Here is a 57,671-nt window from a genome sequence, read left to right on the forward strand (position 1 = left end):
GCCCGGCTCCATCGTCACCGGTATCGTTGTGGAAATCCGCAACGACGTGGTGGTGATCAACGCCGGCCTGAAGAGCGAAGGCATCGTTCCGATCGAGCAGTTCAAGGACGAGAACGGCGCTCTCGAAGTGGAAGTGGGCGACGAAGTCAAGGTCGCGCTCGACGCGCTCGAAGACGGCTTCGGCGAGACCAAGCTCTCCCGCGAGAAGGCCAAGCGTTCGATGGTGTGGGACGACCTCGAGCAGGCGTTCGACAAGGAAGAGACCATCACCGGCAAGATCTCCGGCAAGGTCAAGGGCGGCTTCACCGTCGACATCAAGGACGTCCGCGCGTTCCTGCCGGGCTCCCTGGTCGACGTGCGTCCGGTCCGTGACCCGGTCTACCTCGAGGGCAAGGACCTCGAGTTCAAGATCATCAAGCTCGACCGCAAGCGCAACAACGTGGTCGTCAGCCGCCGCGCCGTCGTCGAGACCGAGTTCTCCGAAGAGCGCGAGAAGCTGCTCGAGCGCCTCACCGAGGGTGCGGTCGTCAAGGGTGTGGTCAAGAACCTCACCGATTACGGCGCGTTCGTGGACCTCGGCGGCATCGACGGCCTGCTGCACATCACCGATATGGCGTGGAAGCGCGTGCGTCACCCGTCGGAAGTGGTCAACGTCGGCGACGAGCTGGACGTCCGCGTCCTCAAGTACGACCGCGAGCGCAACCGCGTCTCGCTCGGCCTGAAGCAGCTCGGCGACGATCCGTGGGTCGCCATCGCCCGCCGCTACCCGGTCGGCAGCCGCCTGTTCGGCAAGGTCTCCAACGTCACCGATTACGGCTGCTTCGTCGAGATCGAGCCGGGCGTCGAAGGCCTGGTGCACGTCTCCGAAATGGACTGGACCAACAAGAACGTCAACCCGGCCAAGGTCGTGCAGGTCGGTGACGAGACCGAAGTCATGGTCCTCGACGTGGATGAAGAGCGTCGCCGCATCTCCCTGGGCATCAAGCAGACCCGCTCGAACCCGTGGGAAGCCTTCGCCGCCATGCACAAGAAGGGCGACAAGGTCTCCGGCCAGATCAAGTCGATCACCGATTTCGGTATCTTCATCGGTCTCGAAGGCGGCATCGACGGTCTCGTCCACCTGTCCGACATCTCGTGGCAGGCCTCGGGTGAAGACCTCGTCCGCAACTTCAAGAAGGGCGATGAAGTCGAGGCCGTGGTCCTGGCTGTCGATCCGGAGCGTGAGCGCATCTCCCTCGGCATCAAGCAGATGGAGCAGGATCCGTTCGGCCAGTTCATGGCCACGAATCCGCGCGGCACGGTCCTGAACGGTACGGTCAAGGAAGTCGATGCCAAGGGTGCCGTGATCGACCTGGGCGAAGGCGTCGAGGGTTACCTCCGCGCCAACGACATCGCCAAGGAGCGTGTGGAAGACGCCACGCAGCACCTGAAGGTCGGCGACAAGGTCGAAGCCAAGTTCACCGGCATGGATCGCAAGGGCCGTCAGCTGCAGCTGTCGATCCGCGCGAAGGACGAGGAAGAGCTGGCCGACACCATGGCCGACTACCAGTCCGCTGCCGGCGGCACGACCAAGCTCGGCGCGCTCCTCAAGGAGCAGATGAACAAGGCCGACTAATTGGCCTGATCGTCGGAAGAGGGGCGGTTCGCCGCCCCTCTTCTTGTGGGAAACAGGTTTCGAGCCTCAGCTTTAAAGAAAAATCAGGGGACCCATGACAAAGTCGGAACTCATCGAGGCGCTGGCGCGGCGCCAGACCCACCTTGCCTTCAGCGACGTGGAACTTGCCGTCAAGAGCGTGCTCGAGCAGATGAGCCTTGCCCTGTCCACGGGCGAGCGCATCGAGATCCGCGGCTTCGGTAGCTTTGCATTGCACTTCCGTCCGCCGCGCATGGGGCGCAACCCCAAGACGGGCGAGGCCGTGGCCCTCCCGGGCAAGCACGTCCCGCACTTCAAGCCAGGAAAGGAATTGCGCGAACGCGTGAACCTCGCCATGGAAAACGACGCCGCGCTTTGACGCGGCGTTTTTTTTGGCGGGCAGGGTGGCTCGAAACCTTTTGGCCATCCGCAGGGACTCACGCTGCATGCCTTTCGCTTCCAACCTGTACGAATTCGTAATTCCCGCACACCACGTCATTCATGATTCGGGTACAGTCGCCGGATGCGTCTGATCGCCATCATCTTCCTGTTGTTGTTCATCGCCGCCGGCATCGTTTTCGGCGCGTTGAACGCCGACCTCGTGCCGTTCGATTTCGGTTTCGCTCGTGGCTCCGTACCGAAGGGCGCGGCCATGCTGGTCGCCCTGCTGGTGGGTTGGATCCTGGGCGGCATCACCGCATGGCTGGGCACATCCTGGGCTAACCAGCGCAAACGTCGCCGGGCCCTGGGGGATCGCAAGGCAGGCAGCGCGAAGACCGCATGAATCCGATCTGGCTGCTGGCGCTGGTTCCCCCGCTGGCTTTCGCTACCGGTTGGTGGATGGCCCGCCGAACTCACACGCGCCGTTCCGGCGATCGTGTCAACGAGCTTTCCTCCGACTACTTCCGAGGCCTGAACTATCTGCTCAACGAGGAGCAGGACAAGGCGCTCGAGGTCTTCCTGCGGTTGGCCGAATACAACCGCGATACCGTCGAGACGCATCTGGCCCTGGGCAACCTGTTCCGCAAGCGGGGCGAGGTCGACCGCGCGATTCGCCTGCACCAGCACCTGGTATCGCGCCAGGGGCTTTCCGATGAAATGAAGACGGTGGCACTCCTCGAGCTTGGTGAGGACTACATGCGCGCCGGCCTGCTCGATCGCGCCGAAACGCTGTTTTCCGATCTGGTGGCCATGGATGCCCTGGCACCCTCGGCGCTGCGCCATCTCATCGCGATCTATCAGCACGAGCGCGAGTGGCACAAGGCGATCGACCACGCACGCCGCCTCGAGGCGATGACCGGCGAGGATGAGTCGGCCATGATCGCCCAGTTCTATTGCGAGCTGGCCGAACAATCGCGGCAGCACGGTGCGCGCACGGAGGCTCGCGACTACGTGCGCGAGGCGTTCTCCTGCCAGGCCGATTGCGTGCGCGCCCACATGATCGCCGGCCGGCTTTCGTCCGAGGATGACGACATGCCTGGCGCGATTGCCTCCTACGAGGCTGCCATCGACGCCGACATCGCCTTCGTGCCGGAAATCTTGCCTCCGCTTCTCAACTGCTACGCACGCTCGCAGCAGATGGATCGTGCGGAGGATTTCCTTCGCGAGATCATGCAGCGCTACCACGGCATCTCCCCGGTGCTGGCCCTGACCCGGCTTTACGAGGGCAGGGACGGTGAGCGCACCGCCATCGACTTCCTCACCGGCCAGCTGCGCAAGCGTCCTTCCGTGCGCGGCCTCATGGCGCTCATCGATGCGACCATGGACAAGGTGTCCGGTGAAGCGAGGGAGAACTACCTGATTCTTCGCGACCTGACCCGCAAGTTGCTGGAAGGGCAGGCCATGTACCGATGCAGCCGATGCGGCTTCGGCGCGAAGGCGCACCACTGGCAGTGCCCCAGTTGCAAGAGCTGGGGTAGCGTTCGGCCCATCCATGGTGTCGCCAACGAATGATCCTTCCCCTCATGAACGGCACGCAGGCCCTGGCCGGCTACACCGTCCTCGCCCTGGTCGTTTCCCTTGCGTGTGTCCGCGTGGCCATCGCCTATGCCCATCGCAGGGGCATGCTCGACACCCCCGGGCACCGTCGGTCGCACACGATCCCCACGCCGCGCGGAGGAGGCATCGGTATTGTTATCGGTGCCCTGGTGGGCATGCCGTCGGCGTTGCTGCTCCTGCCCCAATCCCCGGGCGTGCCGGTCGTCGCCGCGTTTACCGTGGCCACCATCGCGGTCGCGGCGATCGGCTGGCTGGACGACCATGGTTCCTTGCCGATCCGGTCTCGCCTGCTCATCCAGCTCGCCGCGACCCTGCTGCTCTGCGTGGCCGTGGCGTCGGGCACGGCGAGCCTGTGGTGGGCCGTACCGCTGCTGGTCGCCGGGGTATGGTGCATCAACCTGCATAATTTCATGGATGGCATCGATGGGCTGGCCGCCCAGCAGGCCATGTTCTTCGGTGCTGCCAGCGCCGCCCTGGCCTGGGGCGCGGGGACGGTCGCCATCACTGGCGCCGGACTGTCGATGGCCGCGGCAGCGGCCGGTTTCTGGTGGTTCAACCGCTCGCCAGCTCGGATTTTCATGGGTGACGTGGGTAGCGGCACCCTGGGTTTGCTGGTTTTCGCCCTGACAGCGATGCTCTGGGTCTTTCGCACGAACTTGCTGTGGCCGGTCCTCATCCTGTCATCGGCCTTCGTCATCGACGCCACCTTGACGCTGCTCGTGCGAATGCTGCGCGGTGCGCGCTGGTACACTCCGCATCGCGAGCATCTCTATCAGTGGCTCGTGAGACGAGGATCGTCACACCGGCGGGTGGCCCTGGGCTACCTGGCATGGAACGTTCTGGTCTGCGTTCCCATCGCATGGATCGCGTTCCGCCTCCCTCAGGCGGCACCCTGGTGCTTCGTGGCAACGTATGTGGTAGGGGCAGCGGTCTGGCGTACTGGCAAGCGATATGGCTTGCGTCGAAGGGAGCGACATGTTTCTCCGTAAGTTCATCGGCATCATCCATCCTCGTACGGCCGTGGTCGCTCACGACCTGGCCATGGCGGCGCTCGCCTGGTGGATCGCCAAATCCCTGCGCTACGCGCTGATGCCCGAACTGGCCCCGGTCACCTACCTGCCGATGGAGTTCCCCATCGTGCTGTTGGTGCAGGGCGCCGTCTTCAACTGGACCGGCCTGTACAAGGGCGTCTGGCGCTTCGCGAGCCTGCCCGACCTGTGGAACATCATCCGTGCGACGGTGATCGGTTCCCTGATCATCGGCTTGGCGATGGTCATGTACTCGCGGCTCGATGGCGTGCCGCGCTCGGTGTTGCTGGTCTACCCGGTGGTGCTGGTCGTCCTGCTCGGCCTGCCGCGACTCAGCTATCGCTTCTGGAAGGACAGCCGCATCGACCTGTTCCAGTCGGTGCCAAGCAAGCGCGTGCTGATCGTCGGTGCGGATCGTGCGGGCGATGCGCTGGCGCGCGACCTGCGTCGCGACAGCCGCTACAGCGTGATCGGCTTCGTCGACGACAACACGGCCCTGCGCGGCGCGCAGATCGGTGGCGTGCCGGTGCTCGGCACCATCGACCAACTGGCTGAGTTGTCGCGTGCCGTGGCCGTGCAGATGCTGCTGATCGCCGTACCGGGCGCGAGCACGGCACAGATGCGCCGCATCGTGTCCTATTGCGAAAGCACGGGCCTGCCGTTCCGCACCGTTCCCCGCCTCGAGGACGTCGTGGCGGGGCGTGCCCAGTTCAACGAGATCAAGGAAGTCGCCATCGAGGATCTCCTCGGGCGCGACGCCGTGGAGCTGGATTGGACCGCCATCCGCGAGAACGTCAGCGGACGTCGTGTGCTGGTCACCGGCGGTGGCGGATCGATCGGTTCGGAACTGTGCCGCCAGGTCGCGCGACTGGGTGCCCAGTCGCTCACCGTCGTGGAAATGTCCGAATACAACCTCTACCGGATCGGCCAAGAACTGACCTCGGCGTATCCGGAGCTGATCTTCAACGGCGTGCTGGCGGATGCCCGCGAGGCCGTGGCGATTAATCGCCTGTTCGAGGAAACCCAGCCGCAGATCGTGTTCCACGCTTCGGCCTACAAGCATGTGCCGATGTTGCAGGGTCAGTTGCGCGAGGCCTTCCGCAACAACGTGATGGGAACGCGCGTGGTGGCCAGTGCGGCCGTGCGCTGCGGTGTCGAGTCGTTTGTGCTGATCTCCACCGACAAGGCGGTGAACCCGACCTCCGTCATGGGTGCCTGCAAGCGCATGGCCGAGATCTGGTGCCAGAACCTCGCCGCACACACCTCTACACGTTTCATTACCGTCCGCTTCGGTAACGTGCTGGACTCGGCCGGCTCGGTGGTTCCGCTGTTCCGCAGGCAGATCCGCCAGGGCGGTCCGGTGACGATCACGCATCCGGAGATTTCGCGCTACTTCATGACGATTCCCGAAGCCTGCCAGCTCATCCTGCAGGCGGCGAGCCTCGGAAAGGGCGGCGAGATCTTCGCGCTCGACATGGGCGACCCGGTCAAGATCCACGACCTCGCCGAGCAGATGATCCGTCTTGCCGGCAAACGGCCGGGCTCGGATATCCAGATCGTGTATACCGGCCTGCGTTCCGGCGAAAAATTGTTCGAAGAGCTGTTCCACCCCCTGGAGAACTACAAGAGCACGACCCACGCCAAGATTTTCCAGGCCCAGCACCGACAGGTGTCCTGGGAGCTGCTGCAAACCCAGCTGGCCCGGGCCGAAGAGGCCGTGGCGCAGTTCGATGAAGAAACCCTGCGCCGCTGCGTGTCGCAACTGCTGCCGTCCTTTCGCTGGACCGAGTCGCAGACCGACAACGTCGTGCCGCTACGACGCAACGAGAACGGAGACAACGCATGACCCAACCCCTGCGCACGGTCGTATTTCCGGTGGCTGGCCTCGGTACGCGATTCTTGCCCGCGACCAAGGTGGTAGCCAAGGAAATGCTCCCGGTACTCGACCGCCCGCTGATCCAGTACGCCGTGGACGAGGCCGTCGATGCCGGTGCCGACACGCTGGTGTTCGTCACCAACCGCTACAAGCACGCGATCGCCGACTACTTCGACAAGGCCTACGAACTCGAGGCCAAGCTGGCGGAGAAGCACAAGGAAGAACTGCTCAAGATCCTCCGCGACATCCTGCCGAGCCACGTGCGCTGCATCTTCGTCACCCAGCCCGAAGCCCTTGGCCTCGGCGACGCGGTGCGCCGTGCCTCGTCGGTGGTGCAGGGCGAGCGCTTCGGCGTGATGCTGCCGGACGACCTGATCTGGAACAAAGGCAAGGGCGCGCTGCGCCAGATGGCCGAAGCCGCCGCCGCTCATGGCGCTGGCGTGATCGCCGTCGAGGAAGTGCCGGAGAAGGACACCGACAAGTACGGCATCGTCGACGCCACCCAGAAGCTGGACGACCGCTCGTCGGTCATCAAGCACATGGTCGAGAAGCCCAAGCCGGCCGATGCGCCGTCGAATCTCGCCGTGGTCGGTCGCTACGTGCTGCCCACCGCGATCTTCGACTATCTGGAGAAGACCACGCCGGGTGCGGGCGGCGAGATCCAGCTGACCGACGCCATCGAAAACCTGCTCAAGGACGGCGGCAAGGTGCTCGCCTACCGTTTCGAGGGCACGCGTTTCGACTGCGGCAACAAGGCGGGACTGGTCCGCGCCACCATGGCGATGGCCCTGGAAGACCCCAAGCTGGCGCCGATCGTGCGCGAGTTCGCCAACAAGGCCTGACGCGGTCGACATCGTCGCGAAAGCGTCCATTCGGAAGGCCCGCATCTTGCGGGCCTTCCGTTTTTGCGGACGGGTTCTCCGAAAAAACGGACCCGTAACACAGTTACGTGGGTATGATCCGGGAGTCTTTCACCAGGAGTTTGACCATGGCAGATGCCGATACGTTCAATAATCCGGGTCTCAATGCGAAGTGGCAGGCCCGTTTCAGCTTCTTCGATCGCTTCGGCGGTCCCAGCTCCCCGGAATACAAGGCGGAGCTCAAGAAGCTCCCCTTCAAGGAAAAATTGATCGTCAACGCGAATATCTTCGCGTTCTTTTTCGGCCCGATTTACTTCTTCATCCTGGGCTTGTGGAAGAAGGCGCTGGTGCTGATCGGCCTTGTCATCGCGGTGAGCATCCTCCTGTCGATCGTCGGCGCGCCGGATGCGGTGTACCGCGGCGTGGGCGCGGCGTTCAGCGTGATCTACATGCTGACGGCGAACTATTCGTATTACCTCAAGCGTGCCAAGGGCCAGGACAACTGGAACCCGTTCGAAGGCATGCGTTTCTGATAATTGCTGCAGCGTCGCAGGATTGCCGTCGAGGCGATGCCTGCGACAGCGAAGCCATTTGCTACATCGGCAGGGTCGGCAGGAAGGTCGGCCGGCGGAATGCGTGAACCTGGCGTTCCAGCCCATAAGCGATCTCGATCAGGGTCGGCTCGCTCCATTTCGTTCCGAAGAACACCACGCCCACGGGCATGCCGTAAGCGACGCCCACGGGTAGCGTGATCGACGGATAGCCCGCGATGGCGGCCGGTGCCGAGACGCCGCCGACGGTGGGATCGCCGCTCACCACATGATCGCCAAGGACGAGGTCGCTGGTGAATGCCGGCCCCCAACTGGGCGCAAGCAAAGCGTCCAGGTGATCCTTCTTCAGTGCAGCGTCGATACCCTCGGGCCCGGCGAGTCGACGATTGGTGTCGCGTTTTTCGATGAATGCGGGGTCGTCGATACTGCCTTTCGCCTGCGCGGCGATAAACAGGTCCTGGCCGAACCACGGCATCTCCTTCGACGCCTCCTTGTCATTGAAGGCGATCAGGTCGGCAAGCGTCTTCATCGGCTGGTCGGGGCGCGTGGCCAGATAGGCGGCCATATCGTGTTTCAGGTCGGTGAGCATCACGTCGATCTCGCGATCGCTCAACTCGTGCAGGTGGGGGATGTCCACCGGATCGACGACGATCGCTCCCTGTGCTTTCAGCACGGCGATGGTCTTCTCCAATGCGCGATCCGCGTTTGGTTCGATGCCCGCCAATTGCCGTACCACGCCGATGCGTTTGCCGCGAAGACCGTTGGGGTCGAGGTGACGCGTGTAGTCCGTGACGTGTCGATCGGCTTCCGCGGTTGCTGGATCACGCGGGTCGCTGCCAGCGATGACACCGAGCACGATCGCGGCATCGGTGACATCGCGTGCGATCGGGCCGGCGGTGTCCTGGGTGGTGGATATGGGGATGATGCCTGCGCGGCTGACGAGGCCTACCGTAGGCTTGATGCCGACAAGACCGTTCATCGATGCAGGGCAGATGATGGAGCCATCCGTTTCCGTGCCAATGGACACCGTGGCGAATCCAGCGGCGACGGCTGCCGCCGAGCCCGCGCTTGAGCCGCATGCGTTGCGATCCAGGATGTACGGATTACGGGTGAGGCCACCACGCGCACTCCATCCGCTGGTGGAATGCGCGGAGCGGATACTTGCCCACTCGCTCAGGTTGGCCTTGCCCAGGATGATCGCGCCGGCCTTGCGAAGCTTTGCCGTGACCGTCGCGTCGCGTGGCGAGGGTTTTCCGGCGAGGGCCAGCGAACCCGCCGTGGTCTGCATGCGATCGCCGGTGTCGATATTGTCCTTGAGCACGATGGGAATGCCAGCGAGCGCTGCGTTGGAGCGTGGTTTGCCTGCGATATCCAGTGCATCGGGGTTTGTCTCGATGATCGAGCGTATCGTCGGGCCGGCACGATCCAGATGCGCGATGCGATCAAGAAAGAATTGCGTGAGATTCCGCGGCGTCAGTTCGCCCGAGGCAAAGGCCTTGCGCAACGTCGCGATGGAGGCGAAGGCATCGTCCTCACTGGCATCGCGTGCGATCCCTACATTCGCCATACAAGCGAGTGCGAATCCCAGCCCAACGGTCTTCATGGAGCGTGCGTGCATGGCGTTTCCCCAAGATGGTGTGCAACAGGCGACCGCCGACGCGGCCCATGGCTATACTGCCCTGACGCCACGTCCGTGCGCGAGTGGACGGACGCCCAAGGTATCGCCCAGGGAGAGCCACATGCGATCGATCCGCCGTTGGTTGGCCGTGATGGCCATCCTGTCCTGTATCGGTTCCGCCACGGCCACGGATGCCTCCGTGCCGGACACGCTGGTCCAGCGCATCGCCGCGTGCACCAGTTGCCATGGCGAACATGGCGAGGGTGGCGACAACGGATTCAATCCGCGACTCGCCGGCAAGCCGGCGGCCTATCTCGCGCGACAGATGCAGGACTTCCAGCGAGGGTTGCGGCATTACCCGCTGATGGAACACCAGGTGATGAACCTCAGCGAGCCGTACATGCGCGAGATCGCCGAGTACTTCGCCGCACAAGAGGTGCCTTATGCGACGCATCCCGCACCGTCCGTGACGGCGGAAGCCAAGGCCCGAGGCGAGCGTCTGGCGACGCAGGGCGATCCGGCACGGGGTATACCTGCCTGCATGGCCTGTCACGGCCCGCAGCTCACGGGTGTCCAGCCCGATATTCCCGGTCTGGTCGGACTGCCTTACGACTACCTCAGCGCGCAGCTAGGTTCATGGCGCACGAACACACGCCATACCGTGGAACCCGACTGCATGGCGACCATCGTCAGTCGGTTGACCGACGCGGACATCAGCGCAATTTCCGCATGGCTGGCGACACGCCCCGTGCCTGCCGACGCACACGCCGCGCCTGCGGGTAGCGTGACGCCTCCGCTTCGTTGCGGCGTGCTGGGAGGCTGAAGCGATGCGAATGATGAAAGCCTTCCTGTTCGCATGCCTGGGCATCACAACCATCGCGCACGCGGACGATATCGTCGAGCGAGGTCGTTACCTTGCCACGGCGGGCGATTGTGCGTCCTGCCATACCGCGCGCAACGGCAAGCCGTTCGCGGGCGGTCGTGTGATCGCCACACCCTTCGGCCCCATCCCAGCGCCCAACCTCACCCCTGATGCGGAGACGGGCATCGGCGGATGGAGCGCCGACGATTTCTTCCACGCATTGCACGAAGGCAAGGGGCGCGATGGCACCTCGTTGTATCCGGCGTTTCCGTTCACCTCCTACACCAAGGTGACACGCGCGGACTGCGATGCAATCTTCGCGTGGTTGAAGACTTTGCCCGCGGTTCGCCAACCGGCACTGCCGGACACCTTGCGCTTTCCCTATCGCATGCGCTGGCTCATGGGACCCTGGCGTACGATTTTCTTCGATGCCGGTGAGTACGTCGCGGACGCGTCGCGACCGGCATCGTGGAATCGCGGTGCCTACCTCGTGCAGGGGCTGGGTCATTGCAACGAATGCCATGCGCGCCGAAACAGCTTCGGCGCACCCGTGACGGAGCCTTTCCTCGCCGGGGGCATTATCCCGGTGCAAAACTGGTACGCCCCCGACCTGTCGATGGGTGTGAATGGTGGCCTTGCCGGTTGGAGCGAGGCGGACGTGGTCACGTTGCTCAAGACCGGGCGTTCGTCGCGCGGCACGGCGCTCGGTCCGATGGCGGACGTGGTCATGAAAAGCACCCGTCACCTGACCGACGATGACCTGGCCGCCATCGCGACCTACCTGAAGTCGTTGCCGGACCCGGAGCCGCGCAAGCCGGGTGAATCCATCGCCGGCGCGAAGGATCTGGTCGCCAACGGACGCGGCACCTATGAGCGCCAGTGTGCCGCCTGCCACGGTGACGATGGGCGAGGGAAGGGTGATGCCTATCCTCCGCTGGATCGCAATCCGACGGTCACGGATCCGACCGGCATCAACGTCATCCGTGCGGTGCTTTCGGGCGGGTTCTCTCCCGCGACGGAAGGCAACCCGCGCCCCTATTCGATGCCGCCGTTCTCGCAGCGACTCGATGACGACGAGGTGGCCGGGGTGGTCAGCTATATCCGCCAGGCCTGGTCGAACAAGGCCTCGGCGGTGTCGCCCGGCGATGTGCGTGCCTACCGCTCGGTGCCGGGGGAATGAGCGAGCACGGCATCCGCGAGGGCCTGCCACATCGCGATGTTCCACGAGCGTCGCGCCTGGCCCGAGGGTGAGGGCAGCACGAACAGGCGTGTGCCCTCCCATGTGATGTCCTGCCACCCGTAATCGGCTGCCGCTCCTAGTGCGGAGCGACCGGCGTGCTTGCTGGTGAAGGCCAGGATACCGGGGCGGAAGCGCTCGATCTTTTCGCGCAGGCCGGCCACGTCAAAGGCACCGACGGGCAATTCGTTGTCGTTACCGAAGTGGTGTTTCGACAGGTCGGTCAATCCGAAGCCGAGGCTGGGAGCCAGCGGGAACTCGGCGGGCGCGAGCAGGCGCGGGGTGAGGCCCGTGCCGTGCAGCGTACGCCAGAACATGTTGCCCGGATGCGCGTAGTACGCCCCCTCGCGTGCGGAGCGGGTGCCCGCCGCGGTGCCGCAGAACACCACGGCGAGGCCTGGGGCGAGCACATCCGGAAGGATGGCGTCAGTCACGCGGCGGCGGTTCGCGGACGTCGCCCCGCCGGTCCTCGATGTAGTACAGGGGGCGTCGCTTCGTTTCGGCATAGGTGCGCCCGACGTATTCGCCGATCAGGCCGATAGCCAGCAACTGGGCGCCCCCGAGGAAGAGGATCACCACCATCAGGGTCGGGTAACCCCGCACGGGGTCGCCCCATAGCAACGCTTTCAGGAAGACCCAGGCGGCATAGACGAAGGCGAGCATGGCGGCGGCGAAGCCCAGCCAGGAAGCAACCCGAAGTGGCGCCGATGAAAACGAGGTGACGCCCTCGATGGCGAGATTGGTCAGCCGCCAATAGTTCCACTTCGTGGTGCCCGCGTTGCGGGCGTCGCGATCGTAGACGAGCGAGCTTTGCCGGTAGCCGATCCAGGCGAACAGGCCCTTCATGAACCGCTGTCGTTCGCGCAGGGCGTTCACCGCCTCCACCGCGCGACGGTTCATGAGGCGGAAGTCGCCGGTATCGCGCGGCACGGGGGTGTGCGACAGGCGCTCCATGGTCCGGTAGAACGCCGCGGAGGTGAAGCGCTTGAACCAGGTTTCGCCGTCGCGGCGGGCTCGCGTGGCATAGACCACGTCGTAGCCCTGCGCCGCGCGCTCCAGCAGGGCGGGGATCAGCTCGGGTGGATCCTGGAGATCGGCGTCGATGACGACCACGGCATCGGCGTCGATGTGGTCGAGACCGGCCGTCATGGCCGCCTCCTTGCCGAAGTTGCGGGACAGGCGCAGGGCCTGGACGCGCTCGTCGGTGCGAGACAAGGCATCGACGAGATCCCAGGTGGCGTCGCGGCTTCCGTCGTCGACGTAGAGCACATGGCAGCGCATGGGGAGCGTGTCGAGCACGGCCGCGAGGCGGCGATGGAATTCGCCGATGACCTCGGCCTCGTTGTAGGCCGGGACGAGGACAGCCAGGGAGCCGGGGGGCGTCAAGCGGAAGCTCCTGGCAGGCGACGATGTCCGGGTCGCCCGGCTAGAATGCCGGTCCGACCGCTTGGTTGGCGGCAATTCATTCGACGGATCCTCATGTCCCGATTTTCGCTCTCGCGTGGACTGGCGGTGTTGGCGCTGGTCTGGACCGCGCTGCACCTGCCGTTGTTGCTCGGCTTCAGGGTGATGCCGGGCGACGCGATGAGCGAGTTTTATCCCGTGGTGTATTTCAACAGCCACAGTTTAAGGGAGGGGCTGGCGCCTTGGTGGAATCCGTTGCTGTTTTCTGGGTATCCACAGGTCGCCGACCCCCAGGGGATGCTGTTCTCACCCCTGTTGATGGCCTGGATGCTGCTCCGTGTCTCTCCAGGTTCCACCTGGTTCGTCTGGGGCGCCCTCCTGCACCTGCTGCTCGGTGCGTTCGCCATGTTTGCCCTGCTGCGCCGCCTCCGCGTGGCGTGGCTGGGCGCGCTACTGGGGGCGACGGTGTTCATGGCCGGTGGCGTGGCGTCCTCGCGCATGCAGTACACGCCCATCCTGATCGTCTACTGCCTGCTGCCCCTGGCGCTGCTGACGCTGGGGTGGCTGCTCGAACGTCCTGGTCTTGGCAAGGGACTGGTACTGGGCCTGGTCATCGCCTGGATCCTCGTCCAGCCGGTCCAGCTGACGTATTTCGCGGGCCTGATGCTGTCGGTGTTCGCCCTTGCATCGATCGTGCGTCGCTGGAGCGACTGGGAACCCGCCACGCGATGGCGACTCGCCGGCGCGCTGATCCTGGCGGGGGTGGTGGGTATCGGGCTCGCATTACCCCAGTTGCTGTTCAGCTACGCCTTCGTACAGGTATCCAATCGCCCGTCGCTACCGCTCACGGATGCGCTCGAGCGTGCGCTCGACTGGCGGACCCTGCTCACCCTGTTCGACCCGAACGCATTGCACAGCCTGCGTGGTCGTTACCAGGGGCCGGCCGATCCGATCGAAACCTTCTTCTATGCCGGTGCGCTGCCGATGTTGTGCATCGCGTTCGGCGCGCGGGGGATGTGGACCGAGCCGACGTGGCGGCGACACCTGATTTTCTTCGGCGCCGCCGCGCTCGTGGCGGTGATCTACATGGTCGGCGACCATACGCCGATCTACGGATGGCTCTACGAGTGGTTCCCCGGTGTGAAGCAGTTCCGCCGTCCTTCGGACAGCGCCTACATGATCAACCTGTTGCTCGCCTTCGCCACGGCATTCGGGTTGTCGCGCGTGGACCTGTCGTCGCGACGGCAGCTCTCCTGGCTGTTCGGGTTGGCGGCCGCATGGCTGCTGCTGGCCAGCCTGCACATGCGTGGCGAGGGTGAGCCCTGGCAGGCGGCGAGCATTCTTGCCGCACTGGTCGCGGGTGTCGCCTGGGTGCATGTACGGAAGGATCGTCGCATCGGCGTCGTCGCGTTCTGGATGCTGGCGCTGGTCGTCGTGGACTACCGTTGCTTCAACCTCAATGGCGTATTCAACCAGCGTGGCGATCCCGCGCGGCGCTTCCATCGCGAGGCATCCGTCCACATGCTTGAAGGGCGCTTTCGAGCCTATGCGCCTGGCGGACTCGCGCCGCGCACCGAGACCCACGGCCTTGGCGCGGGATGGCGCAACAATGTCGTGCTCGACGACATCCCGGCGACGCATGGTTACGGTCCGCTGCGCTGGGCGATCTACGATCGCTGGTACGGTGCGGATGTCTACACGAGTGGCGATGGTGCGCGACCGTATACGCCCTACAACAACGATCCGGGTAGCCCTTTGAACCGGTTGCTCGGCGTGCGTTACATCGTGCAACCCGCCGGGCAGGGCAGCGCACACTGGCTGACGCCCCTCGGCGAGGATGCCACGGTCTACGCCGACGCGAAGGTAGAGGTCATCGAAAACACCGCTGCCTACGCACGCGTACTCGCGCCGACCGACATCCGCCGCCTTCCTGTCGGGCAGGCACTTTCTCCGGAGTTCTTCGCGACCACGGATTTCTCAACCACGCTCTGGCTCACGCCAAGGGATGCGGTGGATGCCCATGATGTTCCCGCAGGATGCGATGGCCAGCGGCACATCGACGCCACGACGGCGACCAACATCCATATTGGCGTGCGTTCATCCGGTGAGCGCGCCGGCTGGATCGTCGTGACCGACCAGGATTTCCCGGGCTGGGTCGCACGCATCGATGGTGCTGAAGTGGCGACCCATCGGGCCGATGGCCTTTTGCGCGCGGTCTGCGTGCCGATGGGAACGCATGAACTGACCTTCACGTTCCAGCCGTGGCGCATGGTCACCGAGGTGTTGCGTCGTCCCAATAGTTGGCGGTGACGTCTCCCGTCGCGACATGCCGTGGACATTCCGTTCGCTAGGCTAGGGAGTCATGAGCCTTTCCGATTGGGTGCCAGACATCAGGCATCCGTGGACGCGCTTCGCGCTGATCGTCGTGATCGCGCTGGTGGCCGCGGGTATCCTCCGCCGGGTGGTCCACGCCTTGCTGCGTCGCCTCGCGGTGCATCATCCGATGAGCGCGACGATCCTCCGGCGGGCGAATGCCCCGCTTGAGTCGATCGTGCCGTTGACGATGCTGTTGCTCTCGTTCCGGGCCGCGCCCGATGAACCCGCGGGACTGATCTCGGGAGCCGAGCACTTCCTCGGCATCGCCCTGATCGCCGCTGTCACCTGGTTCCTCGTGCGCTGCGTCGGCGCCCTGGACGCCGCGGTATCGCGCTTCAATCCCATCGACCTTGAAGACAACCTGCGTGCCAGGCGCGTGCAGACACAGGCGCGCGTGCTCAGTCGCACCGCGATGGTGGTGATCGTCGTACTAGGCATGGGCGTCGCGCTGATGACCTTCCCCGCGGTCCGGCAGTTCGGCGCGAGTCTGCTGGCCTCGGCGGGACTGGCGGGCCTGGCCGTCGGCCTGGCCGCGAAGCCTGTACTAGGCAATCTCATCGCGGGCATCCAGATCGCCCTGACGCAACCCATCCGGATCGACGACGTGGTGATCGTGGAAGGCGAGTGGGGGCGCGTGGAAGAAATCACCAGCACGTATGTCGTGGTGAAGATCTGGGACGAGCGCCGCATGGTCGTGCCCCTGCAGTACTTCATCGAGCATCCGTTCCAGAACTGGACGCGGCGCAGTTCGCAGATCCTGGGTTCGGCGATGCTGTGGTTCGATTACGGGCTGCCACTGGACCCACTGAGGGACGAACTCCAGCGTATTTGCCGTGATGCGCCTGAGTGGGATGGCCGCGTGTGCGTCCTTCAGGTCGTGGATACCAACGACAAGGCGATGCAGTTGCGTGCGCTTGTCAGTTCATCCAATTCGGGCAAATCGTGGGATCTTCGCTGCAAGGTGCGCGAGGGGCTGATCGGCTTTGTCCGGCGCGAGTTTCCGGCCTACCTTCCACGCCTGCGCGCGGGTGTCGAGGTCGCCGCCGACATGGCGACCCCGACGGAATCCCCAGGGGATTTGACTCAGACCAGCCCGTGATCGCGCACGTAGTCGCCGAGCAGGCTATCGTGGTCCACGCCCAGCTTGCGCATGGCATCGCGTTTCTGTCGGCTGATGGTCTTCACCGACTTGCCTTCGCGATCGGCAATCTGCTGTAGCGACATGCCATTGACGAACGCCTTGATGACCTCTTTCTCGCGCGGGGATAGAGGGGCGCCAGGCATCGCCACCGACGACTCGTCGGCTTCGTTGAGGATGTCCAGCAGGGTTTCGCTCAGGTAGGTTTCGCCGTCGTGGATCGCCTTCGCGGCAGTGGCGAGTTCGTCCATCGGCGCGCGCTTGTCGATGACGCCGCGAGCGCCACGGTTGAGCATCGAATTGAGCGCCGCGGGCCGGTTTATCATGGTGAGCACGATCACCGCGAGGTGGGGATGTTTCTCCTTCAGGGTATCGAGCAGGACGAAACCGTCGTCCTGTTCGTCCGCGGGCATGAGAAAATCCGTAATCACCACGTCGCAGGGCGTGGTCTCAAGCAGGGCGAGAAGCTCCTTTGCGCTCTTTGCTTCGCCGACGACGTCGATATGCGCATTCCTTAGCGCCAGGGCACCTCCGACGAGAACGAGCGGGTGATCGTCCGCCAGAATGACTTTCAGTGGCATGCCTTGATTTCTCCTTAAACTTGCATTGCGACACAACGTGTATCGGACTGATTATGCCCATTAAGGTTCCCCTTACGAAGACCAGGCAGTGACCCGAGCCATCCTTCTGTTAATCCTGCTCGTGCTAGCGCCACTGGCCCGGGCTGTCCCGGAAGCCGCCCTGTCGGCGCAGGACGCCGACTGGCTGCGGAAACACCCTGTCTGGACGGTCGGTGCCTATCGCGAGGGGTATCCCCCCTTCGAGGAGCTGCGCGGTGGCGAACTGGAAGGCCTGGGCCCCGACTACCTGAAGGAAATCGCACGTCAGCTGGGCGTCACCCTGCAGACCCGCGTCTACCCCACCTGGCCGGCGCTTCTGGCCGCGCTGGCGCGTGGCGAGATCGACGTGGCCACCTCGGTGACCCCTCTTGAGCAGGGGATGCCCGGCATCCGTATCGGGGCGACCTACTTCGAATCCCTGCCTGCACTGGTGGAGCGGCTCGACGGACCGCCGATCCATCGGCCCGGCGAGCTGATTGGTAAACGTCTGGCCGTCCATACGGGATACTTCGACGTCGAGGCATTGCGCCGCGAACTGCCGGAAACGACCCTGGTGGAGACGGAATCCACCGCGGATGCCTTGTCGCGCGTACGTTCGGGAGAAGTCGCCGCCTACATCGACAACCCGTATTCCGCGCGCGAGTTCGTCAGCCGCCTGAAGATGGACCACGAACTGGGCGTCGGCATGCCGCTGGCGCTGCCCATCAGTTCACTGGCGTTTGCCGTGCCGGAAACGCGCGCACCCATTGGTCGCGCCATCGACCTGGCCCTCGGCGACCTCACTGCGGCCGACCACGGGCGCCTGCGGGCGCGCTGGGTGGGGCGCGATATCGCGCCCCGGCCGCAACTCGGTGGCATTCCCCTCAGCGAGAAGGAAAAGGCCTGGCTGCACGACCTGCCGCCTTTACGCCTGGGCGTGGACCCCAGCTACGTGCCTTTCAGCCTCATCACGGGGCAGGGCGAGGCGGAAGGGCTTGCGCTGGACTACGTGCGCGAGATCGCCGCCGAACTGGGCGTGCGCGTGACACAGGTGCCCAGCGAGGATTGGGCGGGCACCGTGGACAAGGTCCGTCATGGCCAGGTGGACCTGGTGGCCGCGATCAATCCGCAAAGTGCGACCTCGCCCGACCTCGAGGCGAGCGTTTCGTACCTGGATTTCCCGATCATGATCGTCACCCGCGAGGGGGCGCCGACCATTGCGGGCCTTGAAGACCTCGCCGGTAAGCGGGTCATCGGCAACGTGACGCGCGAACCCATCCGCCGCCTGTTGTCCCGCATTCCCAACGCGGAGATCGTGGCCGCGCCCACCGAAGCCGAGGGCCTGCGTCGTCTCGCAGCGGGCGGTGGTGACGCGTTCGTGGGCAACCTGGCGTCGATCGATTACCTGATTCGTGAGAATTTTCTTGGTCAGTTGAAGGTCGCCGCGCCGACGGGCGAAAACGAGCCGATCGCCATCGGCGTGCGCCGCGAGTTGGCGGATCAACTGTTGCCCTTGGTCAATCGCGTGCTGATGAACCTGCCCACGCACCGGCAGCAGGAGATCCGCAACACCTGGTTCGCCTCGCATTACGTGGTCGGTCCTACCTGGAAGGAGTTCGCGGGACGGGTGCTGCCGTTTGCCGTGCTGCTGCTGGCCTCGCTGATCGCGATCAGCTACGCCTATATCAACTTGCGCCGGGAAACGCGTCGTCGCGAGCGGACCGAGCGCCGGCTCGCGGAGGTGACGGCCCATGTGCCCGCCGTGGTCTACGAGGCCGTGCGCGGCACGGATGGGGCATACAGCATGACCTACGTGGGCGGCGATCCGCAGTCCATTCTCGGCATGGAGCCCGCGCAGATGCTCGCGGGCGGCGAGAGCATGCTGGTGCCCGTGGCGACCGAGGAGCGCGCCGCGATGCGCGAAGCTTTCGAACGGTCCGCGCGCGACCTGCGTCCCCTGCATGTCACGGTTCGCGCACAGGTCGGTGGACGCGTGCGTTACCTGAGTTCCGACGCGGTGCCCCTGGCCGCTGCCGACGGCACGGTGCGCTGGAACGGTTACTGGGTCGATGTCACCGCGCAGGAGTTGGCGTCGCGTCATCTCGCCCATGCACGCGACGAAGCGGAAGCGGCGACACGTGCGAAGAGCGACTTTCTGGCGACGATCAGTCATGAAATACGCACGCCGATGAATGGCGTGATCGGCCTGCTCGACGTGCTGGAGCGGACGCGCCTGGACGATACGCAGCGACGCATGGTCGCCACGATTGAGCATTCCGCCGAAGCCTTGTTGCACATCCTCGACGACGTACTCGATTTTTCGAAGATCGAAGCCGGGCACCTAACCCTCGATCCGCGTCCATCGGATCCACGCGCGATCGTCGAAGGCGCATTGGCGATCATGGCTGGGCAGGCCGAAGGCAAGGGGCTGCATCTGGTCTCCCGGATGGATGGGGCATTGGCCCTTGCGGTGCTTGTCGATGACGGACGCCTGCGCCAGGTCCTGCTCAACCTGTTGGGCAATGCGATCAAGTTCACCGCCGAAGGCGAAGTGGCGATCGACGTCGTCGTGGCGGAGCAGGTCGGCGCACGCCAGCGCCTCGTGATCACGGTGACGGATACCGGTATCGGCATTCACGCGGCGAAGCTGCGTCATGTCTTCGCACCTTTCAGCCAGGCGGAGTCGTCCACGACGCGTCGTTTCGGCGGTACCGGCCTCGGCTTGAGCATCTCGCGTCGCCTGATCGAGCGCATGGGGGGGCACATCGCCATTGATAGCGAACCTGGCCAGGGCACGCGGATGGTCGTCACGCTGGAGCTGCAGGTAGTGGACGTGCCGTTTTCGCCCGAGATCGCCGGCAACCCGGACATCGCGCCGATCAACCGGCATCCCGGCATGCGGATACTGCTGGCGGAAGACCACCCTGTGAACCAGGAGCTGGTGCGCGTGCAACTGGGCATGCATGGCTATGCCTGCGACGTGGTGGACGACGGCCAGGCTGCATTGGATGCGCTGGAAAGATCGTCCTACGACCTGCTATTGGTCGATTGCCATATGCCACGGGTGGATGGCTATGCCGTGGCACGCGAAGTGCGCCGTAGGGAAGCCGGGGGAAATACGCGCCTGCCGATCGTCGCCATGACCGCCGATGCCCGCGCGGACCAGCGCGATCTCTGCCTGGCCGCGGGCATGGACGACCTCTTGCGCAAGCCTATCCGGCTGGAGGCATTCCACGAGGCGGTGGAGCGCTGGCTGGGACATGCCGAAGCGCCGTTGCCGTCGGTCGACATGCCGCGGATGCGTCGTGCTTTTGGTTCCGACGAGAACGTGGCCAAGGTGATAAGGGCCGGCGTGACCACCACACGCGACGCGCTCGACCGCCTGGCACCTGTGCTGGAACGTGCCGAGCGCGAGGAGGTGGCCGGCTGGATCCACCACGTGCTCGGCGGCGTCAACGTGTTCGGCGCATCGGAGATCGGTCTGTCGGGTGAGCGCCTTGAACTGGCCTTGCGCAACGGTGCCGCTCCGGATATCGCGGCGGTCCGCGTTTTTGCGGAAGCTGTGCGCGAATTCAGCGATGGGCTTGAACGATTCGCGGAGCGATTGGTACCGACGGTGTAGCCGATATCAGTCGTAGTCGACGGCGAGGATGGCGAAGCGTGTCTTTCCGCCGGGCAGTTCCGCCTCGAATTCGTCGTCCACGCGCTTCTTGAGCACGGCGCGCGCCAACGGCGAGTCCACGCTGATCCAGCCTTGTCGCGCGTCGGTCTCGTCGGGGCCGACGATGCGATAACGCACGGTGTCGCCGGTTTCCACGTTCTCCAGCTCCATGGTGGCGCCGAAGAACACGGCATCGCGCTGCGATGGCGCGGTCTCCACGACCTTGAGCGATGGGATGCGTTTGCTGAGGTAACGCGCACGCCGGTCAATCTCGCCGAGTTGCTTCTTGCGGTAGATGTACTCCGCGTTTTCCGAGCGATCGCCCTCGGCCGCCGCGGCAGCAAGTGCCTTGACGACCTCGGGGCGCACCGTGTGCCACAGGTGGTCGAGTTCGCTCTTGAGTCGTTCGAAACCCTCGCGGGTGATGATCGCGGTGGATGACGGCGAAGGCGGACGCCAGCGACTCATGGCAATGTACCGGTGGCGAGGTGGTCGAGCAGATCGGCGATATCGGGCACCAGGGGATGTTCCGGGTAATCGTGGAGGAGGGCGCGAGCAAGGGCGAGGGCATCGTCGACGCGGTCGAGGCGTTCGAGCAGCCGCGCCGCGAGCAGGCCGTAATGAGGCGCGCCTGCGTCGCCGGGCCAGGTTCGCAGGTAGCCGGCCGACAGGTGCGCGGCCAGCCGGATCATGCCGCCATGGGCTGCGGCCTCGGCCAATGGACCGCATGTCGTGGGCGCATCAGGGAGGAAAGCCGGGTCGATGTCGAGCGTGTCCTGCACGACACCCAGTGCGCGACGGTTCTCGCGCGCTACGACGAGCGCGGCGATCCATATCTGCGCATGGACCAGCAGTTCCTGCTGTCGTTGCTGGCTGCGCAGCAGCTCGCGGTAACGCAGATGAATGGGCGCGGGGGCGATGCCGTCGCGAATGCGATCGGTGAGGATGTCGGTGGCGGCGGGAATATCGTCGCGTGCCACGTCGTTCACGTGCTTCAGCAGCGCCGTGTCATCGTCCTGATGGAAGGCCTCCACCAACTCCTCCGACTCGGGGCGATAACCCAGCGTTTCGTGACGATGGTGGATGAGCGCGCCCATGAGGTGGAAGTTGTAGACGGTGAGGTAGTTGGCGATGGCGAAATAAGCAAGCATGCCGAGGAAGCTCGGGCCGCGGTCATTCATGGCGTATTGGGCGCCACTTTGCAGCAGGCTGGTAAATGCCACCACGCCGAACAAGGCCATGTAATGGCTGCCAAGCCGGCCGATCACCGCGATCCAGGTCGCTGGATTCAACGCCGTCAGCACGCCGTCGAACGTAAGCGACATCGTGATGGCCGGCAACACGAAGGCGAACGCGATCGACACCAGAAGGCCGGGGATGCCCAGCAGGATGGGAGCGAGCACGGCGATGGCGTTGCCGGTGACCTGGATGACCACCAGTGCGAAGCCAGTCCTGTCCTGTGATTCGAGGGCCACTTCCGGCGGATCTGCGTAGCCGTCGGCCGAGCGTCGCAGGCATTCGAAAGCGTAGGCATAGATCGCCACCCAGCCCAGTCCCGTGATCAGCAGGCGCGCGCCGGGAAAGAAGGCGAGGATCTCGAATAGCGTGATCGCGACGATCGCAAGTGGCGCGGAGCCGCGCAAGGGGTAGCGAAACCCCGTGCGGATGCGTTCACCAAACGGTGTTGCGGCATCGACCAGTTCAAGGCGCATGGTCAGCGCTTGCCGCCGAAGATGCTGCCGAGAATGCCACGCACGATCTGCTGGCCAGCGCGCGTGCCTGCCGCGCGAACCATCGACTTGGCCATGCTTTCCAGCATGCCCTGGCGTCGCGACGTACCCAGCACCGCATCGCGCAACGCGCCACCCCATCCGGCTTCCGCGCCGGCGGCGGCCCTGCCGGGGCCTTTCACGGGAGGTGCGTCGTCGGCGCTCTTCTCGCTGGCGCGCGCGGCGAGCAATTCCTCGGCGGATTCCCGGTTCACCGGGGTGTCGTACTTGGCACCGACCGGCGAACGCGAGCGAACGGTGGCGCGCTCCTCGACGGTGATGGCGCCGATGCGGCATTCCGGCGTGGCGACCAGGATCTTTTCGACGGGGGAGGGCACGCCGCCCTCGCCAAGCGTGGAAGCGAGTGCTTCGCCGGTGCCGAGCGTGCCGATGACGTCGGCGACGTTGAGCTTCGGATTGCGGGTGAACGTTTCCGCCGCGGCCCTCACCGCCTTCTGGTCGCGTGGCGTGAACGCGCGCAGCGCGTGCTGCACGCGATTGCCGAGCTGGCCGAGGATCTCGCCGGGGACGTCGTCCGGATTCTGCGAGCAGAAGTACACGCCGACGCCCTTGCTGCGAATCAGGCGCACCACCTGTTCGACACGCTGGCGCAGCGCGGCAGGGGCATCATCGAACAACAAGTGGGCCTCATCGAAGAAGAACACCAGCTTGGGTACGTCGAGGTCGCCTACTTCAGGCAACTGCTCGAACAGCTCCGACAGCAGCCAGAGCAGGAACGTGGAGTACAGGCGTGGCTTGAGGATCAGCGTCTCGGCGGCCAGCACGTTGATGACGCCGCGCCCGCTCATGTCCTGGCGCATCAGGTCGGCCAGCTCCAGCGCGGGCTCGCCGAAGAAGGCGTTGGCGCCGTCCTGCTCCAGCTTGAGCAGCGCACGCTGGATGGCGGCGACGCTCTGCGCACTGATGAGGCCGTAACGGGCGGAGATGTCCTTCGCATGTTCGGAGGCGAAGCCCAGCATGGCACGCAGGTCGCCGAGGTCGAGCAGCAGGAGGCCCTCGTCGTCCGCCACGCGGAACACCACCTCGAGCACGCCCTCCTGCGTATCGTTCAGGTCGAGGATGCGGGCGAGCAGGGTGGGGCCCATCTCGCTGATGGTGGCGCGGACCGGATGGCCGAGCTTGCCGTAGATGTCCCAGAACACCACCGGATTGGCCTGGGGCTTCCAGGCGGACAGGCCGAGTTTCGCGAGCCGGGCCTGGAGTTTGTCGCCCGGTGCGGCGGCCGCCTGGGACAGGCCCGCCAGGTCGCCCTTGGCGTCGGCCAGGAAGCAGGGCACGCCAAGGCGGGAGAATCCTTCGGCGAGCAGCATCAGCGACACCGACTTACCGGTGCCCGTGGCACCGGCGATCATGCCGTGGCGATTGCCGTAGCGGGAGTCCAGCTCGACGGAGGCGTCGTCGTTGCGGCCGATGAGGATCCTGGGCATGGCGCTATTCCTTAAGAAAATACTGAACAAGTCTACGCAACGGTATGCCGCTACGGGAAAAAATCGTCCGGGGCCCCCTTGAGTTGAGAGGGGTCCGGGATTAACGTTGCGGGCATTGTCGTACCCGAGCCATGAGAATGCCTCTTCGTTTCCCTCGTTCCGCCATGTTCCTGCCTATCGCCCTGCTCGTCGGTTGCGCCTCCAGTGGCGGCCCGCGTCCCGGCAAGGCCGTGCCGCAGGTCAATGCGTTGTACGACCGGATGAACCAGGCAAGCAAGGCCTACGAGGCGTCGATCGACCAGGCGCGCCGTGGTGACACCCCTAACGCAGAGAAGACCCGCAAGCAGGCGCTCGACCAGCTTAAGGATGCCTCGGCCCGTTGCGGCCTCACCCCGGGTTGCGATCCGCAGCGTTTCGCCGCGGTGTTCGATCGCCTGTTGCGCCTGAAGGACGGCAGCTTCATCGAGGGCGAGGACGCCGACGACACGCCGCAGGGCGCCGAGGTCGGCGTGCAGCCGGGCGACGCGGCTGGCTCGCCCGTGGCCCTGGGTGCCTTGCCGCAGGCCGAGCGCAGCGTCACATTGCTCAAGGGCCAGAAGTTCGCCGACATGATGGTCATGAATGGCCCGGTGAAGGCGTCGCTGGAGATGTGGCTCACCCAGCTGCGTCCCAACCTGATGGACGCCTACGTCAATTACCAGATGATGCGCTACAAGATGTCGCCGGCCTACAAGTCCGCTGACCTGCCCGAGGCGCTGCTGTTCGGCATCATGGCGAAGGAGTCCGGCGGCAAGGTGCATGCAGTGTCGCGTTCCGGCGCGTCCGGTCCCTTGCAGTTCATGTACGCCACCGGCTTGCGTTTTGGACTGTCCAACGACAGTGGTTTCGACCAGCGCTTCGACCCGACGATGGCTGCGCAGGCCAATGCGCAGTACATCAACGAGCAGCTTGCCACGTTCAACAACAACCTCGAGCTGACGCTGGCCGCGTACAACGGCGGCGAAGGGCGCATGCGTCGCATCGCCCAGGCCAACCCCGGCGCGGGCTTCTACGATCCGCAGATCTACGGCCAGATGTCCGCGGAAACCCGCGACTACGTGCCGATGGTGCTTGCCGCCGCGTGGCTTTACCTGCATGCGGACAGCTACCACCTGCGCTGGCCGAAGATCGACGGCGAACCTGGTCAGATCGTGCTCAAGCGCCCGGCGTCCATTTCCGAGCTGACCATCTGCCTGGGTTCGGCCGAGGGCATGAACGACGGCTGGTTCCGCACGCTGCGCAACCTCAATCCGCGCCTGGATCCGCAAGTCAGCCAGCCGGTCGGTACCCGTCTGGACGTACCCAAGCAGCTGGAAAAGGCCTATGCGTCGACCTGTGCCGATGGCCCGTGGCCGATCCTTGCCAGCGACCTGCACAACGCGGTGAAGATCATCGCGCCACCTCCGCCGGCCGCCACCTCGGCCGCGCTCGCCAACGGCCCGGCTCCGTCCTCGACCTCATCCCGGCCGTCGTCCAGCGCGTCGAAGAGCTACACGGTGCGCCGCGGCGATACGCTCGTCAGCATCGCGCGCAAGAGCAGCTGCGCCGACGTGGAGTCGATCGCGAAGATGAATGGCCTCAAGGGCCACCAGTTGCAGGTGGGGCAATCGCTGCGACTGCCGGTCTGTCGCTGACGCGACTCAGGTCGCCGCGCGGGGCTCCATCCATTCCGAGGCGACATCGCGTCGCTCGGAGGCGGACAATTCCTTGATCTGGCGCATCAGCCGGAGGATCTGGCGGTGCAGTTCCTCCATGCCCGGCCGGTGCGAGTCCAGCGTCTCGTGATAGACCGAGGCGATCCATAGGGTTACGCCGCGCGTGGCGATCAGCGGGTTTTCGGAGCGCGCCTTGGTCAGCCCGATATCCGGGCCGTGCCCATAGGTGCTGTAACGCTCTTCCGGCGGGGTACCGTACAGGTGCGGGAAATCGCAGGCGGCGGCCTGCTCCATCTCCCGGCGTACCAGTTGCTGGAGATCGGCATGCGTACGCACGGGCAGGTCGAGAACGACACGCTCGATATCGGCTAGCTGGCGACGAAGACGGATTTCGCGGTTCAGCGCGATGAGGTGGGTGACCAGACGCATGGACGACTTCCCCTAGTACGGATGCTTCTTGGCTTCGACGCCTCCCTCGAAAGGGGTATCGAAGGCCCGAAGCATACCGCCGGCCCAAGTCAAATGTAAGTCGTTCTCGTCACATTGTGACGCGGTGGGTCACGCCGTGGTGCCGGCCCAGCGACCGAGGCGCTGCCCCATCTGCACCACCTGCTGTGGCGCCAGCGAGTCGAGTTCGTAGCCCTCGGGCAGCAGCAGGATCACGGTGGAACCCATGTTGAAGCGGGCCATTTCCGCGAAACGCTCGAGGGTGACGCCACGGGCACGGCAGTCCACCTTGCGGATATCCGACGCGTAGGGCGGGATGGTCAGGCCGTCCCACACGGTGGCGACGCTGGAGACCAGGATCGCGCCGACCATGACGGAGACGAAAGGACCGTGCTCGCCGTCGAAGTGGCAGACCAGGCGTTCGTTGCGGGCGAACAGGCGGGGGATGGCCTCCACGGCGAATGGCGCCACGCTGAAGATGCGTCCCGGGACATGGGTGGTGCCCAGCAGCTTGCCATCCAGCGGCATGTGGACGCGATGGTAGTCGCGCGGTGACAGGTAGATCGTCACGAAACTGCCGTTGCGGTAGGCGGCTGCGGTGGCCTCGTCGCCGAGCAGTTCGGCGGCGGTGTATTCCTGGCCCTTGGCCTGGAAGATCCGGCCGTCACGGATGCGGCCCGATTGGCTGATGCGACCGTCGGCGGGGCACAGGATCGCCTGCGGATCCGGGTCGGCCCGGCGCGCGTCCGGCTTCAGCTTGCGGGTGAAAAAGGCATTGAAATGCTGGTAGGCCAGCGGGTCGGGCTGGGCCGCCTGGCTCATGTCCACGTCATAGCGACGGACGATCTGCCCGATCAGGAAGTTCTTCCACGGAGCCCACTCCCAGCGCGTGGCGTGGTAGACGATCCGCGAAAGGAAGCGATGCGGGAGGATGTATTGAAGCAGGACGTTGGGCTTCATCGGCGGGAGTATAGGGGACTCTGCCGCCGGGGCCAGCATGACCGACCGCCTGCCTTGGAGGGGCTTCTACACATTTCCTTCATGTAAGCGGACTTATAGCGTGACCCCGAACGGTCCCGTCTCCGGACGGATGGGACCCTGAGTCGTGGCAGGCAGGCGTGGAAGGACGCCAGCCCGCTACGTTGGTGGCCGCCATGGCGGCACTACCCGGGGTCTCGACATGAGCAAGCGCATCGGCGTTTCCGGCCGCCCGCAAGGGGCGCGCCGTCTGGTAGGGTTGACGCGGCATATCCTGGTGGCTTCCATCGCGGCAAGCCTGCCCGTGGCGGCGCAACAGGCGACTTTGCAACCGTACGATCCGGTCAACAATAGCGCCGAGAACGGCGCGGTGATCGTCAATGGCGGCGCCACGCTCACCTTGAACGGTCCACAGCAGTTCGCGCCCGGCGACAGTGGCGACCGGCAGACGACGATTGCGGACCTCAAGAATTCCGGTGGTCGGCTCGACGTGAGCGGGTTGCAGTGGCTGAGCGCCGCACGACTGAATCCGGGCCCGCAGAATTTCGGCGTGAGCGTTCCCGATCCGATCACGGGCGGTCGACGCGTAGCTTCCGCCTACAACACGGCGAACCTCGTCGACCTAGCTCCGCTCCCCGACACCACGTCTGTGCCGGACATCGCCAACGTGGGCCAGAACCAGTACATCGACGCTCGCATCGGCACGGTGCAATCGACGGGTGGCACGCTCGATGTCGCCATAGGAGTGCCGGGTGCCTTGTCTACGGCGGCGACCAACGGCTGGACCATGGCGGCGAAGCAGACCTCGCTCGTCTACGTGGATGGCACCGGTACGGCGGCGAGCATCGGGAACTGGACATCGTCCAACCGCATTACGTTCGACGGCGCGGTGGCGAGCCCCGACGAGACGCAGAACTTCAGCGTGCCCTTCGTTTCGCACTACGCGGGAACCGTCAACGTAACCATCGGCGGAACGGCCTACACGTTCCCTGTGACCAACTCGACCCAATTGCGCTCATACAACGATTTCCTGATCCAGCGCATGCAGGACGGCAGTCTCGATCCGGCCCAGTACAGCGTGTATTTCGCCCTGGCCTACACGTATACGACCGAGGTGGTGGCCTACAAGCTCTCCGCGACGGCGCCTGCGGGCGACAAGATCGCGCAGCCGATCGGCGATCGCATCGTCCTGCACGCCGTCGGTGCGAACGCGTCGGGTAATGTCGCTCCGGGGGCGGCCCTGGAGGTAGTGAATGCCAACCACGGCGCGGTGCGCGCCGAGCAAGGGGCGAACGTCACCATCGCGTCGGGCGGCACACTGGCGACGACGCACAGTTCCGGTGACGGTTCCGCTGTTGTGCTGGCTTCGGCAAGTCACGGAACGAACGACGGCGTGATCAATGGCAACTTCTTCCGGGCCGCCAATGGTGCCATTACGGACAGCCCTTTCGGCTCCAATGTGGTCGAAGTGCAGGACGGCAGCGATTTCACCAATAACGGCATCCTCAACCTGGCAACCGGCACGGCCAACGGCGCGGGCAAATCCACGGGCATCCGCCTGGGCACGGGCGCTGTCGGCACCAACAACGGCATCGTCAACGTGGGCATCAGTGGCTCCCGCTCGAACGGATCGATGGATGGCGTCTACCTCAACGATCCCACCGCGAGCTTCACCAACGCGGGCACGATCTATATCGGCCGCGGTCCCCAGGTCGATGCCAATGCAGCCCCCGATGTGGCGATCAACCAGACCACGATCACGACCGGCATCAACGTCGCCAACGGTGGCACCGTCAAGAATGCCGCCAACGGCACGATTACCATTGGTTCGCTCACGCAGAACGCCGCCGCCATCTATGTCGCCTCGCCCACGGCGAACGTGGACAACGCAGGCACCATCGACATCAACGGCAAGGCATCCGCGGTGCCACGGGAGAACGACGGCATCCTCGTGCAGAACGCAGGCGCGTCGGGCGCTGTCGTGAACAGCGGCACGATCAACGTGAACGGCGTCAACGGCACGGGCATCAAGGCGCTCTCGACGGCAGGGACCGCGTCCCTCGTCAGCTCCACCGGCACCATCAACGTGGCCGGCGGTGCCGATCCATCCAGCGGAGCGCGCAATTTCGGCGTATGGGCCGAAGGGCAGGGAAGCGCCACCGCGCGGGCCGACGTGCGGGGTGCCGTCAACCTGCTAGGCGATGGCGCGATCGGCATCCACGCCCGTGGCCGCGCCACCGTGGACGTCGCGGCGGGCGCGGCGCCCAGCTTCACGAGTGGCACGAAGCAGATCGGCTTCTTCGCATTCGGCGATAACGCTCACATCAACGTCAATGGCGGTTCGGTACTGGATGTGTCGACCGCACAGTCGACGTTGTTTCGCCTCGACTCGGGCGCCGACTTCGACGGCACCGGCTTGACGATGAGCGTGTCCGGCGCCCAGGCCACGGGCGTGCTGGGTAGTGGTACGGGTTCGGTGCTCAACACGCGCGATGCGTCCATTGCGGTATCCGGGAGCGGCGCGCAAGGAGTGGTGGCGGAGGGAGGCGCCACCGCAACCATTGATGCCGCGACGACCATGAGCCTTACCGGCAATGGTGCCATCGCAGGCATCGCGGATGGCCAGAAGCACAGCCTGACCGGGGCAAACACGGGTTCCGTCGTGCGTTCGACGGCGTTGACGAGCAACGCGACGCTGGCATCGTCACAGGCTGGCGTGATCGGTTTCATCGCGCGTAATGGCGCATCGCTTTCCAATACGGGAAACATCGCCTTCACCGGTACGAACACCATCGGCTTCATCGTGGAAACCAACGCGTCGGCGACTAATGCCGCCAACGTCGATCTCTCCGGTCCCGGCGCTACCGGCGCGTTGCTTCGGTCAGGTGGCACCTTCGCCAACAACGGTACGATCCATGTCGGCAACGGCACGGGCGTGCGGGTAGAAGGCGCCGGCACGCAGCGACTGAACCCGGCCGGCACAATCTCCGTCGACGACGGCATCGCGGGCGTGCAGCTGACCAGCGGCGCTGGGCTGGTGCTGGGCAACGGCGACTCGGCCATCGTCACGCAGGGCAGTGCGCATGGCATCCTCCTGGATACGGGGGCAATCTCGCTGGTGGCCAACGGCACCACGATCACCACGCTCGGCACGGGCAACGCCATCGAGAATGCCGCTGAAGTGGCGGCGATCACGCTCAACGGCGCGACCTTGCGGGTTGGCGGTGGCGCGGGCCTGCGTACCGCCACCGCCATCGATCCGGCATCGACGGCGACGATCGACGTGCAAGGACCCGGCGTTGGCTATGCGTTCCGGCATGCCGACGGCAGCCCCGCTACGGCGGACCTCGTCGTTGGACCAGGGATTATCGTGAATGGCACCGCCGCCGGCAGCCGTGGTATCCAGGCGCTCACGACCGGTGCGGTAACCTCGGCGGCGACCGTGAATATCCTCGATGCCGCTGGAGGCGCCGCGTTGATCGCCGGCACCGCGTCGTCCGTGACGAACAGTGGCCAGCTCACCTCGGCCAGTCTGACGGCGCCCGTCGTCGATATCTCGAACGGGCAGGGCACCTCGTTTACGAATACGGGACTCATCAGTGCGGCATCGCCGCAAGCGGTGGCCATCCAGGGCACGGGTCACAGCGTCGTCAATCTCGTCGGCGGAAGCGTGACGGGCGATGTCGTGACCTCTGGCGGTAGCAGCGCGCTTCGCTGGACGGGCGGCACGCTCGACGGTGGTGCGACGATGGGTGGTGGCGGCAATACCGCCTATCTAAGCAAGGCGAACACGATCCTTGTCGATCATTTTGTCGCCGACGGTGGGCAAGGCAACGTGCTCACGTTCGACGCCACGCAAGCCCGTGGTGGTTCGTTCGCGGTCGACAACTTGTCCAAGGGCATGCGTGTCATCGGTTGGAATACCTTCGCCTTGTCGAACATCTCGACATTCGAGTTGACCGACAACCTACGGATGGCCGGTAGCGAGGTGGATATCGATGCCACGTCGACACTGTACGCAGGCAATGGCGTCCACCCGGTGATTTCGGCCGATGCCGATCCGGTTGTCGTCAACAACGCAGGCACGATCGACCTGACCAACGGTGCCGGTTCGCCGGGTAATACGCTCACTATCGACGGCAACTATGCGGCCAGCCAGGGGCGGCTCAAGCTGGTGACCACGCTCAATGCAGGAGGCGCGTTGTCAAACCAGTCCACGGACCGGCTACTCGTTCAAGGGGATGCCAGTGGCACGACCACCCTCCATCTCACGCCGTCGGCGACCAGCACGGGCGCATTGACCGACCTGGATCGCAATGGCTATGTCGGCCCCGCCGAAGGTATTTCCCTGGTCCAGGTCGGGGGTGCCTCGACGGGCGACGCGTTCCAGGTCGCTGGCGGGTATGTCGCCTTCGGTCCGTGGCAATACGGCCTGTATGCCTTTGCGCCCGGTGCGAGCGATGCCGGTCAGCGAGTGGTCCCCGGCAGCGGCAATGGATTCTGGGATTATCGCCTCGCCAACGTGCTCGTCTGCGATGGAGGCCCCTGTCCGCAACCCCGCGTCATCCTCCCCGAGACGCCGCCACCCGTGCCGGTCGATGCGCGTCCGGCGGTGGTCCCGCAGGTGCCGGCGTATGTCGTGTCACCGTCGGCGTTGGCACTCTATGGCTATCGCACCATCGACAACCTGCATCGCCGCCTCGGCGAAGTGCGGCAGATGGACGACATGGATCCAGGGCTCGGTGGCGAACCCTTCGTCCGCGTCATGGGGGGCGATTACGCATATACGTCGAACCGGTCGTTCAGGGACTTCGGCTTCGATGCCGACCTGGACATGCGTGCGGTCCAGGTCGGCACGGACATCCTCGATCTCCAGTCCGACCGGAACACCTTGCGTGCCGGTATCGCGTACACCCACGGCACCACGCGGATCGATCCGAAAACGCCGGACGGCTACAGCCACGCGAAGATCGATAGCAACTCCATCGCCATGACCCTGACCTGGCAGCACGCCAGTGGTTTCTATGTCGATGCCATCGTATCCGGCGACCGTCACGCTGGCGATGTCGACACCGCGCGAACGAAGGGTACGGCTCGGCTGAACGGCTCCGGTTGGGACGCCTCGCTGGAATCCGGGTATCCGTTCTCACTGGGGCGCGGTTGGGAACTCGAACCGCAGTTGCAGGTGGTGCGACAGCATATCGGCCTGCGCGACCAGGTGGACAGCGATGGCGTAAGCACGCGCTACCAGCCCTTCGACCAGACGATCGGCCGGGCGGGGCTGCGGCTGGACCGCACCTGGCGTACCGACACGGATGCCCTGTTCACGCCCTATGCCAGGCTCAACTACATCCGCGGGTGGGGTGGCGCGCCCAGGCTGGTCGTTGGCGAACAAGGCTACGACCTCGCACAGGGTTTCACGGGAGGAAACGTCGGGCGCATGTGGGAATTGGGATTGGGAGGCACCTGGCAGTGGCGCAACCGTGTGTCGATCTACGGCGAGGGCGACTGGCAGGGGCGGGCCGGGAGCAGCGGCGCCCAGGGCTGGAGCGCAAACCTGGGGGTGTGCTGGAATTTCTGAGTACGACCCAGTCCATAGCTTGAACCTATCGGGGCGAAAACAAAAATGAATTTCCCTGATTGATTCATGGCCTCTATCGTGACTCACACCCGAGTCACGAGCCGAGCCATGGTCGATTACCTGCAGCATTTCGAGCGAAGCATCGACGCCCTCAAGCAGGAGCGCCGGTACCGGGTTTTCGCCGATCTCGAGCGGCACGTGGGTCGTTTTCCCCATGCGCGCCTGCATGACGGGGAGGGCGGCCGGGATGTCGTCGTATGGTGCTCCAACGACTACCTTGGCATGGGCCAGCACCCCGCCGTGATCGATGCGATGGCGTTGGCGGCCCGTACGATGGGCGCAGGTGCGGGTGGCACTCGCAATATCTCCGGCACTCATCACGCCATCGTGGAGCTGGAAGACGAACTGGCCGACTTGCATGACAAGGAGGCATCCCTGGTCTTCACCTCGGGCTACGTCTCCAACCTGGCAGGTATCGCGACCATCGCACGCCTTCTTCCGGACTGCGTGATCCTTTCCGATGCGCTGAACCACAACTCGATGATCGAGGGCGTGCGCGCTTCGGGTGCCGACAAGCGGATCTGGCGCCACAACGACCTGGCCCACCTGGAAGAGCATCTCGTTCGTGCCGGCGATCGGCCGAAGCTGATCGCCTTCGAAAGCGTTTATTCCATGGATGGCGACATCGCGCCGATCGCTGCGATCTGCGACCTCGCGGAGCGCTACGGCGCGATGACGTACATCGATGAAGTCCACGCTGTCGGGATGTATGGCCTGCGTGGCGGTGGCATCGCGCAGCGCGAAGGGCTTGCGCATCGTATCGATGTCATCGAGGGCACCCTCGCCAAAGGCTATGGGGTGCTGGGCGGATATATCGCCGGCCGAAAGGCGGTGATCGACGCCGTTCGCTCGCATGCGCCGGGTTTCATCTTCACCACGACCCTACCGCCGCCGGTCGCGGCGGCGGCCGCCGCGTCCGTGCGGCACCTGAAGTCCTCGCAGGACGAACGTGTCCGCCACCAGGCCGCCGTGCGCACCACGAAGCAGGCGTTGCGCGAGGCAGGCTTGCCCGTCATGCCTGGCGAAACCCATATCGTGCCGGTGCGGGTGGGCGACGCGGACGTATGCAAGCGTGCTAGCGATCTGCTTCTGGATCGCCACGGCATCTACATTCAGCCGATCAACTATCCGACGGTACCTCGTGGGGGCGAACGCCTGCGCATCACGCCGACGCCGTTCCATGACGAGACGATGATTGCTGCGCTCCGGGATGCGCTGCTCGACGTGTGGCAGACGCTCGGGCTGCCTCTCGGCGAGGCCCCCGACGAACCCTGCCGCGCCGCCGTCACCGTCGCGGCCGGAGGTTGAGATGAACACGTGGCGAGGCTCCGTGTCCGTGTCCCGTATCGATCCCGCTTCCACACGCGGCAAGGTTGGCATCCTGTTGTCCAACCTCGGCACGCCAGACGGGACCGACTATGCCTCGGTCCGTCGATACCTTTCCGAATTCCTGTCCGACCCGCGTGTCGTCGAACTGCCGAAACTCGTCTGGCAGCCCTTGCTGCAAGGCGTGGTGCTGCTCAGGCGGCCAGCCCTGAAGGGGCGGGACTATGCGCGCATCTGGAATCACGAGCGCGACGAAAGCCCCCTGAAGACCATTACCCGGGCCCAGGCGATGAAGCTCGCGTCCTGGGCGAGCGAGGTCTTCTGCGAAGAGCGCGTGGCGGTAGCCTGGGGCATGCGCTACGGCAACCCATCCATCGACGAGGCCGTGGCCGAGCTTACCGCCAAGGGCTGCGACCGCATCCTCATGCTTCCGTTGTATCCCCAGTATTCCGCTACCACCACGGCCACGGCCAACGATCGCTTCTTCGCCGCGCTGCGTCGTCTTCGCGACCAGCCCGCGTCACGCACCGCACCCGCGTGGTACGACGAACCGGTTTATATCGATGCGCTGGCTCGTTCGGTTCGTCGGCAACTCGCGATGCTGCCATGGGAGCCGGAGGTGGTCGTCGCCTCCTTTCATGGCATTCCGCTGCGCAATGTGGAGCAGGGGGATCCGTACTTCGTGCAATGCCAGCGCACGGGCGAGCTGCTGCGCAAGGCGCTGGATCGGTCGCCGACCGCGTTCCGCATCACCTATCAATCGCGCTTTGGCTACGCGGACTGGTTGCAGCCATACACGGACGCGACACTGCGCCAGTTGGCGAGCGAGGGCGTCCGACGGGTGGCGGTGCTTTCGCCGGGCTTCGTAGCGGACTGCATCGAAACCCTCGATGAAATCGGTCGCGAAAACGCCGAGGTGTTCCTGGCGGCTGGCGGTGAGCGATTCAGCGCGCTGGCCTGCCTCAACGACAGCGACGAGGGTATGGACGTGCTTCGTGACCTGGTCTGTCGGGAAAGTCGCGGCTGGTTGTGACGGCTATCGTCAGCGGCGCCGGAAAGCCCGACAATCTGCCGTTCAACGCCGGGAATCGCAGGTAACCATGAAGCGGATAGCGGCCATCGGCCTTGTTCTTTGCCTGAGTGCATGCGCCGTACGTCCACCGGAGACGGGGCGGCAGGCGCTGGCGGACGTGCGTCGCTGGTACGCCGATACCAGCGACCGGTGCCCGGGGGGAGCGGATCGTCCCGCCGCGCTGTGTAGTGGCGTCCTGTTGCGGGCGACGGAAAACAATCCCGCCTTCCTGCCATGGAATCCCAGTCCCGCCTCCATCACCCGGGGTGCGGTCTCGTTTTCCTACCTGCGCGCCGATGTGAACTACACCAACCTGGTGTTCACCTATCGCAACGGCTACATCCTCTATCCCTCGGACAAGCGGCCGAAAGGCAGCCTCGATGTCGCGGTGCTCTGTGCCTTTCCCATGGATGCCGACACCTATAACCGGCCCACGGAACAGGGATGTGGCGAGAACACCGTGGACCGGTCACCGTCGGCGACTCGTGCCTGCGACGCGCAGGGTATCGAGAGCTTGGCTCAGTGGAAGCTGCTCTTCGCTGCGATGGAGAACACCTATTCGGGGCAGTGCGGATGGAATGTCCGCGAAGGACAGCCCGGCGCGGCGGCTCGTTTCCTGTTGAGCCTGCGTGCGCATGAGGCGATGCCGGATGCGCAGCGCGCACTGGCGAACGAATTGCGTCTCGCGACCTGGCCGAAGGATAGTGGCACGCGGTTGCCGATACGCGCCTTCTTCTACGTGCCCGCCGCCGATGGCGCGCTGGCGAAGGCACAGGATGACCAGCGCCGCTATCGCGCCGCCTACGGCGTGTCCATGCCTATCCTGCGCCTTAACCTGCCCGTGGTGGTGGGCGCCAGGGCCACGTTCGACTACGAAGCGGCCGATCAATCGCCCGTGCCGCCGTGATGGCAGCATGGGCTGTTCCTGTCTATCGTCACTTCACGACGGGAAGCGACACGTAGGTTCCGGCGTCACCATCCCGAAGTACCGTCTGCGTCGCCTTTCGGTAATCCCCCGGCTTGGCGTTGAAGATATTCGGCACGAAGGTTTGCGGATTGCGGTCGTACAGCGGGAACCAGCTCGACTGGATCTGCACCATCACGCGATGGCCCGGCTGGAAGACATGGTTCACCGTGGGTAGCGGGAAGTCGTAGGCCAACGGCTTGTCCGCGGCGATCGCCTTGGGCTTGTCGTAGCCCTCGCGATAGCGGCCGCGGAAGATCTCCATCGCGATCGGCAACTGGTAACCGCCCATCGAGGGTTTTTCTTCCACCTCGTCCGGATACACGTCGATCAGCTTCACCACCCAGTCGCTGTCCGTGCCGCTGGTCGACGCCAGCAGGTGGACCAGCGGCTCGCCGGCCACGCCCATCGGGGTGTCCAACACCGGCGAGACATAGGTCAGCACGTCGGTGCGTGTCGCGAACTGGCGCTGGTCGTCCACCAGCCATTCGGGCCAGCTGTCCTGGCGGTCCGCCACGCCGTGCGACCAGGATTGGATGGGTCGCACGCGATAGGGCACCGGCTTGGCCGGGTCGGAGACATAGGCGTCGTCGCCCTTGCCGGGCACCTGCGTACCGAAGCCGCCATGGGCCTCGACGTACCAGCGCTGCATGGTCGGGGCGCAGCCCTGCGCGCAGGACGACGGCCAGGTGTCGAGCCGGCGCCAGGTGTTCTCGCCGGTCACGAAGGCATTCACCGGGGCGACGTCCGCCTTCGGTGCATCGTCCTTCAGGTACTGGGCGAGGAAGGGACGCAACATCGTCTGGCGGAAGGTGCGGCCCGTATCGCTACCCAGTTCGAGGGCGCCGATGGTGCTGGCGTTCTCCCAGGTCTTGGCATGACGCCATGGGCCCAGCACGAGCCAGAGCTTCTGGTGCTCGGGGTCACGCGGGGCCAGTGCGCGATACACCGCCATGTCGCCGTAATTGTCCTCCTGGTCCCACAGGCTGTGGACCAGCATGGTGGGCACCGTCATCGGTTCCTTCGCGGCGATGCGATCAAGCGCCTGCTCGGACCAGAAGCTGTCGTACGCAGGATGGGCGAGGATCTTCTTCCAGAAGCCCAGTGCCTCCATGCCCTGGGCACGGCCGATGTCGCCCGCGGAGCCACCCTGGAGGTAGAGGTCGTAGTCGTCGCGGTAGCCGGTCGTCCAGGGGATGTCGCTGCCGCGCGAGTTCGCCATGCCGTAGATGTACGGAATCATCTGCTGGCGGAACGCGCCCCGGTGGAACCAGTCGTCACCCATCCAGCCGTCGATCATCGGGTTGATCGGCACAGCGACCTTGAGCGCCGGGTGCGGGCGTATGGTGGCGATCATCGCCTCGAAGCCGTCGTACGAGATGCCGATGATGCCGACCTTGCCGTTGGATTCCGGCACGTGCTTCACCAGCCAGTCGATGCTGTCGTAGATGTCGCTGGACTCGTCGATGGCGGTGGGATTGCCGTGGCCGATGGGCGGACGGTTCATCACGAAGTCGCCCTCGGAGCCGTGCTTGCCACGGATGTCCTGGATCACCCGGATGTAGCCGTCCTGCACGACGATGTCGGCGGGATTGTCGTAGCCGCGCAGGGTAGGCCCCAGATGCGGGCTGTCTGCCCGGTTGCCCATGCCGTCGGCGCCGTAGGGCGTGCGGGTGAGCAGGATGCCCGCGTGTGTCGCCCCCTTGGGCACGAGGATGACGGTGTGAAGCTTCACGCCGTCGCGCATGGGGATGTCCACCGTGCGTCGCTCGTAGTCGTAGCCGGCACGGGTGGGTTCGAAATGGGCCGGCGTTTCCGTCGGCAGGTCCTTGTAGGTCTTTTCGCCGCCGATCGCCGGGGCCGCGAGGGCCCCGGCGACGAGCGCGACGATGGACAGTCGCATGAACGGATGCATTGCTTCTCCGTCAGAAGTCGTAGGTGATACCGAAGCGGGCGTAACGCGGCGGCGTGTAGCTGATCACGCGCTGGTAGGCGTCGTTGATCGAGTTCTTGCTGCCGGAAACGGGTTCGCTCTGGTCCGGACGCTGCTGGTTGAGCAGATTGAACACCGAGGCGCTGAAGGCCAGCTTGCGGTCGGCCCACAACGGACGATACTCCAGGCTCACGTCGAGCAGTTCCTGCCAGGGCTGCCGGCCGGCGTCGCCCGGACGCGACGGCACGCCGAAGCAGAAGTGGTAGTAGCTGCCGTAGCCCGCCGGATCGCCCTCGTCCGCACCATAGCGACCCAGGCATTCCTTCGGACGCCCGGATTGCACGGTGAGGTTGGCCGAGACCATCCACTCAGGCGCGATCTGGTACGAGCCGTAGAGCTTGATCTGGTGCTTGCGATCGTTCGACAGATAGCCGTTGGCGTAGTCCATCAGCGTCGCGTAGTCCCAGTCGCGGGATGCTGCGACGGAGCCCTGGCTCACGTCGGAGCGCATCTGGCCTTCGGTGTTGCCGTAGCTGCGCGAATACAGGTAGTCGATCTTGCCCGACCACTTGCCGTCGAACGGATGCGACAGGTAGACGTCCAGGCCGTAGTAGTTGCGCTTGAGCTGGGTGAAGCCGAAGTCGTCGTTGGTCACCGTCACGTTGGTGTAGCCGCCGTTGGCGTTTTTCAGCTGGTAGACGTTCGCGCGTCCCGGATTGGACAGGTAGCAGCTGCCGATGGCGACCGACTGCAGGTCGGCGCCCTGGGCCGCCGCGGCACGGGAGATCGCACCATGATCGCAGACGTCATCGAGCGCGGTGCGCAGCTTGCGTACCGTGGCCTTCGCACCCCATACCCAGGCCGGATCGAACTGGTGGTCGAAACCGAGGATGAATTCATCCTGGTATTCCGACTTGAGGTTCTTCGAGCTGACGGTCTTGGGATCGGGCGGCTGGCCGTATTCGCCGTTGGGCGACACCGCACCACCCGTAGCCGACTTGATATAGGTGATGCCGGTGGGCAGGCCGTTCGCGTCGATGCCGGTATAGGTGAAGTACTGGTTGGTCGCCAGCGAGCCGGCCGACGTGCGCAGCGCCACCGATGCGGGCATGGCGAGGTAGTAACGACCGGCATTGCCGTAGATCTTCAGCGAAGCATCGCCCTTGACGTCGTAGCTGAAGCCCAGGCGCGGCGCCCACTGCGGCTTGCCCAGGCGCAGGTACGCCTGGCCGGACGGGTTATAGTTGGTGAACTGGTCGTTGCGCACGCCGAGCGAGAGCAGCAGCTTGTCGTTGACCTGCCAGTCGTCCATCACGTACTGGGCGCGTTGCCGGACGCGTACCGTGGCCAGCGTGTTGTAGTGGCGGTAGTACCCGTAGTAGCCGGTTTCACCACCGGGATAATTGCCCGGTTCGTCCACAAAGGGATTGTCGCTGATGTTGAGCTTGGGGTCGGTCTTGCCGTACCACAACTCGTAGCCGACGCCGCCGATGGTGGTGCCGTCCTCGTAGTCCTTGGTGTCCTGGTTGTCGATACCGGCCGTGATCGAATGCGAGCCGATCTTGTAGTTCAGGTCGATGCGCAGGTTGCGCGCGTTCGACTCGTGCCCCGGGTTGTCGACGGTGTCGAGCGTCTGGTGGTTCGTGATGCCCTTGCCGCCGTTGAGGGCGGGATTCTGCTGGTCGAGGCCACCAATGAACGGACCGACGACACCCGTCTGCGCCGGCTCGTTGTAGTAGGTGAGCTTCGACTTGCCGTACAGCGCGGTCAGGGTCAGGTTGTCGGTGATGTAGCTGGTGAACTTGCCGATATAGACACGGGCCTGGGTCTTGTCGGTCTCGTCGATGTTGCTGAAGCTGCCGCGGGTCAGCGTGCCGTAGTCGTAGTTGTACTTGTCGCCGGTGGTGCGGTGCGACTGACCGACGCTGGTCAGTTCGAGGATGTTGTTATCGGTGATGTTCCAATCGAGCTTGCCGTACCACTTCGGATCCTTGTACGTGTACTTGGTGTCGTACGAGTGGTTCAGGTCGCCGACCGAGTTGCCCTCGGTGCGCGCGGCCTCCACCGCAGCGAACACGTACAGCTTGTTCTCCACCAGGGGGCCGCCAGCGTAGCCGCTGATGGTGCTGGTCCACGAGTGGTTGTCCTGGTTGCGCAGGAAGATGCTGCCCTGGGTCTGGGCGTTGCCATGCACGTAGCGGATGTCGCGACCTTCCGAGCGTGCGAAGTCGGGCTCCCACAGCACCTGGGCACCGAAGTGCCATTCATTGGTGCCGCGCTTGCCCACCTGGCTGATCACGCCGCCGTCCGATCGGCCGTACATGGCGGAGTAGCCGCCACTGAGCACTTCCTGCTGGTCGATGGCGCCGTAGGGCAGGCTGACGCCACCGAAACCGCTCAGCGGATCGGTCGTGTTGAAGCCGTTGATGTAGTAAGCGTTCTCGCTGACCGACGAACCGGCGAAGGAGACCAGCGAACCGCCGAAGGCGCCCTTGAAGTTGGCGATGCCGCGCGACGCGCCGGGAGCGAGCAGGGCGATGCCCTCGGCCGAGCGCTGCAGGGGAAGGCGGGCGAGGTCCGCGGAGGTGATCACGGTGCTCGAGGCCACGGTGGCGACGTCGATCTTCGGCATCTGGTTCGCCGAAACGGTCAGGCCTTCGAGCTGCTGGGTGCCGCCGCTGGCAGTGTCGAACGACACATCGGTGGAGGCGCCGACGCGCAGGGTGACGTTGTCACGCGATTCGACGATCGCGCCGTTCTTCTTCAGGGATACCTTGTACGTGGCGAGCGGCAGCGATTCGGCGGCGTAACGGCCGCGGCTGTCGACACCCACTTCGCGCGTGAGGCCATTGCTGCCCTCGATGAGCACCGTCTCGCCATCGGCGATGGGTGCCTGGCCGGCGATGCGACCGGTGGTGGCCTGGCCGTGGGCGAGGCCGGAAAGCGACGCGGCGACCGCGGCGCAGATCAAGGTCCGTCTTAGGGAAGGTCGGGGTTGCATGGGGAAGCTCCGGAAGGCTTTCGATCTATGTGTATGGATATGGATTCAATCGATCTAAAGTTGAGTTAAGGAGCGGCCTTCCTGGCACGTCGTTTTCTTAGGCGTATTCGATGGTGCTGACGATCTCGCCGATGGCGGCGATGGCACGGGATTTTTCGGCACGGCGGTCGGTCACCAGCACGTCGATGCGGTCGGCCGGGCACCAGGCCACGCGGCTGCGTACACCGATCTTCGCGTGATCGGCGGCGATCATGATCGAGCGGGCATTCGCGCACATGGCACGGGCGATTTCCGCTTCCTCCAGTTCGAAGCTGCTGGCGCCAGCGGCGGCGTCGATGCCGACCGGCGAGAGAATGGCCAGGTGCGCCTGGTAGCGGGCGATCTCGGCAATGGTGGCGGAGCCGTGCGTGCAGCCGATCCGCGCGTCGAAGCGACCGCCGAGCAGGCGTACTTCGTTGTCGGTACGGGCGGCGAATCGCGTCGCGACGTCCACGGAGTTGGTGACGATGGTGAGCCCGCTACGTGCGGACAAGGCCTCTGCGACCAGGGTCATGGTGCTGCCGGCGTCCATGAAGACGGTCTGGCCGCTTTCCACCAGTGACGAAACCTTGCGAGCGATGGCGCGTTTTTCGCGCACGCGGGTGGCATGGCGCACGTCGATCGGCGGCTCGTCGTCGGCCAGCACCGCGCCGCCGTGGACGCGACGGATCTCGCCACGCTCGGCCAGTTCGACGAGGTCGCGGCGGATCGTCTCGCGGGACACGCCCAGTTCGCTCACGATGCGTTCCACGGACACCTTGCCGCTGGCGCGAAGCAGGTCGCGGATGCGGGTGTGTCGTTCTTCATGCCACATGGCGGCGGTCCTTCAATACGTACAGGGCAAGGCGCATCGCGCCGAGTGCGAGCGCGCCGGCCAGCACGACACACATGGCGTATGCGGCGGCCTGCGCGAGGAATCCGTTCTCATCCAGGCGCATCACGCTCACGGAGGCGAGTCCGAGGTCGGGGGTGACGAGGAAGATCACGCCTGACAGGGTAACCATCGAGCGCATGAACAGGTAGAAGAAGCCGGCGATCGTGGCCGGTGCGGCGAAAGGCAGGATCGCATCGCGAAGCACATGCCGGGTGCGGCCGCCAAGACTGGATACCACGTCCTCCAGTGCGCCGGGCACCTGGCGCATGCCGGCCTGCATCGTGAGGAAGGCCTGGGCGTGGTAGTGGTAGAAACTGCATGCCGCGACGATCGCGGCGCTGCCATAAAGCCACGTGGACAACGGGCCATGGTTGAAGGCGAGCACGTAGCCCAGGCCGAGCACCATGCCGGGCACGGCGGCGGGCAGCGTGGCGAGGAATTGCAACGGACGTGCCCAGTGCGGCGGCAGCGAGCGCAGCCCGGCCGCCAGGGCGAAGACCAGCGCGATACCGCCGAGGGCTGCCGCGAACGACACGCCCAGGGATGTGGCGACGGGGCCATAGCCTTCCGGCATGTCGAGGTAATGCGCGATGGTGAGCGTCGGGTCGTAAGGCCACAGGCGAACGAGGCTCACGTAGGCCACCGTCGCCACCACGGCCAGCATGGGCAGCAAGGCGATGACGCTCGCGGCGCCCAGTGCGATGTCGCGTGCGGGCTGCTTCGCCGGCACCAGCGGTTGCCCGACCACGCCTTCACCGGCGTCCTGGCGGCGGCGCGCCATGCGTCCCAGCGCGACGGAAAGCAAGGCGGGCAGCAGCAGGAGCACGCCGAGCGTCGCGCCCATGCCGAAGTCCATCTGGCCCACGACTTCGCTGTAGATCTCCATGGCCAGTACACGGTAGTTGCCGCCCACCACGACCGCGCTGCCGAAATCGGTGAGCGTTTCGGTGAACACGAGAAAGGCGGCGGCCACCATCGCGAAGCGCAGGCGAGGTAGCGTGACGTCGAGGAACTGCCGGAACGCGCCTGCGCCGAGCGAGGCGGCGGCGTCGTAATGACGCGAAGGCGTGCGTTCAAGCGCCGCGGAGAGCACGATCACCACCTGCGGCAGGCTGTAAATCGTATTCGCGATCAACAGGCCCCAGAAACCGTAGATATCGGTCGGCAGGCCCGTCAGGCGGTGGATGAGGCCGTTGCGTCCCAGCAGGCAGACCAAGCCGAGACCGATCACCAGGGACGGTGCGAGCATGGGCAGCAGCAGGACACCACGGATTAGCGGCTTGCCTGGCAGGCGCGAGCGATGCAGCGCCATGGCGAGGCACAGGCCGAACGCCACGGTGACCAGCGTGGTGCCCAGTCCGATGGACAGGCTGTGCAGCGCGGCGCGCGGCAGTCCCGGGTCGTCGAACAGGCGCAGGTAGTTCGCCGCGGTGACATGTCCGTGCGCGTCGGTGACGCTACGCCAGAGCACGGTCGCGAGGGGGTGCAGGAAAAATAGGCAAAGCGCTGCGATCGGCAGGCCGACGAGCAGCCACGTACCGATGCGCGGCCGTGACAAAGGGCGTGCGATTGCCGCGACGTTCATGCGCAGACCCACGCGCCGCGCGTGGCGTCGATCGCGACGGTCTCGCCGCGCGAAAGCGTGCAGTGGCCCGGCAGCTCGGCGATCAGCCGCCGGCCACGCCAGGCCAATGCGGCCCGCGCATGGTTGCCCAGGAAGGTCACGTCTTCGATAGTGGCCTCGCCGCGCGGGTCGGCGTGAATGACGAGATCTTCGGGACGAAGACACAGTTCGAACGTGCCGTCGCCGCCGGGCGGTCGACGTTCCAGGAAACCGGGTAGCGCGTCGCGGACGAAGCTCGTCGGCAGCAGGTTGGCGCGACCGATGAAATCCGCGACGAAGCGCGAACGTGGACGCTCGTAAAGGTCGCGCGGCGTGCCGGCTTGCTCGATGCGGCCTTCGCGTAGGCAGATGATCGTGTCGGCCATCGACAGGGCTTCATTGCGATCGTGCGTGACCATGATCGTCGGAATACCCAGCGAGCGCTGCAATGCGCGGATATCGGTGCGCAGCTGGGAGCGCAGACCGGGATCCAGTGCCGATAGCGGCTCGTCAAGCAGGAGCAGTTCGGGCTCGGTGGCGAGGGCGCGGGCCAGCGCCACGCGCTGCTGCTGTCCGCCGGAGAGTTCGCCCGGATACTTCGTGCCCTGATCCGCGAGACCTACGAGATCGAGCAGTTCACCGACGCGGCGGGTAACCTCGGCGCCGCGACGACCCTTGAGGCGTAGCGGATAGGCCACGTTGGCGGCGGCGTCGCGATCGGGAAACAGGGAGTACGACTGGAACACCAGGCCCATGCGTCGTTCGCTGGCAGGCAGCGCGCCGATGTCGCGCCCATCGAGCCAGACGGTGCCCGTATCGGCCGGCGTCAGGCCGGCGACGATGCGCAGCAGGGTCGTCTTGCCGCAGCCGCTGGGGCCGAGCAGGCAGACGAAGTCGCTCGCACCGGCGGCGAAGGTCACGCCGTCGAGGACGGGCTGCCCGTTCCAGCGCTTGCCCAGTTTGTCGATACGAAGGTGCATGCTCGCGTTGTTCCCCTGGACCGGCGCGTCAGCGCGTCAGCCGTTTGTACCTGGCGATGAGCGAGGTCCGTTCGCGGGCCGCCGCGGCAAAATCGCGGACGGGCAGGGTAGCGACAAGATCGGCCGGCAGTCCCGCGCGACGCTGTTCGTCGGTGGGCAGGCTTCCCGGCGCGGCGACGATTTCCTTGTAGCCGCGGTACAGCGCGGCCGCTTGGGCGGACGCCGTCCAATCGAGGAAGCGTCGCGCATCGTCTGCATGGGTGCTTGCCTTCATCAGGCCGGAACCTTCCAGTTCGTAGCCGCGACCGTCCTCGGGCAACACCATGTCGATGGGATAGCCCTGGCGAATCGACTGCATCGCCGAGAAGGCGAACGAGATGCCGATGGGAAATTCGCCGATGCGTGCGAGCTTGCACGGAGCGGAGCCGGAGAGCGTCACCTGCCCGATGTTGCGCGACAGCGCCACCATGCGTCGTATGGCCGCGTCGTCGCTGCCGTTGGCCGTGAGCGACGAGAGCACCATGTAGCCCGTACCGGACGATGCCGGATCGGGCATGGCGATCTGTCCGCGATACACCGGATTGCCCAGGTCGCTCCAGCGCCGTGGCATTGGCAGGCCTCGTTCGGCGAGTGCCTGCCGATTCACGCAAAGCGCAGCGAGGTAACCGGTGGGCGCGAACCAGCGGGCATCGGGTGCGCGGAACGCGGCGGGCATGGCGTCGATGTCCTTGCCATGCACGGGCGTGAGCAACGCTGCGATGCGCGGCTCCTGCATGTCGGTGACCGCCATGCCCCAGACGACATCGTTACGTGGTTGCGCCGATTCCGCGATCAGTCGCGCGGCAAGATCGCCGCTGGAAAGACGCAGTACGTGGATGTCGATATCCGGGAGCGCCTTGCGTGCGGCATCGAGATAGGTGGCTATCTCGTCGCTCTCGAGCGCGGAATACACCGTGATCGATCCAGCGTGGGCGACACCCTGCGCCACGGCGAAGCCGAGGAGGAAGGTGACGATGTGGCGGTATGGACGCATGAAAGGATGTTCGTGCCGCGGATCGTTGAAACGTGGTGTTATCGTGCCACACCTTGTGTGGCGTTTTGGGTATATTTGCCAACGTGTGGCGTCACCGTCCACAGGAAAATTTTCGTTTTTGTCATCAACCCGCAACGTGCATTCGCTAGTCCGCGCACGTGCTTTTCGCGAGGAGTGTCGCTTGAAGGAGCCGTTGTCCGCCGCGAGGCGGAAGGAATTCGAAGACTTCGCCGCCGCCATCGCCGATGGTGCCAGAACCTTGTCTCTGCCGCGTTTCCGTCGGCCGGTGAATGTCAGTCTCAAGGGCGACGCGAGTCCGGTGACCGAAGTGGATCGTGGCGTCGAGGCCATGCTGCGCGAACGCATCGAGGCCGCATGGCCGATGCATGGCGTGCTGGGCGAGGAATACGGCGCTGAGCATACGGATGCCGAATACGTCTGGTCGATCGATCCCATCGACGGCACGCGCAGCTTTATCTCGGGCTGGCCGCTGTGGGGCACCTTGATCGCCTTGCTGCGGCACGGGCGCCCGGTGCTGGGTGTGCTCGACATGCCGGCATTGAACGAGCGCTGGATCGGCCATGTCGGGGTGGGTACCACGATGAACGAGGAGTCCTGCCGTACCAGCGATTGCACGTCGCTCGACCGGGCCACGCTGTACACCACCACGCCGGACATGTTCACGCCCGACGAGTGGGCCCGCTTCGATCGCACCAGCAAGGCGGCCTATGCGCGCCGGTTCGGTGGCGATTGCTATGGCTACGGCATGCTGGCCTCGGGTCACATCGATGCCGTGATCGAGTCCAACCTGATGCCTTACGACTACTTGGCCATCGCGCCGGTGGTGGAAGCCGCCGGCGGTGTCATGACCGACTGGGAAGGTCGTCCGCTCGACCTGCACAGTGGCAGCCGCGTGGTGGCCGCCGCCACGGCGGACCTGCATGCCGCCCTGATCCATTCGCTCGCCTCGGACTGATACCTCATGTTCTCGCCCGATCGTCGTCGTTTCCTGCAGGCCACCGGTGCCACCGTCGCTGCCTCGCTCATCGCGCAGGGCTTTCCCGCGTCCATCGCCCGCGCGCTCGCCACCGCTCCCGATCGTCGCACCGGCACCATCGCGGATGTGGGCCACGTGGTGATCCTGATGCAGGAGAACCGCTCGTTCGACCACTACTTCGGTAGCCTGCGCGGCGTGCGCGGCTTCGGCGATCCACGCGTGCTGGAATTGTCCAACGGCGATCCGGTGTGGAAGCAGCCCGTCGCCACCACGCATACGAAGTACTGGAAATCGCGGGGCGTCGGCGACGACAAGGGCTGGGTCTATCCCTTCCACCTGGACACCCACGCCAGCGGTGATCATCACGAAGGCACCGATCACGGCTGGAGCACGGGTCACGGCTCGTGGAACCTCGGCCGCAACGACCGCTGGATCGAGCAGAAGCAGGACGTGCTCACCATGGCCTACCTGCGCCGCGAGGACGCCGCGTTCCATTACGCGCTGGCCGACGCCTTCACCATTTGCGACGCGTACCACGCCTCCGCCCTGGCGGACACGGCGATCAATCGCATCTTCCTGTGGAGCGGTACGGCCGATCCCTCGGGGCGCCTGGGCACGAAGGACAACGGCCCCGGTACCGAGGAGCGCGCCCACGTCAACGGCTACACCTGGACCACGTATCCCGAGCGCCTGGAGAAGGCGGGTGTGACGTGGCGGGTTTACCAGGGCGGCACGGGCGACCCGGGCTCGCCGACCGACAACTACACGGACAATTCGCTGGAGTTCTTCGCCGCCTACCAGGTCAAGGAAGGCGCGGATCCGCAAGGCAGCCTGGTTCGCAACGGCGTCTCGAACCACACACTGCGCGATCTTCGTGACGACGTGCTCCACGACCGCCTGCCGCAGGTCAGCTGGATCGTCGCGCCGTACGACTACTCGGAACATCCGAAGGCATCGCCGGCGGACGGCGCCTTCTATATCCGCCGGGTGCTCGACGCGCTGACCTCAAACGCCAAGGTCTGGAGCCGCACCGTCCTGTTCCTCAATTACGACGAGAACGATGGCTTCTTCGATCACGTCGTGCCCCCGGCGCCCCCGTTGGCGGACGGGCAGGGTGGCAAGCTCTCGGCGGATATCGCGAGCGGCCTGCGTGACGAGATCATGGATCTCGACGCTCATCCGCGTATCAGTGGGCCGTTGGTGGCCGGCAGCGACCCCCTGGGGCGCCAGCCAATCGGCCTGGGCAACCGTGTGCCCATGATCGTGGTTTCCCCGTGGACGCGCGGTGGCTGGGTCTGCTCGGAGACCTTCGACCACACCTCCGTGCTGCGTTTCCTCGAAAAACGCTTCGACGTCGAAGAGCCAAACATCGGCGCATGGCGCCGTGCGGTTTGCGGCGACCTCACCAGTTGCTTCGATTTCGCTGGCACGACCGACGCTTCCATGCCCACGCTCGGCGTACCACACGGGTCGGACGGCAAGGCGCCCATCGTGGTGCCCTCGTCACAGGCCATGCCGACGCAGGAGCCGGGTACGCGCCCGGCCCGTGCGCTGGCCTATCGCTGGCATCTGGAGCATCGGCTTGACGCATCGGACAGCCGGATTGCCTTCGTCAACGAAGGGCCGCTCGGTGTCGCCTTCCTCGTCTACGACGGCCTCGATCGCGACGCTCCGCCTCGCCGCTATACGGTAAGCGCGAATGGGCGACTCGACGACGCCTGGTCGCTGGCACCTCGCGGCGACGCCTACGACAGGCGTATCCATGGCCCCAATGGCTATCTCTGTGCGCTGCGCGGTTTCGCGAGCGACCGCATCGAGGCGACAGTGCGCGGCATGCCGGGCAAGCGCCAGGTCCAGGTGACGCTGACGAACGCCGGTGTGTCGCGAGCAAGCTGCCGTGTCGCCAATGCCTACGATACGGCGGACCCGCAGCACGTCGCGCTCGCGCCTGGGGCGGAAGAAACCCTGTTGCTCGATCTTTCGGGCAGTGCGGGCTGGTACGACATTTCGGTCACCACGCCGGAGATCCCGCGCTATCTGCGCCGGTTCGCCGGGCATCACGAGGATGGCCGTCCCGCGACGAGCGATCCGGAGCCGCGCATCCTGTCCGAACGCTGATGGCCCGGGCGCCGGCGCAGGCCGGCGCCCCTTTCGGGGGTCCGATGATGGCGATGGACGGCTATACTCACCCGTCAGCCCCATCGAAAGCCCCGACGTGACCAGCGAACTGTCCTCCATCATCGATTTCATCCGCTACGGCGCCAGCCGTTTCTCGGCCGCCGGCCTGACCTTCGGGCACAGCCACGACAATCCGATCGACGAGGCCACTCACTTGGTGCTGGCGGCACTGCATCTGCCGCCCGACCTGCCGCCGGCCTACGGCGCGGGCAAGCTGGTGGGCGAGGAAAAGGAGAAAATCCTGGCCCTCATCGAGAAGCGCATCGTCGAGCGCGTGCCGGTGGCCTACCTTGTGGGCGAGACTTGGTTCGCCGGCCTCAAGTTCAAGAGCGACCGCCGCGCCCTCGTGCCGCGCTCGCCCATCGCCGAGCTGATCGAGGGCGGCTTCACCCCGTGGCTCGACGACCGCCACGTCGAGCGCGCGCTCGACCTGTGCACCGGCTCCGGCTGCATCGGCATCGCCATGGCCGAGTACAACCCCGACTGGCAGGTCGATATCGTCGATGTCAGCGACGATGCCCTGTCGCTGGCCAATGAGAACATCGTCTACCAGCACGTCGAAGGCCGCGTACGGGCTGTGAAATCCGACCTGTTCGCGGGCGTGAAGGGCGAGGTCTACGACCTCATCGTGTCCAACCCGCCTTACGTCACCAATGACGAATACGCGGCCATGCCGGCCGAATACAGCCATGAACCGGTCCTCGGATTGACATCCGGCGATGATGGACTGGACATCACCCTGCGCATCCTCGACGAGGCCGCCGACCATCTCTCCGAAGATGGCCTGCTGATCGTCGAGGTGGGTGACAGCGAACACGCGCTGGGCCGTCTTCTGCCCCGCGTGCCGTTCGTCTGGCTCGAATTCAAGGTGGGCCCGATGGGCATCTTCGCCCTCGAACGCCGCGACCTCATCGCTCATGCCGCCGATATCTCGGCAGCACGGGCCGCAAGAAACTGATACCCAGCGGAAGTACCGTGTCCTCCAATACGTTCGGCAAGCTCCTCTCCGTCACCACCTTCGGCGAAAGCCACGGCCCGGCGATCGGGTGCGTGGTCGACGGTTGCCCTCCCGGCCTCCCCCTGGAGGCCGACGAATTCCGCACCGACCTCGAGCGCCGCGCCACCGGGCGCTCCCGGCATACGTCGCAGCGCCGTGAGACCGACGACATCGAGATCCTCTCGGGTGTCTACGACGGCGTGACCACCGGTACGCCCATCGCGCTGCTGATCCGCAACACCGATGCCCGTTCCAAGGACTACGGCAACATCCTCGACACGTTCCGCCCCGGCCATGCCGACTACACCTATTGGCAGAAGTACGGCATCCGCGATCCGCGCGGGGGCGGGCGTTCGTCCGCGCGCGAAACCACCATGCGCGTGGCGGCGGGCGTCATCGCCAAGAAGTGGCTGAAGCAGCGCTATGGCGTCGAGGTGCGGGCCCATGTCAGTCAGATCGGCGACCTCGTGCCGCGTGGCTTCGACACCGCGGCCATCGAGACGAGCCCGTTCTTCTGGCCCTGGGCGGAGCAGATTCCCGAGCTGGAGTCCTACATGGATGCCCTGCGCAAGTCCGGCGATTCGGTCGGTGCGCGGGTGACCGTGGTGGCCGACAACGTCCCCGCTGGCTGGGGTGAGCCGATCTACGGCAAGCTCGACGGCGAGATCGCCGCCGCGATGATGTCGATCAACGCCGTGAAGGGCGTGGAGATCGGCGACGGCTTTGGCGCCGTCGCGCAGCGCGGCACCGCGCATCGCGACGAGATCACGGCGGACGGTTTTCTCTCCAACCATGCGGGCGGCATCCTCGGCGGCATCGCCACGGGTCAGCCAGTAGTGGTGTCCATGGCCTTCAAGCCCACCTCCAGCATCCTGGTGCCGGGTCGCAGTGTCGACCGGGCAGGGCAGCCGACCGAGGTGGTCACCAAGGGGCGCCACGACCCCTGCGTGGGCATCCGCGCCGTGCCCATCGCCGAGGCCATGCTGGCCCTCGTGCTGATGGACCAGGCCTTGCGCCACCGTGCGCAGTGTGGCGATGTGGGCGATGTGCCGCCGCGCATCCCGGGCACCGTCGACGGAGCGAATCGATGAGCAAGCCAAAAATCTGGGTTTCCCGGCCGTTCTTCCCGGATATCGTCGACCGTCTCCGTGAGCACTTCGAGGTGCGCGCCGAGGCGGAAGATCGTCCCTTTAGCGGCGCCGAACTGGCGGAGCGCCTGGCCGATGCCGACGCCGCCATCGTGGGTCTTGTCGACCGCATCGATGCTGACGTACTGAAGACCGCGCCGAAGCTGCGCTTCGTCGCCAATCTGGGCGTGGGCTACAACAACCTCGACCTCGACGCCCTCACGGCGGCGAAGGTCGGCGCCTCCAACACGCCCGACGTGCTCAACGAGACCGTGGCCGACTACGCCTGGGCCCTGATGCTCGCCGCCGCCCGCCGGGTGAGCGAGGCCGAACGCTGGCTGCGCGACGGCCAGTGGAAGGGCTCGCGCTTCGAGGGCTGGCTGGGCGCCGATATCCACGGCAAGGCCATCGCCATCCTCGGCATGGGGCGCATCGGCCAGGCGATTGCCCGCCGGGCCTCCGGTTTCCGGTCGAAGGTGATCTACCACAACCGCTCGCGACTCGACGCGGCCATCGAGCGGGAGTGCGGCGCGTCCTACGTGGACAAGGCGACGCTGCTCGCCGAAGCCGATCACCTGATCCTGGTGCTGCCGTTCACCCCGGCCAATCGCCATACCATCGGCGAGGCGGAGCTGAAGGCCATGAAGCCGACGGCCACGCTCACCAATATCGCCCGCGGCGGCATCGTCGACGACGCCGCGCTGGCTCGTGCGCTGGCCGACGGCACGATCGCCTCGGCCGCCCTCGACGTGTTCGAAGGCGAGCCGCAGGTCCATCCGGACCTGCTGAAACTCGGAAATATCGTCCTCAGTCCGCATATCGCAAGCGCAAGTCGCGACACACGTCGCGATATGGCTTCGCTGGCTGTGGACAATGTGCTGGCGGCGTTCGGGCATGGTCCTCACGCCGGTCGGCCACCCACGATTCTCAACCCGGGTGCGCTGGCCGACGCCAGCTGACCCTCTACCCACGCCAACAAGAGCGAAAATGAGCAAGAAGACGAGTTACAAGGTGGCCATGGTGGGCGCGACCGGCGCAGTCGGCGAAACCCTCCTCTCGATCCTCGCCGAGCGGGATTTCCCGATCAGCGAACTGATTCCCCTGGCGAGCGAGCGCTCGGCGGGCGGCACGGTTGAGTTCGGCGGAAAACCTTGTGTCGTCAAAGACCTGGCCAAATTCGACTTCGCGGACGTGGACATCGCCTTCTTCTCAGCCGGTGGCTCGGTCAGCCGCGAACACGCGCCGCGCGCGGCGGCGGCGGGCGCGGTGGTCATCGACAACACGTCCGAGTACCGCTACCAGGACGACATCCCGCTGGTGGTGTCCGAGGTGAACCCGCACGCCATCGCCGATTACACGGTGCGCGGCATCATCGCCAACCCCAACTGCTCCACGATGCAGATGCTGGTGGCGCTGGCCCCGATCCATCGTGAGGTGGGCATCGAGCGGATCAACGTCGCCACGTACCAGTCGGTGTCGGGCGCAGGCCGTAGCGGCCTGGAGGAACTGGGCAAGCAGACGGCCCAGATGCTCAACTTCCAGGACGTCGAATCCTCGAAATTCCCGAAGCAGATCGCCTTCAACGTGATCCCGCACATCGACGAGTTCCAGGCCAACGGCTACACCAAGGAAGAAATGAAGATGGTCTGGGAGACCCGGAAGATCCTGGAGGACGCGTCCATCCAGGTGAATCCGACGGCGGTCCGCGTGCCGGTGTTCTACGGCCACGCCGAGGCGGTGCATATCGAGACCCGTGACAAGATCAGCGCCGAGCGCGCCCGCGAGCTGCTGGAGCAGGCCGAGGGCGTGGTGGTGGTCGACGATCGCAAGCCGGGTGGCTACCCGACCCCGGTCACCGATGCCGCCGGCAAGGATCCCGTGTTCGTGGGCCGCATCCGCGAGGACATCTCCCACGACAAGGGCCTCGATCTCTGGGTGGTTTCGGACAACATCCGCAAGGGCGCGGCGCTCAACGCCGTGCAGATCGCCGAAATCCTGATCCGGGATTACCTGTAATGACACCTCGCGCCACCTTTGCCGGTTTCTTCCTGCTCGCCCTCGTCCCCGTGGCGGGTGCGAAGCAGGCGGCGCCGGCCAAGGCGGCGCACGCCGAAGCGCCGGCCGCCACCCACGCGAAGCTCGACGCTTCCCGTGGCCAGGCGACCGCCGAAGGGGCCCGGGTGGAAAAACTGAAAGCGCGCGTCGACGCGCTGGAGGCCGACTCCCATGCGGCCAGCAAGCAGTTGGACGAGCGCGACCGGAAGATCGCCGAACTCCAGCGCGAGCTGAACGCAGGAGGGCATCCATGAAGGTCCCCGCGCCATCCCGGCCGGGCATGTCAGGGGGCGTGTACGGGCCTCGCGAACGACTTAACATTGTCGCGTAACTGCCCGTGGCCGCTATTGTTAGTTGTTGCTGGGGTGCGTACAGTGGCGCCTTCGCGGTGACCCGCCCGAAGAAGGCGAGCCGCCAGCACGGGTTTTTGTTCGGGGGAAGCGATTAATGAACCGCACACTCAAGCTGTCCATCATGCTGGCGCTGGCTACCGGCGGTGGTCACGTATTGGCGCAGAACCTCGGGCCCGCGCAATTGCGCTCGACCATGGAGCAGCCGCTGGTCGCCGAGATTCCGTTGACCGGCGTTTCCGGCAACACCGACGACATCCACGTCGCGCTGGCCTCCGAAGAAGCCTTCTCCCGCGCCGGTCTCAATCGCGACGGCCTGCCCGTGGCCTTGAGCTTCACGGTGGCCAAGAACGCCTCAGGACAGCCGGTCGTCCGCGTCACCAGCAGCGCGCCGGTGCGCGATACCTACCTGGATTTCCTGGTCGAGGTGAATAGCGGCGGCAACAAGGTGGTCCGTGAGGTCACCATGCTGCTCGACCCGCCGGGCACCACGCCGGGCAGCTCCCCCGCCACGCCGACCGCTAGCGTCGCCCCCGGTCCGCGGCCCTCGCGCACGTCCGAGGTGCCGTCGCGCGTGCCGGATCGTGCTCAGGCGCAGCCGAAGCGCGCCGAGGCTCCGCAACGTACGGAAGCCGTCGCGACGCCGAAGCCCCGCGCAGCCGCACCGAAGGCGCCGACCGCCGCGAGTGAGGCAGGGGATCGGATCGGTCCGGTGCAGCGTGGACAAACCCTGTCGTCCATCGCGCGCGATCACGCCAGCGGCTCCGATTTCAACCAGATGATGGTGGCCTTGCAGAAGGCCAACCCGGACGCGTTCTATCGCGACAACATCAATGCGCTGAAAACCGGCGCGGTGTTGCGCATGCCGTCCCCCGACGACATGAAGGCCCAGTCGGCGGCTGCCGCGCTGGCCGAAGTGCGTCGCCAGAACGATGCCTGGCGCGCGGGCACGGCGCGCGCGCCGGCGGTGGTTGCCGACGGCGCCGCCACCGGTGCGGCACAGGGCAAGGGTAAGCCTGCGTCCTCCAACGATCGCCTGGCCCTGGTGCCGGCGAAAGAGGGCGGCGACGCCGCGTCCACGCGTGCTGGCACAAAGGGTGGCACCGGCGACGCGCAGGTCGCGGGCCTCAAGCAGGACCTGGCCTCGTCCCAGGAAACCGTCGCCTCGCTGCGCCAGCAGGGCGAGGAGTTGAAATCCCGCGTGGCCGATCTCGAGGCGATCAAGGGCAAGAACGACCGCCTGATCAGCCTGAAGGACGCCGAGATCGCCGAACTCCAGCGCAAGCTGGCCGAATCGAACAAGGCTGGCGGTCAGCCGTCGCCAGCAACGCCGACCACTCCGGCGCCTGCGGCCACCCCGGCCGCGGTGGCCAGCGCCTCGACCGCCGGTAAGCCTGCCGCGTCGACCGTGCCGCCGGCTCTGGCCGCCACGGTCGCCACGGCTCCGGTGAAGGAGTCCGCCCCGGCTTCCGCTCCGGCAGCGACGCCGGTCGCCGTCAAACCGGCCTCTCCGGCCAAGCCGACGCCGCCCGCCGCGCCGACTCCGGTGGAAGAAGATCCCTGGTTCATGCAGCCCTGGGCCTGGGGTGGCGGTGGCGTTGCCGTGCTGCTGCTTCTGCTGGCAGCCGTGTTCGGTCGCCGCAAGAAGGCGGAAGCACCTGCCGCGGCGGCCACCGGTTTCGCCGGCAGCTCCCTGGCGGATCGCTTCGGTGATGAGCCGGGCATCGACAGCCTCGACGGCATCGATCCGGACCAGCGCGAGATCCTCGACGCGTTGGCCGAGCATCCGGACGATATCGGCCTGCATCTCGAGCTGGTAAACCTCTACTACGGTCGTCGTGACGTCGAGCACTTCGAGGGCGCGGCGGAAGCTATGTACGCCCACGTTTCCGACCCCGAGCAGCACGAGTGGCAGGACGTGGTCGCCATGGGCAAGGAGCTGGCGCCCACGCATCCGCTGTTCGGCGGCCAGCCGGTCGACGAGATCGACGATCCGTACGATCGCGACACCTACAGCGCATCGACGCCGACCCATCCGGACGAACTGGCCGCGCTGGAAGAATTCGACCTCGGCAACTACGTCACCGGCCCCGACGAGGGTGAGGCGCCGCCGCCGCAGAAGCACAGCGAGTACCACTTCAATTTCGACCTGTCGCCCGTACAGCGCGCCGAGGCGGAACATCGCCCGCACGCGCCGGAGGTGTTCGACGTGGATGCCCCGGAATCGCCGTACGCCGAACCGAGTGCCGAGCCGCACGTGCCGGCCGATACGAGCTTTGGCGAACTCCTGGCCGAAGAAACCCATCGCGACGACGCACGCCCGACCTGGTCCTTCGACGAGGAAGAGCTGCCCGCGACGCCAACCCATCACGATGAGCCGCTCCTGGCCAGCAGCGATTCGGTGAGCCTGGGTGAGCCGACCTTCGACGAGCCGAAGTTCGACGAACCGTCGTTCCACGAATCGCATGTGCCGGAGACCTTCAGCGACGATCCGGTCGACACCAAGCTCGACCTGGCTCGCGCCTACCTCGATATGGGCGACGCCGAAGGGGCTCGCCTGATGCTTGAGGAAGTGCTCGCCGAGGGCTCGCAGATGCAGAAGGACACAGCCCGGCAGATCCTCGGCGACATCGTCTGATTTCCCGAGCCCGTCCACGAAAAACCCCGCGAAACGCGGGGTTTTTCGTTTTTAGCGGTAGCCAGAGGGGCAGGGCGCGCGCACGGATGATGACCTGGGCACTACTCATTGCGAACGGTTCGCATTATCGTATGCGTTATCCAATCGCTCCCCAGGGACACCATCCATGCACACCCTGCCAGCACGGCGCCATCTTGGCGTCGCCTTGGCCCTCGCGCTTTGCGCCGGCCACGCCCACGCCGAAGACGACCAGGACAAGAGCCGCACGCTCGACGCCGTCGTGGTGAAAGGCACCGTCCTCGGCGCGTCGCGCAGCGAAGACGTGCAGCATTACGCGGGCAGCCGCCAGGTGATCGCGCGCGAAACGCTCGACACCGGTGCGAACCGTTCGCTCGACGACGCCTTGCAGCGTGTCCCGGGCGTCAAGATCTTCGACGAGACCGGCACCGGTGCGTTGCCGCAGATCGCGCTGCGCGGCCTGTACGAGAGCCGCAGCGGTCGCGTCCAGGCCTTACTCGACGGCATTCCGCTGTCGCTGGCGCCGTACGGGCAGACCAGCCTTTCGCTGTTCCCCGTCACGCTGAACCAGATCGACCGTATCGATATCGTCCGCGGCGGCGCGGCCGTGCAGTACGGCCCCAACAACGTCGGCGGCGTGATCAACCTCGTCAGTAAGCCGATCCCCGAGCGCTGGACCTCCATCCTGGGCGAACGCATCACGGCCTACGGTCGCGGCCAGATGCTGAAGGACACCTCGTTTTCCACCGGTGGCTACCTCAGCCCGAACTTCGGCCTCCAGGTGGATGCCGACTGGCAGAAGGGCGAGTACTTCCGCGAGCACAGTGGCACCAACGTGAAGAACGTCCGCCTGCGCAGCGAGTGGTGGCTGGGCGACGACAAGGTCATCAAGGCCGACGTGCAGCGCTACGTGGCCCACATGGAGCTGGCCGGGGCGCTCTCCGTGCCCGATTACCTGCGCGATCCGCGCCAGGCCACGCGCCCGCTGGACCGCTTCAAGGGCACGACGACCCGCGCGTCGTTCACCTACGAGCAGGACCTGGGTAACTGGTGGATCTTCGATAGCTCGCAGTTCACCTGGACCAACTTCAGTGCCGACAGCGAGCGTAACTTCATCGTGGGCATGCGCCGTTCGTCGGCGGAAACCTGGCGCGACGACCTGCTGCCGCAGTTGCTGCAGAGCGCGCCGCGTGGGTTCAAGGTGTATGGCACCCAGCCGCAATTCAACCTGCACATCGACAGCGGCGGCGTGACCCAGCAATGGACCGTCGGTGCCCGCGCCGTCCGTGAGGACATCGATTTCGTCGTCGGCAACACCGGCCTGGATAACGGCGTCTACACGCTCGTTCGCGACTGGGGTTTCAAGGACCGGGCCTGGGCGGCGTACATCAGCAATGCCATCGGCTTCATGGACGACCGTTTCACCGTGACGCCCGGCGTGCGTTACGAGCACCTCGACGCAACCTATCGCAACCGCGCCAACGGCGTGTCGTTCGAAAACAACGTGCGCAACTGGTTGCCGGGCCTCACCCTCGGCTTCAAGGCCTCGGACAAGTGGTACGTATACGCCGATGCCCAGCGCTCGCTTCGCGCGCCGCAGGTCACGCAGATCGTCTTCGGCGACAACCTCGATTCCGAACTGGCTTGGAACTACGAGCTGGGTGCGCG

Annotated in this window: 42 protein-coding genes (2 of these 42 cut by a window edge); 27 read left to right on the top strand and 15 right to left on the bottom strand. The window is 65.6% G+C overall.

The annotated features are described in order from the left end of the window. The 8 genes from rpsA to GAK28_RS12445 all read left to right on the top strand — a co-directional run. On the top strand, positions 1–1,615 hold the 3' portion of the coding sequence (gene rpsA / locus GAK28_RS12410; RefSeq protein WP_291779330.1) for a 30S ribosomal protein S1. 59 nt of this gene lie to the left of the window's left edge; the window shows 1,615 of its 1,674 coding nt (coding positions 60–1,674); its start codon lies beyond the left edge, outside the window; its stop codon occupies positions 1,613–1,615. Between the two features lie 94 nt (positions 1,616–1,709). Beyond that, the gene (locus GAK28_RS12415) at positions 1,710–2,012 is read left to right on the top strand and encodes an integration host factor subunit beta (RefSeq protein WP_291779333.1); all 303 of its coding nucleotides are present in this window, start codon (positions 1,710–1,712) and stop codon (positions 2,010–2,012) included. A 144-nt stretch (positions 2,013–2,156) separates the two neighbouring features. Then, positions 2,157–2,417 carry a LapA family protein gene (locus GAK28_RS12420; RefSeq protein ID WP_291779336.1) on the top strand — a complete coding sequence of 87 codons (261 nt, stop codon included), beginning with the start codon at positions 2,157–2,159 and terminating at the stop codon, positions 2,415–2,417. Next, entirely contained in the window at positions 2,414–3,586 is a 1,173-nt protein-coding gene (lapB, locus tag GAK28_RS12425; protein ID WP_291779339.1) for a lipopolysaccharide assembly protein LapB, read from the top strand. The genes GAK28_RS12420 and lapB overlap by 4 nt, the downstream gene beginning before the upstream one ends. Further along, positions 3,583–4,620: a glycosyltransferase family 4 protein gene (locus GAK28_RS12430; protein ID WP_291779343.1), complete on the top strand. Its 1,038-nt coding sequence runs from the start codon at positions 3,583–3,585 to the stop codon at positions 4,618–4,620. The genes lapB and GAK28_RS12430 overlap by 4 nt, the downstream gene beginning before the upstream one ends. Beyond that, entirely contained in the window at positions 4,607–6,505 is a 1,899-nt protein-coding gene (locus GAK28_RS12435) for a nucleoside-diphosphate sugar epimerase/dehydratase (RefSeq protein WP_291779346.1), read from the top strand. Before GAK28_RS12430 ends, GAK28_RS12435 begins: the two co-directional genes overlap by 14 nt. Continuing rightward, positions 6,502–7,377 carry a UTP--glucose-1-phosphate uridylyltransferase gene (locus GAK28_RS12440; protein ID WP_291779349.1) on the top strand — a complete coding sequence of 292 codons (876 nt, stop codon included), beginning with the start codon at positions 6,502–6,504 and terminating at the stop codon, positions 7,375–7,377. Before GAK28_RS12435 ends, GAK28_RS12440 begins: the two co-directional genes overlap by 4 nt. A 146-nt stretch (positions 7,378–7,523) precedes the next feature. Continuing rightward, on the top strand, positions 7,524–7,928 hold the full coding sequence (locus tag GAK28_RS12445; RefSeq protein ID WP_291779352.1) for a DUF2628 domain-containing protein: 405 nt from the start codon (positions 7,524–7,526) through the stop codon (positions 7,926–7,928). Positions 7,929–7,989: 61 nt separating this feature from the next. Here the strand turns inward: GAK28_RS12445 and GAK28_RS12450 are convergent, their stop codons facing one another. Further along, positions 7,990–9,513 carry an amidase gene (locus GAK28_RS12450; RefSeq protein WP_291779355.1) on the bottom strand — a complete coding sequence of 508 codons (1,524 nt, stop codon included), beginning with the start codon at positions 9,511–9,513 and terminating at the stop codon, positions 7,990–7,992. A 172-nt stretch (positions 9,514–9,685) separates the two neighbouring features. Here GAK28_RS12450 and GAK28_RS12455 point away from each other — a divergent pair, with 172 nt between their 5' ends. Both GAK28_RS12455 and GAK28_RS12460 read left to right on the top strand, forming a co-directional pair. Then, positions 9,686–10,387 carry a c-type cytochrome gene (locus GAK28_RS12455; RefSeq protein WP_291779357.1) on the top strand — a complete coding sequence of 234 codons (702 nt, stop codon included), beginning with the start codon at positions 9,686–9,688 and terminating at the stop codon, positions 10,385–10,387. Positions 10,388–10,400: 13 nt separating this feature from the next. Continuing rightward, positions 10,401–11,606 (top strand): cytochrome c, encoded by a 1,206-nt coding sequence (locus GAK28_RS12460; RefSeq protein WP_291779360.1) that lies wholly within the window; start codon positions 10,401–10,403, stop codon positions 11,604–11,606. Here GAK28_RS12460 and GAK28_RS12465 read toward each other — a convergent pair. Further along, positions 11,582–12,097, bottom strand: a complete 516-nt coding sequence (locus GAK28_RS12465) for a mismatch-specific DNA-glycosylase (protein ID WP_291779363.1) — start codon at positions 12,095–12,097, stop codon at positions 11,582–11,584. The two genes, GAK28_RS12460 and GAK28_RS12465, sit on opposite strands and share 25 nt — an antisense overlap. Then, on the bottom strand, positions 12,090–13,049 hold the full coding sequence (locus tag GAK28_RS12470) for a glycosyltransferase family 2 protein (RefSeq protein WP_291779365.1): 960 nt from the start codon (positions 13,047–13,049) through the stop codon (positions 12,090–12,092). Before GAK28_RS12470 ends, GAK28_RS12465 begins: the two co-directional genes overlap by 8 nt. Positions 13,050–13,142: 93 nt before the next feature. Between GAK28_RS12470 and GAK28_RS12475 the strand changes: the two genes are divergently transcribed. Both GAK28_RS12475 and GAK28_RS12480 read left to right on the top strand, forming a co-directional pair. Then, positions 13,143–15,377 (top strand): hypothetical protein, encoded by a 2,235-nt coding sequence (locus GAK28_RS12475; RefSeq protein WP_291779367.1) that lies wholly within the window; start codon positions 13,143–13,145, stop codon positions 15,375–15,377. 52 nt (positions 15,378–15,429) lie between these two features. Continuing rightward, the gene (locus tag GAK28_RS12480) at positions 15,430–16,542 is read left to right on the top strand and encodes a mechanosensitive ion channel family protein (protein WP_343161869.1); all 1,113 of its coding nucleotides are present in this window, start codon (positions 15,430–15,432) and stop codon (positions 16,540–16,542) included. Here GAK28_RS12480 and GAK28_RS12485 read toward each other — a convergent pair. Next, positions 16,527–17,162 (bottom strand): response regulator transcription factor, encoded by a 636-nt coding sequence (locus tag GAK28_RS12485; RefSeq protein ID WP_291779369.1) that lies wholly within the window; start codon positions 17,160–17,162, stop codon positions 16,527–16,529. The genes GAK28_RS12480 and GAK28_RS12485 overlap by 16 nt on opposite strands. 88 nt (positions 17,163–17,250) lie before the next feature. On the opposite strand from GAK28_RS12485, the gene GAK28_RS12490 reads away from it, so the two are divergent. Beyond that, complete coding sequence (locus GAK28_RS12490) at positions 17,251–20,802, top strand: transporter substrate-binding domain-containing protein (RefSeq protein ID WP_291779371.1); 3,552 nt, start codon at positions 17,251–17,253, stop codon at positions 20,800–20,802. 6 nt (positions 20,803–20,808) lie between these two features. Here GAK28_RS12490 and greB read toward each other — a convergent pair whose 3' ends face one another. The 3 genes from greB to GAK28_RS12505 are packed head-to-tail and all read right to left on the bottom strand — an operon-like array spanning position 20,809 to position 24,058. Then, entirely contained in the window at positions 20,809–21,309 is a 501-nt protein-coding gene (greB, locus tag GAK28_RS12495) for a transcription elongation factor GreB (protein ID WP_291779373.1), read from the bottom strand. Further along, entirely contained in the window at positions 21,306–22,553 is a 1,248-nt protein-coding gene (locus tag GAK28_RS12500) for a hypothetical protein (RefSeq protein WP_291779376.1), read from the bottom strand. Before GAK28_RS12500 ends, greB begins: the two co-directional genes overlap by 4 nt. Positions 22,554–22,555: 2 nt before the next feature. Continuing rightward, positions 22,556–24,058: a helicase HerA-like domain-containing protein gene (locus tag GAK28_RS12505; RefSeq protein WP_291779377.1), complete on the bottom strand. Its 1,503-nt coding sequence runs from the start codon at positions 24,056–24,058 to the stop codon at positions 22,556–22,558. A 164-nt stretch (positions 24,059–24,222) separates the two neighbouring features. Here GAK28_RS12505 and GAK28_RS12510 point away from each other — a divergent pair, with 164 nt between their 5' ends. Next, on the top strand, positions 24,223–25,731 hold the full coding sequence (locus GAK28_RS12510; protein ID WP_291779378.1) for a transglycosylase SLT domain-containing protein: 1,509 nt from the start codon (positions 24,223–24,225) through the stop codon (positions 25,729–25,731). Positions 25,732–25,737: 6 nt separating this feature from the next. On the opposite strand, the gene GAK28_RS12515 is transcribed toward GAK28_RS12510, so the two are convergent. Both GAK28_RS12515 and asd read right to left on the bottom strand, forming a co-directional pair. Then, positions 25,738–26,181, bottom strand: coding sequence for a hypothetical protein (locus GAK28_RS12515; protein WP_291779379.1), 444 nt, complete (start codon positions 26,179–26,181; stop codon positions 25,738–25,740). 129 nt (positions 26,182–26,310) lie between these two features. After that, the gene (asd, locus tag GAK28_RS12520; RefSeq protein ID WP_291779380.1) at positions 26,311–27,159 is read right to left on the bottom strand and encodes an archaetidylserine decarboxylase; all 849 of its coding nucleotides are present in this window, start codon (positions 27,157–27,159) and stop codon (positions 26,311–26,313) included. Positions 27,160–27,379: 220 nt separating this feature from the next. Here asd and GAK28_RS12525 point away from each other — a divergent pair, with 220 nt between their 5' ends. The 4 genes from GAK28_RS12525 to GAK28_RS12540 all read left to right on the top strand — a co-directional run bounded on the left by GAK28_RS12525 (position 27,380) and on the right by GAK28_RS12540 (position 36,123). After that, positions 27,380–32,758: an autotransporter outer membrane beta-barrel domain-containing protein gene (locus GAK28_RS12525; RefSeq protein ID WP_291779381.1), complete on the top strand. Its 5,379-nt coding sequence runs from the start codon at positions 27,380–27,382 to the stop codon at positions 32,756–32,758. Between the two features lie 108 nt (positions 32,759–32,866). Then, a complete protein-coding gene (hemA, locus tag GAK28_RS12530; protein ID WP_291779383.1) occupies positions 32,867–34,126 on the top strand; it encodes a 5-aminolevulinate synthase in 1,260 nt (419 codons plus the stop codon). A 1-nt stretch (position 34,127) separates the two neighbouring features. Beyond that, positions 34,128–35,177, top strand: coding sequence for a ferrochelatase (gene hemH, locus GAK28_RS12535; protein WP_291779385.1), 1,050 nt, complete (start codon positions 34,128–34,130; stop codon positions 35,175–35,177). 67 nt (positions 35,178–35,244) lie between these two features. Next, complete coding sequence (locus GAK28_RS12540; RefSeq protein ID WP_291779388.1) at positions 35,245–36,123, top strand: hypothetical protein; 879 nt, start codon at positions 35,245–35,247, stop codon at positions 36,121–36,123. 28 nt (positions 36,124–36,151) lie between these two features. Here the strand turns inward: GAK28_RS12540 and GAK28_RS12545 are convergent, their stop codons facing one another. From GAK28_RS12545 to GAK28_RS12570, 6 genes are all read right to left on the bottom strand, one after another. Further along, positions 36,152–38,095: a CocE/NonD family hydrolase gene (locus GAK28_RS12545; RefSeq protein ID WP_291779390.1), complete on the bottom strand. Its 1,944-nt coding sequence runs from the start codon at positions 38,093–38,095 to the stop codon at positions 36,152–36,154. Between the two features lie 10 nt (positions 38,096–38,105). Beyond that, entirely contained in the window at positions 38,106–41,114 is a 3,009-nt protein-coding gene (locus tag GAK28_RS12550; protein WP_291779392.1) for a TonB-dependent receptor, read from the bottom strand. Between the two features lie 97 nt (positions 41,115–41,211). After that, complete coding sequence (locus GAK28_RS12555; protein ID WP_291779394.1) at positions 41,212–41,967, bottom strand: DeoR/GlpR family DNA-binding transcription regulator; 756 nt, start codon at positions 41,965–41,967, stop codon at positions 41,212–41,214. Continuing rightward, on the bottom strand, positions 41,957–43,612 hold the full coding sequence (locus tag GAK28_RS12560) for an ABC transporter permease subunit (protein ID WP_291779396.1): 1,656 nt from the start codon (positions 43,610–43,612) through the stop codon (positions 41,957–41,959). The genes GAK28_RS12555 and GAK28_RS12560 overlap by 11 nt, the downstream gene beginning before the upstream one ends. Then, the gene (locus GAK28_RS12565; RefSeq protein WP_291779397.1) at positions 43,609–44,610 is read right to left on the bottom strand and encodes an ATP-binding cassette domain-containing protein; all 1,002 of its coding nucleotides are present in this window, start codon (positions 44,608–44,610) and stop codon (positions 43,609–43,611) included. Before GAK28_RS12565 ends, GAK28_RS12560 begins: the two co-directional genes overlap by 4 nt. A gap of 28 nt (positions 44,611–44,638) precedes the next feature. Next, positions 44,639–45,643, bottom strand: coding sequence for an ABC transporter substrate-binding protein (locus GAK28_RS12570; RefSeq protein WP_291779400.1), 1,005 nt, complete (start codon positions 45,641–45,643; stop codon positions 44,639–44,641). Between the two features lie 181 nt (positions 45,644–45,824). Here GAK28_RS12570 and hisN point away from each other — a divergent pair, with 181 nt between their 5' ends. From hisN to GAK28_RS12615, 9 genes are all read left to right on the top strand, one after another. Then, positions 45,825–46,619, top strand: a complete 795-nt coding sequence (gene hisN, locus GAK28_RS12575; protein ID WP_291779402.1) for a histidinol-phosphatase — start codon at positions 45,825–45,827, stop codon at positions 46,617–46,619. Positions 46,620–46,625: 6 nt separating this feature from the next. Further along, on the top strand, positions 46,626–48,758 hold the full coding sequence (locus tag GAK28_RS12580) for a phospholipase C, phosphocholine-specific (RefSeq protein ID WP_291779405.1): 2,133 nt from the start codon (positions 46,626–46,628) through the stop codon (positions 48,756–48,758). 97 nt (positions 48,759–48,855) lie between these two features. Further along, positions 48,856–49,776, top strand: coding sequence for a 50S ribosomal protein L3 N(5)-glutamine methyltransferase (gene prmB, locus GAK28_RS12585; RefSeq protein WP_291779408.1), 921 nt, complete (start codon positions 48,856–48,858; stop codon positions 49,774–49,776). A gap of 17 nt (positions 49,777–49,793) precedes the next feature. Further along, positions 49,794–50,906 carry a chorismate synthase gene (gene aroC / locus GAK28_RS12590; protein WP_291779411.1) on the top strand — a complete coding sequence of 371 codons (1,113 nt, stop codon included), beginning with the start codon at positions 49,794–49,796 and terminating at the stop codon, positions 50,904–50,906. Continuing rightward, positions 50,903–51,901, top strand: a complete 999-nt coding sequence (locus GAK28_RS12595; RefSeq protein WP_291779414.1) for a D-glycerate dehydrogenase — start codon at positions 50,903–50,905, stop codon at positions 51,899–51,901. Before aroC ends, GAK28_RS12595 begins: the two co-directional genes overlap by 4 nt. 28 nt (positions 51,902–51,929) lie before the next feature. Further along, the gene (locus GAK28_RS12600) at positions 51,930–52,958 is read left to right on the top strand and encodes an aspartate-semialdehyde dehydrogenase (protein WP_291779417.1); all 1,029 of its coding nucleotides are present in this window, start codon (positions 51,930–51,932) and stop codon (positions 52,956–52,958) included. Then, a complete protein-coding gene (locus GAK28_RS12605; protein WP_291779420.1) occupies positions 52,958–53,251 on the top strand; it encodes a hypothetical protein in 294 nt (97 codons plus the stop codon). The genes GAK28_RS12600 and GAK28_RS12605 overlap by 1 nt, the downstream gene beginning before the upstream one ends. Before the next feature lie 193 nt (positions 53,252–53,444). Then, complete coding sequence (locus GAK28_RS12610) at positions 53,445–55,985, top strand: FimV/HubP family polar landmark protein (protein WP_291779422.1); 2,541 nt, start codon at positions 53,445–53,447, stop codon at positions 55,983–55,985. A gap of 166 nt (positions 55,986–56,151) precedes the next feature. Next, positions 56,152–57,671, top strand: partial view of a TonB-dependent siderophore receptor gene (locus tag GAK28_RS12615; RefSeq protein WP_291779425.1) — the 5' portion only. 583 nt of this gene lie beyond the right edge of the window; 1,520 of the gene's 2,103 nt are visible here — the first part of the coding sequence; the start codon lies at positions 56,152–56,154; its stop codon lies beyond the right edge, outside the window.

The sequence above is a fragment of the Luteibacter sp. genome, assembly GCF_009912395.1.
Classification (GTDB): domain Bacteria; phylum Pseudomonadota; class Gammaproteobacteria; order Xanthomonadales; family Rhodanobacteraceae; genus Luteibacter.

Excerpts from the sequence above, each read along its gene's own strand:
- GAK28_RS12415 (WP_291779333.1), top strand. The coding sequence starts at position 1,710 with ATGACAAAGTCGGAACTCATCGAGGCGCTGGCGCGGCGCCAGACCCAC.
- GAK28_RS12420 (WP_291779336.1), top strand. The coding sequence starts at position 2,157 with ATGCGTCTGATCGCCATCATCTTCCTGTTGTTGTTCATCGCCGCCGGC.
- lapB (WP_291779339.1), top strand. The coding sequence starts at position 2,414 with ATGAATCCGATCTGGCTGCTGGCGCTGGTTCCCCCGCTGGCTTTCGCT.
- GAK28_RS12430 (WP_291779343.1), top strand. The coding sequence starts at position 3,583 with ATGATCCTTCCCCTCATGAACGGCACGCAGGCCCTGGCCGGCTACACC.
- GAK28_RS12435 (WP_291779346.1), top strand. The coding sequence starts at position 4,607 with ATGTTTCTCCGTAAGTTCATCGGCATCATCCATCCTCGTACGGCCGTG.
- GAK28_RS12440 (WP_291779349.1), top strand. The coding sequence starts at position 6,502 with ATGACCCAACCCCTGCGCACGGTCGTATTTCCGGTGGCTGGCCTCGGT.
- GAK28_RS12445 (WP_291779352.1), top strand. The coding sequence starts at position 7,524 with ATGGCAGATGCCGATACGTTCAATAATCCGGGTCTCAATGCGAAGTGG.
- GAK28_RS12450 (WP_291779355.1), bottom strand. The coding sequence starts at position 9,513 with ATGGCGAATGTAGGGATCGCACGCGATGCCAGTGAGGACGATGCCTTC.
- GAK28_RS12455 (WP_291779357.1), top strand. The coding sequence starts at position 9,686 with ATGCGATCGATCCGCCGTTGGTTGGCCGTGATGGCCATCCTGTCCTGT.
- GAK28_RS12460 (WP_291779360.1), top strand. The coding sequence starts at position 10,401 with ATGAAAGCCTTCCTGTTCGCATGCCTGGGCATCACAACCATCGCGCAC.
- GAK28_RS12475 (WP_291779367.1), top strand. The coding sequence starts at position 13,143 with ATGTCCCGATTTTCGCTCTCGCGTGGACTGGCGGTGTTGGCGCTGGTC.
- GAK28_RS12480 (WP_343161869.1), top strand. The coding sequence starts at position 15,430 with ATGAGCCTTTCCGATTGGGTGCCAGACATCAGGCATCCGTGGACGCGC.
- GAK28_RS12485 (WP_291779369.1), bottom strand. The coding sequence starts at position 17,162 with ATGCCACTGAAAGTCATTCTGGCGGACGATCACCCGCTCGTTCTCGTC.
- greB (WP_291779373.1), bottom strand. The coding sequence starts at position 21,309 with ATGAGTCGCTGGCGTCCGCCTTCGCCGTCATCCACCGCGATCATCACC.
- GAK28_RS12500 (WP_291779376.1), bottom strand. The coding sequence starts at position 22,553 with ATGCGCCTTGAACTGGTCGATGCCGCAACACCGTTTGGTGAACGCATC.
- GAK28_RS12505 (WP_291779377.1), bottom strand. The coding sequence starts at position 24,058 with ATGCCCAGGATCCTCATCGGCCGCAACGACGACGCCTCCGTCGAGCTG.
- GAK28_RS12510 (WP_291779378.1), top strand. The coding sequence starts at position 24,223 with ATGTTCCTGCCTATCGCCCTGCTCGTCGGTTGCGCCTCCAGTGGCGGC.
- GAK28_RS12515 (WP_291779379.1), bottom strand. The coding sequence starts at position 26,181 with ATGCGTCTGGTCACCCACCTCATCGCGCTGAACCGCGAAATCCGTCTT.
- asd (WP_291779380.1), bottom strand. The coding sequence starts at position 27,159 with ATGAAGCCCAACGTCCTGCTTCAATACATCCTCCCGCATCGCTTCCTT.
- GAK28_RS12525 (WP_291779381.1), top strand. The coding sequence starts at position 27,380 with ATGAGCAAGCGCATCGGCGTTTCCGGCCGCCCGCAAGGGGCGCGCCGT.
- hemA (WP_291779383.1), top strand. The coding sequence starts at position 32,867 with ATGGTCGATTACCTGCAGCATTTCGAGCGAAGCATCGACGCCCTCAAG.
- hemH (WP_291779385.1), top strand. The coding sequence starts at position 34,128 with ATGAACACGTGGCGAGGCTCCGTGTCCGTGTCCCGTATCGATCCCGCT.
- GAK28_RS12540 (WP_291779388.1), top strand. The coding sequence starts at position 35,245 with ATGAAGCGGATAGCGGCCATCGGCCTTGTTCTTTGCCTGAGTGCATGC.
- GAK28_RS12545 (WP_291779390.1), bottom strand. The coding sequence starts at position 38,095 with ATGCATCCGTTCATGCGACTGTCCATCGTCGCGCTCGTCGCCGGGGCC.
- GAK28_RS12550 (WP_291779392.1), bottom strand. The coding sequence starts at position 41,114 with ATGCAACCCCGACCTTCCCTAAGACGGACCTTGATCTGCGCCGCGGTC.
- GAK28_RS12555 (WP_291779394.1), bottom strand. The coding sequence starts at position 41,967 with ATGTGGCATGAAGAACGACACACCCGCATCCGCGACCTGCTTCGCGCC.
- GAK28_RS12560 (WP_291779396.1), bottom strand. The coding sequence starts at position 43,612 with ATGAACGTCGCGGCAATCGCACGCCCTTTGTCACGGCCGCGCATCGGT.
- GAK28_RS12565 (WP_291779397.1), bottom strand. The coding sequence starts at position 44,610 with ATGCACCTTCGTATCGACAAACTGGGCAAGCGCTGGAACGGGCAGCCC.
- GAK28_RS12570 (WP_291779400.1), bottom strand. The coding sequence starts at position 45,643 with ATGCGTCCATACCGCCACATCGTCACCTTCCTCCTCGGCTTCGCCGTG.
- GAK28_RS12580 (WP_291779405.1), top strand. The coding sequence starts at position 46,626 with ATGTTCTCGCCCGATCGTCGTCGTTTCCTGCAGGCCACCGGTGCCACC.
- GAK28_RS12595 (WP_291779414.1), top strand. The coding sequence starts at position 50,903 with ATGAGCAAGCCAAAAATCTGGGTTTCCCGGCCGTTCTTCCCGGATATC.
- GAK28_RS12600 (WP_291779417.1), top strand. The coding sequence starts at position 51,930 with ATGAGCAAGAAGACGAGTTACAAGGTGGCCATGGTGGGCGCGACCGGC.
- GAK28_RS12605 (WP_291779420.1), top strand. The coding sequence starts at position 52,958 with ATGACACCTCGCGCCACCTTTGCCGGTTTCTTCCTGCTCGCCCTCGTC.
- GAK28_RS12610 (WP_291779422.1), top strand. The coding sequence starts at position 53,445 with ATGAACCGCACACTCAAGCTGTCCATCATGCTGGCGCTGGCTACCGGC.